The organism is Psychrobacter sp. 1Y10 (genome assembly GCF_052259005.1).
In the GTDB taxonomy this organism is placed as follows: Bacteria; Pseudomonadota; Gammaproteobacteria; order Pseudomonadales; family Moraxellaceae; genus Psychrobacter; species Psychrobacter saeujeotis.
In genome coordinates, this window is record NZ_JBQQES010000001.1 from 57,672 (window position 1) to 115,342 (window position 57,671).

At 42.1% G+C, this 57,671-nt stretch carries 52 protein-coding genes (2 of these 52 cut by a window edge); 28 read left to right on the forward strand and 24 right to left on the reverse strand.

Features of this window, described 5'->3' with window-relative positions:
- On the forward strand, positions 1-152 hold the 3' end of the coding sequence (gene coaBC / locus ACTXGH_RS00235) for a bifunctional phosphopantothenoylcysteine decarboxylase/phosphopantothenate--cysteine ligase CoaBC (protein ID WP_439295798.1). 1,270 nt of this gene lie to the left of the window's left edge; the window shows 152 of its 1,422 coding nt (coding positions 1,271-1,422); its start codon lies off the left edge, out of view; its stop codon occupies positions 150-152.
- Positions 153-185: 33 nt separating this feature from the next.
- Positions 186-986 (forward strand): TSUP family transporter, encoded by an 801-nt coding sequence (locus tag ACTXGH_RS00240; protein WP_439295797.1) that lies wholly within the window; start codon positions 186-188, stop codon positions 984-986.
- A gap of 104 nt (positions 987-1,090) precedes the next feature.
- Here the strand turns inward: ACTXGH_RS00240 and ACTXGH_RS00245 are convergent, their stop codons facing one another.
- The 4 genes from ACTXGH_RS00245 to ACTXGH_RS00260 all read right to left on the reverse strand — a co-directional run bounded on the left by ACTXGH_RS00245 (position 1,091) and on the right by ACTXGH_RS00260 (position 4,642).
- On the reverse strand, positions 1,091-1,297 hold the full coding sequence (locus tag ACTXGH_RS00245) for a DUF2905 domain-containing protein (protein WP_439295796.1): 207 nt from the start codon (positions 1,295-1,297) through the stop codon (positions 1,091-1,093).
- A gap of 61 nt (positions 1,298-1,358) precedes the next feature.
- On the reverse strand, positions 1,359-2,291 hold the full coding sequence (locus ACTXGH_RS00250; RefSeq protein WP_439295795.1) for a histone deacetylase family protein: 933 nt from the start codon (positions 2,289-2,291) through the stop codon (positions 1,359-1,361).
- 265 nt (positions 2,292-2,556) lie between these two features.
- The gene (locus tag ACTXGH_RS00255; protein ID WP_439295794.1) at positions 2,557-3,465 is read right to left on the reverse strand and encodes a YbjN domain-containing protein; all 909 of its coding nucleotides are present in this window, start codon (positions 3,463-3,465) and stop codon (positions 2,557-2,559) included.
- Positions 3,466-3,529: 64 nt separating this feature from the next.
- Positions 3,530-4,642 carry a hypothetical protein gene (locus ACTXGH_RS00260; protein WP_439295793.1) on the reverse strand — a complete coding sequence of 371 codons (1,113 nt, stop codon included), beginning with the start codon at positions 4,640-4,642 and terminating at the stop codon, positions 3,530-3,532.
- Positions 4,643-4,774: 132 nt separating this feature from the next.
- Here ACTXGH_RS00260 and ccmA point away from each other — a divergent pair, with 132 nt between their 5' ends.
- The 5 genes from ccmA (at position 4,775) to ccmE (ending at position 8,201) form a co-directional block, all read left to right on the forward strand.
- Entirely contained in the window at positions 4,775-5,404 is a 630-nt protein-coding gene (gene ccmA / locus ACTXGH_RS00265) for a heme ABC exporter ATP-binding protein CcmA (RefSeq protein WP_439295792.1), read from the forward strand.
- Positions 5,405-5,509: 105 nt separating this feature from the next.
- Positions 5,510-6,241 carry a heme exporter protein CcmB gene (locus ACTXGH_RS00270; protein WP_439295811.1) on the forward strand — a complete coding sequence of 244 codons (732 nt, stop codon included), beginning with the start codon at positions 5,510-5,512 and terminating at the stop codon, positions 6,239-6,241.
- Between the two features lie 179 nt (positions 6,242-6,420).
- Positions 6,421-7,209, forward strand: coding sequence for a heme ABC transporter permease CcmC (ccmC, locus tag ACTXGH_RS00275; protein ID WP_439262042.1), 789 nt, complete (start codon positions 6,421-6,423; stop codon positions 7,207-7,209).
- Positions 7,210-7,225: 16 nt separating this feature from the next.
- Entirely contained in the window at positions 7,226-7,447 is a 222-nt protein-coding gene (gene ccmD / locus ACTXGH_RS00280) for a heme exporter protein CcmD (protein ID WP_439262040.1), read from the forward strand.
- Between the two features lie 253 nt (positions 7,448-7,700).
- The gene (ccmE, locus tag ACTXGH_RS00285) at positions 7,701-8,201 is read left to right on the forward strand and encodes a cytochrome c maturation protein CcmE (protein ID WP_299217813.1); all 501 of its coding nucleotides are present in this window, start codon (positions 7,701-7,703) and stop codon (positions 8,199-8,201) included.
- An 80-nt stretch (positions 8,202-8,281) separates the two neighbouring features.
- Here ccmE and ACTXGH_RS00290 read toward each other — a convergent pair whose 3' ends face one another.
- A complete protein-coding gene (locus tag ACTXGH_RS00290; RefSeq protein ID WP_439262038.1) occupies positions 8,282-9,130 on the reverse strand; it encodes an aldo/keto reductase in 849 nt (282 codons plus the stop codon).
- Between the two features lie 337 nt (positions 9,131-9,467).
- Between ACTXGH_RS00290 and ACTXGH_RS00295 the strand changes: the two genes are divergently transcribed.
- Positions 9,468-10,724 carry an amidohydrolase family protein gene (locus tag ACTXGH_RS00295; RefSeq protein WP_439295791.1) on the forward strand — a complete coding sequence of 419 codons (1,257 nt, stop codon included), beginning with the start codon at positions 9,468-9,470 and terminating at the stop codon, positions 10,722-10,724.
- A gap of 162 nt (positions 10,725-10,886) precedes the next feature.
- Here the strand turns inward: ACTXGH_RS00295 and ACTXGH_RS00300 are convergent, their stop codons facing one another.
- The 6 genes from ACTXGH_RS00300 to ACTXGH_RS00325 form a co-directional block, all read right to left on the reverse strand.
- Positions 10,887-11,849: a MetQ/NlpA family ABC transporter substrate-binding protein gene (locus tag ACTXGH_RS00300; protein WP_439295790.1), complete on the reverse strand. Its 963-nt coding sequence runs from the start codon at positions 11,847-11,849 to the stop codon at positions 10,887-10,889.
- 136 nt (positions 11,850-11,985) lie between these two features.
- A complete protein-coding gene (locus tag ACTXGH_RS00305) occupies positions 11,986-12,672 on the reverse strand; it encodes a methionine ABC transporter permease (RefSeq protein ID WP_420884158.1) in 687 nt (228 codons plus the stop codon).
- Positions 12,673-12,691: 19 nt separating this feature from the next.
- On the reverse strand, positions 12,692-13,462 hold the full coding sequence (locus tag ACTXGH_RS00310; RefSeq protein WP_439295789.1) for a methionine ABC transporter ATP-binding protein: 771 nt from the start codon (positions 13,460-13,462) through the stop codon (positions 12,692-12,694).
- A gap of 303 nt (positions 13,463-13,765) precedes the next feature.
- A complete protein-coding gene (locus ACTXGH_RS00315) occupies positions 13,766-15,871 on the reverse strand; it encodes an ATP-binding protein (protein ID WP_439295788.1) in 2,106 nt (701 codons plus the stop codon).
- Between the two features lie 132 nt (positions 15,872-16,003).
- Entirely contained in the window at positions 16,004-16,726 is a 723-nt protein-coding gene (locus tag ACTXGH_RS00320) for a response regulator transcription factor (RefSeq protein ID WP_299186927.1), read from the reverse strand.
- 344 nt (positions 16,727-17,070) lie between these two features.
- Positions 17,071-18,324: an HlyD family efflux transporter periplasmic adaptor subunit gene (locus tag ACTXGH_RS00325; protein WP_439295787.1), complete on the reverse strand. Its 1,254-nt coding sequence runs from the start codon at positions 18,322-18,324 to the stop codon at positions 17,071-17,073.
- Between the two features lie 385 nt (positions 18,325-18,709).
- On the opposite strand from ACTXGH_RS00325, the gene pilG reads away from it, so the two are divergent.
- The 9 genes from pilG (at position 18,710) to ACTXGH_RS00370 (ending at position 32,866) form a co-directional block, all read left to right on the forward strand.
- The gene (gene pilG, locus ACTXGH_RS00330) at positions 18,710-19,090 is read left to right on the forward strand and encodes a twitching motility response regulator PilG (protein ID WP_299217802.1); all 381 of its coding nucleotides are present in this window, start codon (positions 18,710-18,712) and stop codon (positions 19,088-19,090) included.
- Positions 19,091-19,271: 181 nt separating this feature from the next.
- A complete protein-coding gene (locus ACTXGH_RS00335) occupies positions 19,272-19,634 on the forward strand; it encodes a response regulator (protein ID WP_299217801.1) in 363 nt (120 codons plus the stop codon).
- A 3-nt stretch (positions 19,635-19,637) separates the two neighbouring features.
- Positions 19,638-20,165: a chemotaxis protein CheW gene (locus tag ACTXGH_RS00340; RefSeq protein WP_439262024.1), complete on the forward strand. Its 528-nt coding sequence runs from the start codon at positions 19,638-19,640 to the stop codon at positions 20,163-20,165.
- 232 nt (positions 20,166-20,397) lie between these two features.
- The gene (locus tag ACTXGH_RS00345; RefSeq protein WP_439262022.1) at positions 20,398-22,500 is read left to right on the forward strand and encodes a methyl-accepting chemotaxis protein; all 2,103 of its coding nucleotides are present in this window, start codon (positions 20,398-20,400) and stop codon (positions 22,498-22,500) included.
- Between the two features lie 7 nt (positions 22,501-22,507).
- Positions 22,508-23,506, forward strand: a complete 999-nt coding sequence (locus ACTXGH_RS00350; RefSeq protein WP_439295786.1) for a CheR family methyltransferase — start codon at positions 22,508-22,510, stop codon at positions 23,504-23,506.
- A gap of 18 nt (positions 23,507-23,524) precedes the next feature.
- Positions 23,525-30,607 carry an Hpt domain-containing protein gene (locus ACTXGH_RS00355; protein ID WP_439295785.1) on the forward strand — a complete coding sequence of 2,361 codons (7,083 nt, stop codon included), beginning with the start codon at positions 23,525-23,527 and terminating at the stop codon, positions 30,605-30,607.
- A 7-nt stretch (positions 30,608-30,614) separates the two neighbouring features.
- Entirely contained in the window at positions 30,615-31,616 is a 1,002-nt protein-coding gene (locus ACTXGH_RS00360; RefSeq protein ID WP_299217794.1) for a chemotaxis protein CheB, read from the forward strand.
- A complete protein-coding gene (locus ACTXGH_RS00365) occupies positions 31,613-32,191 on the forward strand; it encodes a hypothetical protein (protein WP_439262014.1) in 579 nt (192 codons plus the stop codon). Before ACTXGH_RS00360 ends, ACTXGH_RS00365 begins: the two co-directional genes overlap by 4 nt.
- Before the next feature lie 147 nt (positions 32,192-32,338).
- Complete coding sequence (locus ACTXGH_RS00370; RefSeq protein ID WP_439262012.1) at positions 32,339-32,866, forward strand: cytochrome b; 528 nt, start codon at positions 32,339-32,341, stop codon at positions 32,864-32,866.
- A 118-nt stretch (positions 32,867-32,984) separates the two neighbouring features.
- Here the strand turns inward: ACTXGH_RS00370 and minE are convergent, their stop codons facing one another.
- The 5 genes from minE to ACTXGH_RS00395 all read right to left on the reverse strand — a co-directional run bounded on the left by minE (position 32,985) and on the right by ACTXGH_RS00395 (position 37,667).
- On the reverse strand, positions 32,985-33,275 hold the full coding sequence (gene minE, locus ACTXGH_RS00375; RefSeq protein WP_299217788.1) for a cell division topological specificity factor MinE: 291 nt from the start codon (positions 33,273-33,275) through the stop codon (positions 32,985-32,987).
- Between the two features lie 2 nt (positions 33,276-33,277).
- Entirely contained in the window at positions 33,278-34,090 is an 813-nt protein-coding gene (gene minD / locus ACTXGH_RS00380; protein ID WP_058369466.1) for a septum site-determining protein MinD, read from the reverse strand.
- A gap of 431 nt (positions 34,091-34,521) precedes the next feature.
- Complete coding sequence (minC, locus tag ACTXGH_RS00385) at positions 34,522-35,352, reverse strand: septum site-determining protein MinC (protein WP_439262009.1); 831 nt, start codon at positions 35,350-35,352, stop codon at positions 34,522-34,524.
- A gap of 218 nt (positions 35,353-35,570) precedes the next feature.
- Complete coding sequence (locus ACTXGH_RS00390) at positions 35,571-36,659, reverse strand: hypothetical protein (protein WP_443561624.1); 1,089 nt, start codon at positions 36,657-36,659, stop codon at positions 35,571-35,573.
- Between the two features lie 45 nt (positions 36,660-36,704).
- Positions 36,705-37,667: an acyltransferase gene (locus ACTXGH_RS00395; RefSeq protein WP_439295783.1), complete on the reverse strand. Its 963-nt coding sequence runs from the start codon at positions 37,665-37,667 to the stop codon at positions 36,705-36,707.
- A 666-nt stretch (positions 37,668-38,333) separates the two neighbouring features.
- Here ACTXGH_RS00395 and ACTXGH_RS00400 point away from each other — a divergent pair.
- The 7 genes from ACTXGH_RS00400 (at position 38,334) to ACTXGH_RS00430 (ending at position 46,994) form a co-directional block, all read left to right on the forward strand.
- Positions 38,334-38,990 (forward strand): OmpA family protein, encoded by a 657-nt coding sequence (locus tag ACTXGH_RS00400; RefSeq protein WP_299217780.1) that lies wholly within the window; start codon positions 38,334-38,336, stop codon positions 38,988-38,990.
- 364 nt (positions 38,991-39,354) lie between these two features.
- A complete protein-coding gene (locus tag ACTXGH_RS00405; protein WP_439295782.1) occupies positions 39,355-40,806 on the forward strand; it encodes an imelysin family protein in 1,452 nt (483 codons plus the stop codon).
- A 258-nt stretch (positions 40,807-41,064) separates the two neighbouring features.
- A complete protein-coding gene (locus tag ACTXGH_RS00410) occupies positions 41,065-42,696 on the forward strand; it encodes a di-heme oxidoreductase family protein (RefSeq protein ID WP_439262001.1) in 1,632 nt (543 codons plus the stop codon).
- Between the two features lie 135 nt (positions 42,697-42,831).
- Positions 42,832-43,980, forward strand: coding sequence for an imelysin family protein (locus tag ACTXGH_RS00415; RefSeq protein ID WP_439295781.1), 1,149 nt, complete (start codon positions 42,832-42,834; stop codon positions 43,978-43,980).
- 3 nt (positions 43,981-43,983) lie between these two features.
- Positions 43,984-45,498 carry a DUF1513 domain-containing protein gene (locus ACTXGH_RS00420; RefSeq protein WP_439295780.1) on the forward strand — a complete coding sequence of 505 codons (1,515 nt, stop codon included), beginning with the start codon at positions 43,984-43,986 and terminating at the stop codon, positions 45,496-45,498.
- A gap of 197 nt (positions 45,499-45,695) precedes the next feature.
- Entirely contained in the window at positions 45,696-46,283 is a 588-nt protein-coding gene (locus ACTXGH_RS00425) for a M48 family metallopeptidase (protein WP_439261995.1), read from the forward strand.
- Between the two features lie 108 nt (positions 46,284-46,391).
- Complete coding sequence (locus tag ACTXGH_RS00430; RefSeq protein WP_439295779.1) at positions 46,392-46,994, forward strand: methyltransferase domain-containing protein; 603 nt, start codon at positions 46,392-46,394, stop codon at positions 46,992-46,994.
- Here the strand turns inward: ACTXGH_RS00430 and ACTXGH_RS00435 are convergent.
- Positions 46,975-47,643, reverse strand: coding sequence for an HD domain-containing protein (locus ACTXGH_RS00435; protein WP_439295778.1), 669 nt, complete (start codon positions 47,641-47,643; stop codon positions 46,975-46,977). The two genes, ACTXGH_RS00430 and ACTXGH_RS00435, sit on opposite strands and share 20 nt — an antisense overlap.
- A gap of 47 nt (positions 47,644-47,690) precedes the next feature.
- Positions 47,691-48,599, reverse strand: a complete 909-nt coding sequence (locus tag ACTXGH_RS00440) for a hydrogen peroxide-inducible genes activator (RefSeq protein WP_299217766.1) — start codon at positions 48,597-48,599, stop codon at positions 47,691-47,693.
- Positions 48,600-48,892: 293 nt separating this feature from the next.
- Here ACTXGH_RS00440 and ahpC point away from each other — a divergent pair, with 293 nt between their 5' ends.
- Together ahpC and ACTXGH_RS00450 are read left to right on the forward strand one after the other, a co-directional pair.
- The gene (gene ahpC, locus ACTXGH_RS00445; RefSeq protein WP_439261989.1) at positions 48,893-49,459 is read left to right on the forward strand and encodes an alkyl hydroperoxide reductase subunit C; all 567 of its coding nucleotides are present in this window, start codon (positions 48,893-48,895) and stop codon (positions 49,457-49,459) included.
- Positions 49,460-49,727: 268 nt separating this feature from the next.
- Positions 49,728-50,594, forward strand: a complete 867-nt coding sequence (locus ACTXGH_RS00450) for an SDR family oxidoreductase (RefSeq protein WP_439295777.1) — start codon at positions 49,728-49,730, stop codon at positions 50,592-50,594.
- Positions 50,595-50,724: 130 nt separating this feature from the next.
- Here ACTXGH_RS00450 and ACTXGH_RS00455 read toward each other — a convergent pair whose 3' ends face one another.
- Positions 50,725-50,973 carry a YdcH family protein gene (locus ACTXGH_RS00455; protein ID WP_439261986.1) on the reverse strand — a complete coding sequence of 83 codons (249 nt, stop codon included), beginning with the start codon at positions 50,971-50,973 and terminating at the stop codon, positions 50,725-50,727.
- Between the two features lie 504 nt (positions 50,974-51,477).
- Here ACTXGH_RS00455 and ahpF point away from each other — a divergent pair.
- Complete coding sequence (gene ahpF / locus ACTXGH_RS00460) at positions 51,478-53,055, forward strand: alkyl hydroperoxide reductase subunit F (protein ID WP_439295776.1); 1,578 nt, start codon at positions 51,478-51,480, stop codon at positions 53,053-53,055.
- 66 nt (positions 53,056-53,121) lie between these two features.
- Here ahpF and ACTXGH_RS00465 read toward each other — a convergent pair whose 3' ends face one another.
- The 5 genes from ACTXGH_RS00465 to ACTXGH_RS00485 all read right to left on the reverse strand — a co-directional run bounded on the left by ACTXGH_RS00465 (position 53,122) and on the right by ACTXGH_RS00485 (position 57,470).
- Positions 53,122-53,982 (reverse strand): bile acid:sodium symporter family protein, encoded by an 861-nt coding sequence (locus tag ACTXGH_RS00465; protein WP_439295775.1) that lies wholly within the window; start codon positions 53,980-53,982, stop codon positions 53,122-53,124.
- 229 nt (positions 53,983-54,211) lie between these two features.
- On the reverse strand, positions 54,212-54,544 hold the full coding sequence (locus ACTXGH_RS00470; RefSeq protein ID WP_439261980.1) for a protein tyrosine phosphatase family protein: 333 nt from the start codon (positions 54,542-54,544) through the stop codon (positions 54,212-54,214).
- 132 nt (positions 54,545-54,676) lie between these two features.
- Complete coding sequence (locus ACTXGH_RS00475; protein ID WP_299217749.1) at positions 54,677-55,003, reverse strand: protein tyrosine phosphatase family protein; 327 nt, start codon at positions 55,001-55,003, stop codon at positions 54,677-54,679.
- A 208-nt stretch (positions 55,004-55,211) separates the two neighbouring features.
- On the reverse strand, positions 55,212-56,930 hold the full coding sequence (locus ACTXGH_RS00480; protein WP_439295774.1) for a SulP family inorganic anion transporter: 1,719 nt from the start codon (positions 56,928-56,930) through the stop codon (positions 55,212-55,214).
- Between the two features lie 84 nt (positions 56,931-57,014).
- Entirely contained in the window at positions 57,015-57,470 is a 456-nt protein-coding gene (locus tag ACTXGH_RS00485) for an ArsR/SmtB family transcription factor (protein ID WP_439261976.1), read from the reverse strand.
- 183 nt (positions 57,471-57,653) lie between these two features.
- Between ACTXGH_RS00485 and ACTXGH_RS00490 the strand changes: the two genes are divergently transcribed.
- A protein-coding gene (locus ACTXGH_RS00490) for an MBL fold metallo-hydrolase (protein ID WP_439295773.1) crosses the window boundary here: on the forward strand, positions 57,654-57,671 show its start. It continues 852 nt past the right edge of the window; only the first 18 of its 870 coding nucleotides appear in the window; its start codon is at positions 57,654-57,656; its stop codon lies off the right edge, out of view.

Sequence of the window (57,671 nt, forward strand, 5' to 3'; positions counted from 1 at the left end):
GTTTTGCCAGCGATGACAATGCGATGCAGGTGTTTTTCTCTCAGCGCTATACTCATGATACGGTGACATTAGAAAAAGCAAGTAAGGATAAGATTGCTGAGCAGCTCGCTACTATTATCGGCGAGACCCTGATGCAACGTCTTAATGGTTAATTACTTAGTTATTAGCATTAAGACGCAAATGATATGTCGGTTAGATCTACTGTGATGGATATAGCTGATAGCGATAGCACCCAAACGTTATTGCTGATTGCGATTTTTGCACTGGCATCACTACTGCATGGCATTAGTGGGCTGGGCGTAACGCTTGTAACGACGACTGCGCTTGCTAGCATGTACCCGCTGCCACATGCCATTGTCTTGGTGATATTCCCGTCGTTATTGCTTAATGCGATGACTTGGCTGGCTGGTGGCGGTCGTAGTATCTGGCAAAACTTTATTTATTACGGCAGACGCTATTGGCTGCTCGCGTTAACCAGCCTACTTGGTAGTATTTTGGGCGCCAAGCTACTGCTGTGGGTAGATAGTGCTTATATATTATTGATATTAGCAGCTGTCATTGGTTTTTATGTGATAAGTGCACTACTCGGTAAGCAAGTACGTCTGCCTGATACTAAGCCTGTGCTGATTATCATAGGCTTTAGTGCAGGCGTCATTGGCGGCGCCACCAACGCGATGTCGACTATCTTGATGATGTACTTATTGTCAGCGAGTAATGATAAAAACACCATCGCTAAAGTCGGCAACATGTGTTATTTCTTGGGTAAAATTGCCCAAATCATCGTATTGCGTGAGCCTATTATGGCATTAAGCCGTGGTGAATGGCAGCTGATTACTCTGCTGAGTGTTCTGTCTATTGCCGCCCTTTTAGTCGGTATCCGCCTGCGTCGTTACTTACCGCAAGCACGCTTTCGTCAGCTTATTTTATTGATTCTCACGCTACTTGGTATACGTGTAGGCTGGCAGGGAATTACGGCATTTTTGTAGTCTAGTCAGTACCAAATAGAATCGAGCCATCAATAATTACGTGCTACTGGGTTTTAAAATGAGTTGACTATAGGGAGTGCTTTTCAAGTTAACGTAAAATATGACTAGCGATTGAATAAATTTAACATGATAGTAGCGATGACACTGATGACTATCATCGTGACTACTGGAAAATAAACCCGTGTGTTGCCTGAAGTGTGTTTGATATCGCCTGGCAGATTACCTATCCACGAAAACGCGCTTGGAAACAGTAGCCAAATAACGCCGATAATAACCAGCACAATGCCTATAATTATCAATATTTTTGCCATATAAAGCCTCGCAAATGCTCTGATTTTATCTCGTCTTAACTAAATGGTTTTATCTCGTCTATTAATGGGCTGCACATGAGCCAGTCATCTCACCAAAATACAGCTGCTGGGCGACCCGAAAGGTATTACAGTGCGCTTCGACCACATCTTCAACATTTTCTGAATAGCCACCGCCCATGACGATAGCGACTGGAATGTTAGCGGCTTTTGCTTGCTGCAAGACGTACTCATCGCGTGCCCTACAACCATCTTGCGTTAAGCCAAGTTTACCTAGCTTATCGGTCGCGAGCACATCGACTGCAGATTGATAAAAAATCATATCTGGTGCGACGTCGCTAATTAAACGTGGCAGCGTATCCATCAAAATCTGTAAATATTCTGCATCACCCGTATCGTTATCCAGCTCAATATCTAAGTCGGATATTTCTTTACGAAACGGATAGTTCTTAGCGCCGTGCATACTAAACACAAAAACGCGCGGCTCATCCGCCATAATGCTAGCGTTACCATTGCCTTGATGGACATCCAAATCAACGATTAAAATCTTTTGCGCCTGTCCACGGTCTAATAATAAATTACTGGCGATACAAACATCGTTAAAGACGCAAAATCCCTCGCCATGATCGGCAAACGCATGATGGGTGCCGCCTGCGACATTCATCGCTACACCGTATTGCTGGGCATATAACGCACATTCATAAGTGGCATGGGCAATATGGCGACCACGATCTACTAACGCTTCGGTCATCTCAAAACCGATAGGGCGCGCTTCTTTGCGTGGCAGCGTTTGGGTTTTAAGCTTATGCCAATAGTCCTCAGTATGAGTGGTTAATATCTCATTTTCTGTTAGACGCTTCGGTGCAAAAAAGTTATCGGTCGTGATAGTCCCTTCGTTAAGCAGTCGCTCAGGAATCATCGTATATTTTTGCATGGGAAAACGATGCTTGTCGGGTATGGAATAACGGAAGACTTCAGAGTAAGCAATTTTTAGCATAATGTTTAATTGTGTCGGTGTTTAAGAGGGTGATAAGGAGTTTGTGAAAGCATTTTTTATTATCTTTAATAGTTTAGAGGTTATAAAAGATAGGATTATAGTCTCTACTAAATAAAAGTGTTATACATCTCATCTGCATACGAGGCTGATAAAAATTTTCTTGCTTGCTGTGCCTACGCAGACAGAGGCTACGAAAATTTCTATCAGCCTCGCCTTAAGATTTTCAAAGTAAGTTTGTTGTGTTACTTTTTTAAATTGAGCATCTTTATTGAACAAATTGAGTCGGAAGAAAGAAGGTTCTTGAGTCGGATTGCTGACGTAGCTCTATAAGTAACGTTTGCATATCTTCAGCAGGGTCTTGAGTATTGATTAAATCATCAAATATCTCGTAAGCGACCGTAGTCATGGCAATCACGCTTTGTAGCAGATGCTCAATGATATGATCATTAATGCCAACTGCTTCGACATCGATAGCATGTTTGTATCGTATTTCGCCATCATTCACATCCATCTCTAAATTGCCAATCAGCATGTCATAATTAATTTGGGTAATAAGTAACATTGCTGCGTTTTGATGACTCTCTGGCACTAAGAACGGTAAGATCCCATAGACTGCTAGCAGATTGTTTTTCTCCTGCACGCGGAACAGATAGCCACATTCTAGTTGTTTATTGCGCATTCTTAAGGATAAATGGTGCGATTGCTGGCTGTCATTGATTCTTGGCCGATAATGGGTGTAGTGCCATTGTTTGTCATTAAAATACTGCTTAAGATAATCGACAATAGCTATGTCAGTATTACGGCCTTGTTCGGCAGTCTGATTCGGTGTATCTGCTTTAGCATTCTCGCTATCTTTTTTATTATTACTGATGTCGCCGTTCGTGTCTGTTTTAGCAAAGCCTATGCTACTAGCATTTTTATCATTGGTCTTGTTATCACTAGGCTTTTTATTAGCCTTGGCGCTATAAGCTCCAGCTTGTAAAGTATCAGTAGCAGTATCTTTATTAACATTAATATCTTTATTAATATCAGTATCGTTATCAACGCTAAATTCAGCTTTAAGTGACAACGATTGCTGCGACAATTTCACGTCATCAGCAACAGCCTGCGGTGCTGAAGCAGTCAGGAACCGTTTGAGTTTTTGCCATAAGCTGAGTTTATTATGTTGACTCATAGTTGTTGTACTAACTTAATAAATGAATAATATTAAAAGCTGATAAATAAGCTAAAACCTCGAATTAATTTTTGCTGAATACGAAACCATCTTTGATGTTAGGTTGCGCATAAAATGCTTGTAACATGTTATAGATATGAGTGGTAAGCCATGTACTTTCAAGAGCGTCATGCACGACAGGAAGTAGGGCGCTACTTAATTGCGTCATGGCCTCTTCATCAATATATAAGCTCGCTGCTACGCTCGCAATCGTATCCGACTGATGATTAGTGTACCAAGTGTCGACGCTAGCTGAGACAAGGCTGCGCAAGTAAGGCGACAAGCGCAGACGGTTATAGCTTTGTTGGATACTGGCTTCGATATGATCAATACTGCTATGGTCAGGCTCATCGTTTAAGTAGGTTTGTAGCTGGCTAATCGGTTGGTCTTTGATGCGTCCCCAACCTGTTATCAAGAGCCGAGCGACTTCTTCATTTGATAAGTGTGCTTGCGCATTCGCCTCTGCTCGGCGAGTTAAGTCTTTAATATTGCGATGCAAGTACGTCTGTAACTTTTCATCCAGGTTTCTGTTGGTTGCCTTCTCAAATGAGCTGCGTCCAAGCTTCATGAGCTTACCAACACCGCCTGCTTTATCCAGCGTGGTTTCCATAAAGTCGTTGATAGCGTGATATAGTGTTTGCGTCAACAAGTCTGCAAAGGTTTCATTGCCGACTAGCGTATGAATCAAGGCATTACGCTGCTCGTCATGGCTACCTATGTAATTGGCAAGAGTTTCAACCTGAGTATCATCCACTAGCTCAGATAAAGGTACGTTGTCGTTGACTGGATGATAAATGACCGTATGCAAGATATCGCGGATATCGGTGCGCATGACATCGCTCATCGGTTGGCTCAGTAGCCAGTCATTAATCAGGTGCTGCAAATCATCGGCGCTAACGTATTTATGTAGTGGCTGCGCGCCTAACCACTGCCAAGCCTCTAGAGCCATCGGCTCTGCTTGCTGCTGTAACCACTGCTGCATAAAGGCAACTTGAGCATCGATTAAGCTATCCATAGTTAGGCTAGCAGCTGATAAGCTTGCGCTAGGATGAGCAGTTGCAGCACCTGTATGAGGCGTTGGAATTTGAGTGTCTGATGCTTGAGTGTTTAGAGTTTGGTTATCTTTTGAAGTCTGCATAGGTTTTGAGGTCATAGTAATCGACAATTTGTTATACTGTGTGGATATAGTGAGCATAAAGTATTATGCCATGAACCATGTATTCGTTTGTGATGAATATTGCTTAGCGCTTGATAAATAATGAGAGATTTAATGACGGCTGTGGATGCACCCTTACTTGTGCTCAATGAGCTGACGGTTCAGCGCGGTGAAATACCTTTATGTGAAGGGGTCACGCTCAACTTACCTGCGGGAAGCATCTGTCATTTAGTTGGTGCAAACGGTACCGGTAAAACGACGCTACTGATGCAACTGGCGGGATTGTTGCCAGTGATGACGGGCAAGGTTCACTACCAAGGCGTAGCAAATCTGCCTATTCAGCCTTTATATGTCTCGCATCAGTTAGGCATTCATCCCAATCTGACGGTCGCGCAAAATCTGACCTTTCTGCTGAACCTATATGGCATTAGCCCAAGTATCGCTGATATTGACGACGCTCTCGCTTGGGTGGGATTGCAAGGCTTTGAGACGATTAGCTCAAGCCATTTATCTGCTGGGCAAACGCGTCGCATCACCCTTGCAAGACTATATTTGTTGACGCCGGACGTAACACCATTATGGTTACTGGATGAGCCTTTTACCGCACTTGATGTCGATATGGTGGCACGAATGGAAGACAGGTTGCGCGAATTTTCCCATACTGGTGGTGCCATATTGATGACCAGTCATCAAACTGTCGGCGTCGCCAATCAGGTGCTCAATTTGTCAGATTACATGGTATAAGCGCGACAAATATAAGTGAAAGGACGAATAATGACAGACAGTCCATTACAAAATAGTCCATTACGAGATAGTCCAGTGCAAGAGAGCACCATGCAAGAAAACCTAATGCAAGACAGTCCAGTACAAGTAGCGAATAAAAGCTCAAACGTTAGCGCATTAGCTGCGCGTGGTATCAGTTTTAGACAGTTATGGCGGCGCGAATGGCACGTGAAGCAGCAAGGTGCCGTGCAGTGGTTATACCCTTTGGTACTGTTTTTGGTAATTATTACCTTATTTCCGCTAGCCGTAGGTAGCGAGCCTGCGCTGTTGCAGCGTCTTGGGGTCTCAGCTGTGTGGATTGCTGCTCTGTTGTCACTGGTGATGGGCGTTGATGGCTTATTTAAACCTGCTCTCGATAATGGCACGCTCGCGCAGTTGGTCGTCGCCAAAGCGTCGCTACCGTTATGGGTACTTATCCGCTTGGTTATCCATTGGATTTTTAGTAGTGGTATTGTGGCCGTGCTCAGTTTACTTGCCGTGCCATTGTTTCAACTTAGCTGGTTTGAAGCGTGGATATTGATGGCTTCTATTGTGACAGGTAGTCCGATGCTGTTGATGTTGTCAGCGGTCGCCAGTAGCTTGACGCTGTCATTAAAGAATGGCGCGGTGCTAGTGCCTTTGATTGCTTTGCCAATGCAGTTGCCAGTACTGATTTTTGCGACAGGAGCAGTTGACTTATTTGCTACTGGTCTTAATGGTTTGCCGATATTGGCTTTATTATTGGCAGGTAGTATTATCTCGGTACTCGTGATGCCATGGGTGATTGCTATGACCCTAAAAATGGCGTGGCTAAATTGAAAAAACCTTTATATTAACAGCATGTTGAAAACGGGCAACTTTGCTATAATAGCCAATTAAATCCATAACAAGTCACTTGTAGATTCTATCCAGTGTTTAACGCCAGCAGGTTAGCAGATAGTAGCGTTCATGATGTAGTATCTGTATAACCAATATGCTGTGCAAATAGGTTTATTCCCATGCCCAACCTGAATAATGTCTCATCTCCTAGCCTATGGCAGCGCATCTGGCAAGGCTTCTTGACCACTGTGGGTACCAAGCAGTTTTTTCGCATCTTTGCGCCTTGGGTTAAGTGGTTGGCAATATTAGCCAGCATTTTTCTACTGATCGGTAGTGTTTGGGGTCTCGCTTTTGCGCCGCCTGACTATTTACAAGGTAATAGCTACCGCATTATTTTTATTCACGTGCCAGCGGCCAGTATCGCTATTTCTATCTATTTTGCCCTCGCCGTATTAGGGGTTATCTTCCTTGTTTGGAAAATCAAGACGGCCAGTCTGGTGGCGCAGGCGCTTGCTCCATTGGGCTTTTTGCTCTGCGTGATTAGCTTAATCACCGGCTCTATTTGGGCAAAACCTACTTGGGGTACTTACTGGGTTTGGGATGCGCGTTTAACGTCTATGCTGATTTTGGCGTTTTTATATGCAGGCGTGATGGCGTTGTTTGCAGCGTTTGAGCATACCGCTAATCGAGGTAAAGCGGCGGCTATTTTATCCATTGTCGGCGCAGTGAATCTACCTATTATTAAATATTCGGTACAGTGGTGGAATACCTTACATCAAGGCTCAACTTTTACCTTAACCGCCGCACCAAAAATGTCAGCCGATATGTGGATGCCATTGCTACTTATGATTATCGGTAGTTACTTACTAGTCGCGACATTAACGATTTATCGTACTAACACCCTCATTTTGTACCGAGATCAAGGTAAAGCGTGGGTCAAAGAATATATTCGTGGACAAGACAAATAATGGCTAGGAGCTGATTATGCAGCCTTACTTTTATAGCATATCTGAGTTTATCGCCATGGGTAAGCATGGCGTGTTTGTCTGGTCGTGTTGGGCAATTACGGTGGGCGTGATGCTGGCTTTTATTATTTATAGCCGTAAGCAGCGACAAACACTTATCAAACAGCTGACCATTCAGCAAGCGCGTCAAGCTCAGCGTACTACTAAAAACCCCAATTCTGTACCCGAGCAAACGTTATAAAAAATATTTTAATATCATTGCCTTAGCATATACTATTACATTTTTTTAAATGATGAAAACATAAGCTTATTAGTGTTTAAAGGCTTATTGATTTGTTTGAAAAATGCTACCATATAACCATTAGAAAACTACGATTAGAAAAATATTTTAAAAAATTTTTCTAATCGTAGTTTCTTTAATATTTTCTGTTTTATAGATTTAGATGGTATTGCCTATATCTTGTAAGGCAAAGACTCATTAATGAGGTAATAGTATGAATGCAGTTCGTCGCAAAAAACTGATGTGGGTAATGTTTACGTTAGCAGGAGCAGCAATTGCCGTGGTACTGGTCATTTATGCTATTGGCCAGCAGACTGACTATTATTTTGATGCGACCGCTATTGCCGAGGGCGAAGCACCCCAAGATAAGCGTATTCGTGCAGGTGGTATGGTCGTTGCTGGTAGCGTACAGCGGGCGCCAGACAATCCATTAAATGTTGAGTTCGCGATTACAGATTTTGAATCAACGGTTCCGGTCACTTATCAAGGTATCTTGCCGGATTTATTTGCTGAAAATTCAGGCGTGGTCGCCACTGGTAAAATGCAGGGCGAGACTTTTGTGGCCGGTGAAGTGCTAGCCAAGCATGACGAAAACTATATGCCACCTGAGGTTGCCAAGTCTATGAAAGCTAATAACCGCAATGGATTGACACCGACTTCTGAGCAGTACAATCCAGCAGAGCCAATCCACGAGTCCAAAACGTTGCAACAGTAGTCTTAAACATCTACTGACAGCAAAAGCGCCGCTAATATTTTATTAACGGCGCTTTTTTTATATGGGTGTTGATATAAAAGTTAGTCATCCCATACAGGAGTATAATCAGGATGTTCGATTTTACGGCCATCGCTACGAGCCAAGTTGCCAATTTTTTCTAATTCATCGGCGCTAAGCTGGACTTCGATAGCATCCAAGTTACCTTGTAAATGATCAGGATTAGAAGTCTTTGGAATAGCCACACGGTCTTTATCCGATAGTATCCAAGCCAATGATATTTGGGCTGGAGTCACGTTATGCTTGTCTGCAATCTCTTTGATAACGTCATTATTAAACACGTCACCGCGTGCGAGTGGTGAGTAAGCTTCCAATAAAATATGGTGATTATTCAAAAAAGACTGCAAGGTGTTTTGTTTGATAAATGGATGAAACTCGACTTGGTTGACGACAATAGGGACATCAGCATGTTTCTTTGCTTCAATAATATTGGCGATATTAAAGTTAGAGACGCCGATATTGCGTGTTAAGCCTTGTTTTTGCAACTCGCACAATGCAGGAATGGTCTCAGATAACGGTACACGGGAATCTGGCCAGTGTAATAGCAATAGGTCGACATAATCGGTATCGAGATTTTCTAAAGAACGTTTGGCCGCTGCGATTAACTTTTCTGGCTCAAACTTCATATCATCAGGGAAAATCTTCGTGGTCAAAAAGAACTTATCACGAGCCACGCCTGATTGTTTGATACCTTTTCCGACTTCGACTTCATTATCATAAGCTTGCGCAGTATCAATATGCTCATAACCCATTTTTAGTGCTTGACTGACGACATCAATACAGTCTTGTCCTGTTGATTGCCAGGTACCAAGTCCTAATACGGGAATATTGGCTTTGCCTGCGGTACGAATTTTATAAGTTTTGGTACTCATATTATTATCCTTATTATGTGTTATTTGTGGTTTTACAGCTTTTTAAATAATTCATGATACGATCTGAGTTAGCAGCTTCTAAACCTGAGTTAACAATCGTTATATCCTAGTATTAATTATAAAACCTAGCCTGATAGAATGACTAAGCAACCCAGCTACTATAGAAAAAAATAGAAAAAAGTGAAAGAGTAAGTGACGGTTTTCTACAAAGGACAAACAGGCTGTAACGTCATTATATGTTTTAAAAAAGCATTGCAATAGTACAGTACGATATCGATTTTGAAGGTATTTAGTTTCTATTTCTTAATCACTTATTAGTCAATAACAGGAGTTTGTCATGATCAAATTTACTAATGCAAATATCTATCGCAATAGCGAAGCTAATGAGATTTTAGTCAAGGACGGAATCATTGAGCAGATTGGTAGAGGCTTGCCTGCCGCTACGGAGGAGATTGATTTAAAGGGCTGTTTGGTGGTACCGCCTTATGTGGACTCACATCTGCATCTTGATTATGTTTATACGGGTGGCGGCGATGATGCCAAGAACGCCTCAGGAACGCTGTTTGAAGGTATTGCACGCTGGCACGATGTCAAAAAAACGCAGTCTTTTGAAGAAGCTAAAACGCGTATGTTAAAAGGTATTCAAGAAGAAGTCTCCAAAGGGGTGCAATATATTCGTACCCATATTGACGTTTGTGATCCTGATCTGACTGGGCTCAAAGCGATGCTGGAGCTGCGCGAAGAGTTAAAAGACAACTTGACTATTCAAATCGTTGCTTTCCCGCAAGAGGGCATGTATGCCTACAAAGGCGCTGTTGAGCTGATAGAGGAAGCTCTCAAGATGGGCGCGGACTGCGTCGGTGGTATTCCACATTTTGAATGGGCGTACGAGTTTGGGCAAGATTCTGTACGTAAAACGGTTGAGCTTGCGCTCAAGTATGACAAACTCATCGACGTGCATTGTGATGAGACCGATGACCCGATGAGTCGTCACGTGCAATTATTGAATGCTTTGGTCATGATTGAAGGTATCGGTGCGCGTACAGCGGCTAGTCATACTTGCTCATTTGGTTCTGCAGATGATGCTTATGCGTTTCGTATGATGGGACTGTTTGAGCAATCAGGTATGAACTTTATTGCACTGCCGACCGAAAACGCTTATCTGCAAGGTCGCCAAGATACTTATCCAAAACGTCGTGGCCTCACGCGAGTGAAAGAATTCTGGGAGAATGGTATTAACATCTCTTTTGGTCAAGATTCCATCAATGATCCTTGGTATCCAGCGGGCAACGGTAACATGATGAATATCTTGGATAATGGTATTCACTTAGCACAAACCATGTCATTACCGCAGCTTGATGTCTGCCTTGACTTCATTACCTTTAATGGCGCGAAAACCTTGAACATCGAAGAAGAGTACGGTATTGAGGTGGGTAAGGCAGCAAACTTCCTAGTATTGGATGCGACAAGTCCATTTGAAGCGGTGCGCCAACGCGCGGATGTACTGGCCTCAATTCGTAATGGTAAGTACCTGTTTAAGAAACCTGAGCCTAGTTATGATATTGAGCTGGACTTGTTTAGAAGCACTATCTAACGATTAGTACAAAAGCTAAATATAAAATTTAGAACGTAAAAAATGCCCATTACTCATAAGTAGTGGGCATTTTTGTGTTTACGACTTGTCTTATTAGCACTGTTAATTAATTCAAATTAGCAGTATTTAATGGTCTAAAACTTTTAGCCATTAAGCTCTTGATTACTGAGCTGCTTCTGCTTCTACAGGAGCAGTGCTTGCAGTAGTTTCGGTAGCTGGTGCAGTGTTACCACCCCAGATTTTTGGATATTTGTAGCCTGGGAAAGTATTATGAGCATACTTTTTGAAGGCTTCTGAGTTATAAGCGTTGGTGACGTCTTCAACCCATTTTTTACCAGCATCAGCAGATTTGACCGCTGACCAGTTAACATAAGCAAAGCTTGGCTCTTGGAACAACGCTTCGGTTAGCTCAATACCAGCATCTGTTGCATAGTTGCCATTGATAACAGCAAAGTCGACTTCGTCACGGGCACGTGGTAATTGAGCCGCTTCTAGTTCAATGATGTCGATGTCATACTTACTGTTATCAGCGATATCAGTTTTTGAAGCAGTCAATGGATCAATATTGTCTTTTAGTGTGATCCAGCCCAGATCGTCCATCATTACCAAGGCACGGGCAAAGTTACTTGGATCATTCGGTGCAGAGACGCTCATGCCTTTGTAGACATCATCAAGAGTGCTTTTTTTGCCTGAATAGATACCGAGCGGAGCGGTTGGTACTTGGAAAACTTCGACCAAATCAAGGTTATTTTCTTTTTTGAAGGTATCAAGATAAGGCTTATGCTGGAAGATATTGATGTCCAAATCACCTTCAGCCAGTGCAAGGTTAGGGCGTACATAGTCAGTAAAAGGTACTAACTCAACTTCATAACCTTGCTCTTCTAGTGAGGCTTTAACTTGATTACGTACCATATCAGCAAAGTCGCCTTCGGTCGTACCGATGACAATTTTAGTGTGTTCAGGATCGATATTGCTAGCAGCAGTTTGAGCTGTTGAACCCTCAGTAACCGCTTCTTTATTTGCTTCTGGTGCAGATGAGTTATTACAACCGACCAACACTAGGCTCGATACACCAACAGCGGCAAATGCAGTCGCCAACTGACGGCTAATATCTGTTAATTTCATAATATTTCCTCAAATAAATAATAAAGTAACCATTAAAAAAGCAACATTATGGATAGTAATGCTGCCTCTACAAAAAATTGGATGACGGTCAAATTAAACCTAGTCGGCTACAATGTCAAGTATTCTACAAAGTGGTTTAGCGTTTATCCAAGCGAGTCGCCAGCCAATTACCAAAAGCTTGAATTGAGATGACCATGATTGATAGCATAATGACAATAAAAATCATGACTTCTGTTTGATAACGGTAATAACCATAACGAATCGCCAGATCACCAAGGCCGCCCCCACCGATCATACCAGCCGCCGCTGAATAAGAAAGTAGGCTGATACATAAAATAGTGACGGATAACACCAGTCCTGATCGCGCCTCATTAAGCAATACTTTAATGATCGTAAAAGGACGTGCGCCCATCGATTCGGTTGCCTCGATAATACCACGTGGTACTTCACGCAGATTTTGCTCGACCAAACGCGCAAAGTAGAACGAGCCGGCAATTGCTAGAACCAAAGAGGCAGCAATAGGACCAATACCTGTGCCGACAATCGCCTTGGTAAATGGACTCATGGCAATCATCAAAATGACAAAAGGGAAGGCACGCATAAAGTTGGTGATACCGCCTAAGATTGCATACAATCCTTTATTCTGTAAAAACTGCCGATCGCTGGACAAAAATAAGAATATCCCAAATAGCCCGCCAATCGTAACAGCAGCAGCGGTCGAGATACCAAGCATGACAAAGGTATCAAACGATGCTTGCCAAATCTCTTTACGCAGCGCATACAGCTTATCTACTGAGGCGGATAGTTCAGTACCAGTTAACATATCTGTTTATTTTACCTCATTAATCTTCAACGACTAAGCCTTTGCCAATCGGAGTGGTTGCTTGAATCAGACCTTCTTTTACTGCTGCAACTTCAAGCAATTTTCCTTGATGAAGTAGTGCTGCTCGATCACAGAGTCTACGAATCACGCTCATCTCATGAGTGACAATCACGATGGTTACGCCAAGCTGGTCATTGATATCACGCAAACAGGTCAGCAAACTGCGAGTCGTTGCAGGGTCAAGCGCGCTGGTCGGCTCATCAGCGAGCAGTACTTTTGGGCTTGGTGCAATGGCGCGAGCAATACCAACACGTTGCTTTTGACCGCCTGATAGCTGCGCAGGATAATGACCTGCACGATCAGTTAGATCCACAATCTCAAGACAATCCATGACACGTTTGCGTACATCGCGACTAGGATAACCTGACACTGTTAAGTTAAACGCCACATTATCAAAGACGGTGCGATTGGACATCAAGTTAAATTGCTGGAAAATCATACCAATATTGTGACGCGCAACACGTAGGTCACTGGCGGACAACGTCGTCAAGTCAGTACCATCGATAATAACCTGACCTGAATCAGGACGCTCAAGCATATTGATTAATCGTAATAAGGTAGATTTACCAGCACCTGAATAGCCCATCAAACCAAAGATTTCACCTTGTCGAACAGACAGGGACGTCGGTTCAACCGCAGTAAACCAATGCGGCTTACCATCTTTGTCTTTTATGGATCGGTCGCTTAAAAAGCTTTTGGTCACGTCATTTAGGACGATCATATCGCTCATGGAATGCTCGAAGTTTAGTAAATAAGGTAGCGGTGATAATGTCGATATACTATTGCAAGATGACAGCGTCAAATCTATATCAATGGCTATATGATAAGGGGCAGTAATATAGCATATTTCTAGACGTTTTGGATATGAACATTCGAGAACCGCTTATAACGATATGGATATTAGCCTTATGCAGTACTCGACGTATAAAGGATATTCATAGAGTCTTGAGATACAGTAGTGGATAGATACAAACAAGTATTAGGTCGAAAAACAGAATTGTTTAGCTTATGTCAATAACTAGATTGGCCATACCTAATCACGGTTATCGTGATTTTTATGTGGGTTATGCTTGACTGGAATGACAACCAAAAACCTAGTATGTCCATTAATAGTATCAGTAATTATTTGGCCTTGATGAGCCGTGACGATTTGTGATACCAGTGATAAACCTAGACCGGAACCTTTGTTTTTTTGCTGTAAGCGCACAAACGGGCTAAAGATTTCTTCGCGCTTGTCTTTCGGGATACCAGTACCTTCATCAATGACTGCAAGTACTGCATATTTTGGTAAAGGGCGTGCATCTTCAGATTTGACTTTTTTAAGATGTTTCTTAAATAGGCTTTCTTTACGTGGTGTGTTATTGCCATCACTATCAACGTTGCTGTTGCTAGCATTACTGTCTTTGGTTGAATTGCCTTTATGGTCAGCAGTATTTGCCTTTTCAATTACTCGCTTGTGAGTGACAGGTTTGACTAGAGCATCACTTAGCTCGCCAGTCTTTAGATGTTGTTCTTGCGATTCTGGGACGATATTCCAAACGACTTTTTTGATTCTATTGGTTAAATCAGAAGCAAGTTTATAGTGGTCATTACGAAGTGTCTTACTATTACCATTGGGAGCTAGGATATCCGCTGTCTGCTTTTGACCTTGGTTATTATAGTTATTATCAGATATGTCTCTTAACTGATCGGTCTCATTATGATCGTGACTGTTTTTATCGTTTTCTTCATCATGACTAACAAGCGTTTCGCCATTTTTAAAAATAACCGGTGCTGGTATGATGTCAGGCTGTTCTGATGCATCGGATGAGGTCTGTTCAACAGACTGGATAGAGGTAGGGCTGTCTTCTTGATCGTCTTTAGACTGTTCTATTATATCGATAGGTTTATCATAAGTTGGGTGACCATAGTTTAAATGACCATAGTCAGCAAAGCTACTACATACGAGCGAATCTAACAAATATTCGGGTAGGGTATCTGCTTCTGCAAGGGTTTGTGCGCCATATAACAAAACAGTTACTGGAGGAACACCATGCAACATAGCGTTATTTAGTAGGTTGCGAATAAGATGAGTCAACATCGGCGGTTGGCCATCGATTACAATATGTTCGCCAATCAATGTTGCCTCTGGATAATGCTGTCGCTCTTGATTCACTAAGTCATATAAGTCCACACGTTCAACCTGCTGCATCGCATGACCTGCATCGAGTCGACTCACTAACAAGATGCTTTCCACCAAATCGTTAAGCCCTGATAAATCACGATTGATCGCTTGGGCACGTTTATCAAACTTTGCCTTTGTATCGCTTGGCATCGAACCTGCCAACATGTCCATCATCTCTATCTGTAGACGAATACGGGTAATGGGTGTGCGTAGCTCATGTGATGCATGTGCCAATAATAAGTTATTAGCGTCAATCAAATGTTCGATTTTTTGCGCTGCTTGGTTAAACCCACGAGCAAGAAAAGCAATTTCATCATTACCACGACTATTGACACGTACAGTAAAGTCACCGTCACCAAGTTGACTCATCTGCTGACTCATGTGATTGATACGCCATGTCATTGAACGTGCAATCCACCATAGTACGCCTGCCATAATCATAAGTAAGAGTAGGGTGCCGGTGAACAAGTTTAGCGCCGCAGATAAAGCTGGTTTTTTGGGCGATAGTCGTGACTCATACAGCAATGTATAGCCTGTACTACTATAGACCTGAGCTTGTTGAGTAGGAGGCGTTTCTGAAAAAGAGGGGAATATAATGGTTAATAACGAAGGCGTTGCAGGTAGCTCTAAGGGCAGATCACTGTTGTCGGTTTGCATGAGCAGACGACCTTTACTGTCATACAGTCCCATTTTAGCTTGCAGTGATTCATCAAAGATATCAAAGCTTTTTTTGACCACGGCTAACATAAAACGCGATTGCAAACGGTTATTCTTACTAACGGCCGTATTTAGTTCATGCAAAAAAGGATCAATTTGTCCAAGTATTTGAGTTGCCACCACCTCAGAGCGAATACCAGCATTTTTATCATGAACGAGCTGTGTCAATAACACCATAGCGACTGCGAACAAAACAAGTGCCAGCATCACACTAGCAAATAGTTTGGCAAACACGGAGCGAAAACCCAACTGCTGCATTATATGCTCTCTATTAACGAACGCTTATATCAATGACTAACAAATAGCCATCGCGGTTGACGTGATGGCTATTTTTATTTGGTCATTACTTCAATAGTTTATTCAAACCGATTTGACGCATCAGATAAGTCGTTAAACCTGATCAGTTGCAAATTGATAACCAACACCGCGCACAGTAATGATACGTTTTGGCTGACGCGGATTGTCTTCAATTAAGGCACGTAAGCGTGAAATATGTACATCAATTGCGCGGTCAATGTTATCAGAGCTATCATCGTTTGGCATTGCCTGCCACAACTGCTCACGATTGAGCACTTTACCAGAATGAGTCGCAAAGTAGTGTAATAGTTGGAACTGATGAGTGGTTAGACGTACTGGCTGCTCATCAATGGTCACTTCATGGCTATCAGGAAACACACTCAAACGCCCAAAAGTTAAACTATCAGATTGACTGTCAGCTTGATTGGGCTGCTCATGGCGACGAACCACAGCACGTATGCGGGCTAGTAGTTCTCGCGGTTCAAAGGGTTTGGCGATATAGTCATCAGCACCCATCTCTAGACCCAGCACCCGATCCGTTGTATCGCCTTTTGCAGTCAACATAATGATGGGTACTTTATTAGTCATGTTGTTTTTGTTGCCACGTATCTTTTGACAGACCTGCATACCATCCATATCAGGTAGCATCAAATCTAGTACAACCAGATCAATGTCACGCTCTTTAGTATCCAATATATCCAAACCTTCTTGACCTAACCCTGCATGATGAACGTCGTAATAGTTCATTGTCAGGTAATCGCTAATCAATTCAGCCAAATCTGGATCGTCTTCAATTAATAGGATTTGTTTACTCATGAGCTGTCCTTTATTGGTGGTCATTATTCAATAATTGTTGTTTTAGTCGTCGTGGTTATTTTTCTGATTTTTCTAAGATACATAGTACTATATCGTATCCATAGCAACAGAAAAATGAGCAATACAAATGTTACTGGCTCTATTTTGCCTAACTTAGGCCTTACCACACAAGATGCGCTTTGTTAATATTTCTACACAATGTAACTCGCGACATCGCTAATATATTTTATGAAGTCGCTATTTTAGTCAGCCTAAATAGGAATACAACGTAGAAAGCAGATAAAATGAATGATATTTTGTTCTGAAAATTCTAAAGTAAAGCTTGAGCATTGGATGGAACAACGTTATGAAACAATTACCTTTTTGCCTACTGACTCTATGGGCAAATCTGCTAAGCAAATGAGGCTATCATTACTAATACCAGCAACCAGATATTGTTCAGTGCTAGGATCGTACTTGATCACTTCTACTGACAAACGAGTTAAGCGTTGATCTTGTTTGATTATCCAAACGTTAGCAGTGATTGGCATAAGCGACTGATAAGGGGGCTTTTTTAGTGCCGACAGATCAGCATCATGGATACCATATTCAGGCATAATGGTACCGACTTCTATCTGTCCATAATCAACCCGTCCAGAAACGAGCATATCAGGTCTGAGCTTATCACGACTGGCTTCGTTTTTGACGACATGAACATAGACCTGTAGCTTGTCGGGCTGATTACTCACGACTAGTTTCCCAACTTGACCAACAAACTTCTCTGATGCGTTCTTGGCTGTAAAATTCACAGTTTGCCCGACTGACAGTTGCGGTTTCATTTTTAGAGGAAGCGTGGCAATAAACTGCAAGTTTTTATCATCGCTTAAACGTAATAAAGGCGTGCGAGCAGTAACTGGTTGGGCATTTTTTACATGTAATTTATCAATACGTCCAGAAAAGCTTGCTCGTACTACAACAGACTGTGCTGTTAAATTGGTCGGTATGGTTTGCTCTACAGTGGCTGTATCTTGATCGTTGTTAGGTTTTTCACTATCTATACTGCTATCTACCTTGTCATCTGTTACATCACGATGGGTCAAAACCTCCTCTATCGACGCTACATTATTATTCGATTCTTCATCATTACTATCTATGTCTTCTTCTTTTGGCATGTTAGTAGCGGGTTTCACCTTGCTAGTAACACCCTTTTCTTTTTGTTCAATATCTTCAGTAGCTGCAGAAGTTGCACTGACTTTATCAACAGACACTTGACGCTTTACTATTAATAGTGGGGTACCTTCCTCTATCCATTGTCCTTCTGTAACCAATACTTTTTGCACAATGATGTCATGCACTGCGACAAAACGTGACTGCTTAGTAGGTTCGATTACTCCTTGCAAGCCAAGACTTGGCTGATAGCGAGAGGGTTTGATATTCAAAATATAATCAGACGCCATAGTGACACTATCGGCACTAGCGATAATAGGAGAGTCTGCCTGTACATCTTTTTCGTTAAGCGGTTGATTGTCTACAGGTGCTGGAGGCTGGCAAGCAATTATAAGTAAGCTACTTAACAAGAAGGCACAGTTCTTGCAGTTGTTAGAAAGTCTTATACGCATCGTCATTAATCATTATGGTGAACGTCATTTTATTATATAGATAAAGAATGAAAGGTGCGATAACTAGTATCTATCTAGATAGCAGTTATTAACGACATCTATGAGACGGAATCATAGAGTGATGCGGGCAATGTAAGACAAAACAGAGCGATCATATCAATTATCCCAATTGTTGTATGCATGGTCTGAGCCATTAAAAGTTTGAGTGAACTATGACAAAACGGGCTTAAGGTATTTTGTTTATACAATATAGTTACAAAACAGACTTAAATATTGGTCGAAAAATTACTGAGACTACTTAATGAAACTCTTGTTTTGTAAGGGTTTGTCGAACAGTAAGTAGCAACCATGTCAAGAATAAATATCTATTCATAGGAAAGTAATAATGGAAAATAATTTTGAAGGGTTAAAGGTCATGGTCATTGATGACTCAAAAACCATTCGTCGTACCGCTGAGACTTTACTACAAAAAGCTGGCTGTGAAGTCGTCACTGCAATTGATGGTTTCGATGCACTTGCAAAGATTGTTGACAATAATCCTGACATCATTTTTGTCGATATTATGATGCCACGTCTTGACGGTTATCAGACCTGCGCCCTGATAAAAAACAACTCTGACTATGCAAGTACCCCCGTCATTATGCTGTCCTCTAAAGATGGACTGTTTGATAAGGCGCGAGGACGCATTGTGGGTTCTGATGAGTATCTCACCAAGCCATTTAGTAAAGATGAGCTGTTTGAGACTATTAACCAGTACCGCACCTAGCTTATATATCGACTCATTATAAAAGATATCGAACCTAAATATGTAACGACCAATTATAGCCAACAACGAGTGATCGTTTATTCAGATGTTTTGAAAAAAAGGCAATACCTCACTGAACGCATTACTTAATGGCTTTGATAATTTATCCGAATGGATAAAAACGACAATAAAAGGAATAACCATGACAACTGTATTGGTCATAGACGATTCGCCATCTGAAATGGCAAAATTTCGCGACATTCTAACGAAGAACAACTTTCAAATACTAGAAGCCAGTAATGGCGAAAAAGGCTGCTCAATGGCTGCTGAATATTTGCCAGATGTGGTGTTAATGGATGTGGTGATGCCTGAAATGAACGGCTTTCAAGCGACTCGCAAAATTACCCGTGGTAAGACAACGGCTCATATCCCTGTCGTCATCGTAAGCACTAAAAACCAGGAGACTGATCGGGTATGGGGCAAACGTCAGGGGGCTAGAGAGTACCTAGTCAAGCCAGTCGACGAAAATGAGCTTGTACGTATTATCCGTACAGTAACGGAGTAAGTTGTGGCTTCCAAAGGATTTATCGAGCTTCTACGCTTAGCTGATCTTGCCCGTGCCCGTAGTAGTGGTCGTCAAGGCGGGCAGGTGTATGATTGGCGTGGCATAGTCTTTGAAATCGGTGGTCAGCGTCTGGTTGCGCCCATGGGAGAGGTGTCTGAGGTGTTAGCTATGCCTGAATATACCAGTATGCCATTAGTAAAGCCTTGGATGCTTGGCATTGCCAACGTCCGAGGACGCCTGCTACCAATCACTGACTTGGCGCAATTCTTGCAAATTCCTAGTCAGCAGCAGAGAAGCCATCGTAAGGTAATAGTTATCGATCATAGCTCAGTGTTTTCAGGTTTATTGGTTGATAGAGTCATTGGTATCGAACAGTTTACTCGTGATCAATATCGCGCTGAAGCCATTGATAGTGACTCGCCATTTGCAGCTTATAACCATGGCAAGTTCTCCAAAGATAGTCAAGACTGGTATATTTTTATGCCGAGTATGCTAGCACGAGATTTAGACTATATTGATGCTGCGATATAAATCAGTATTTGTAGGTAATCGTAACCACTCAATATCTGCCACTAAGTTTGTAGAACTTAGGCAAGAGCATAAAAGTTATAAAGACTGACATTAAAGATGATATGTCAGCATTAAAGAAGATTTTATTAATAGAAATTTTGCCAATGATCGCTAGAAACTATCATTGGACGATGATCATTAACAACGTCAGTCACGATATGACTTAAACGACTGTTTGAAAGGAACGAGCGCAATGAGTGATGTTATAGAAAACCTTACGACTGGTAGCAATCAACAAACATCAGGCCCTAACAATAATATATGGAAGATTCTATTAGGGATTTTCACCTTAGCAAGTGTGGCTTGTTTGATTCTGCTTATTAATACGCTATCGACAGTAAGTAACTACTTAAGTAACGTCAATCAGTTAGAAGTCAGTGCAGCTAACATTGTAAAAAACGTTAATGATGCCACTTTTTCGCGTGACGCTGATGTAAGCGCTAATGCTTATGACGCCTTACAAAATAATGTGCAACGTTATCAAGTAGCATTGATCTCAGCTCAACAAAACGCCACTGATCATAGAGCGGTCTTTGGTGAGCTTAAGACCGAATGGCAAGCCAATAAAGAGAAGATTGATTACGTCCTCAATCATCGCAACGATGTCAATGCACTACAAGACATAAAAGATAATGTCGCTACGGCTACTAAACAGATGCAAAGCGACTATAGTCAAGTTATAGAACAGGCGGTCGCAGCCAACATACCTGTTGCAGCCATCAGTGATATGCAGACTCAGAGCTTACGCGCTGAGCGTTTGCATACTGAGATGGATAAGCTGACTCGTAGTATTGATGGTACGCCAGCAGAATTTGCAGAGCAAGCAGAACTATTTGCTCAAACGTTAGACGTACAACAGCAAAACTATGGTGAGTCGTTACCTGCCTTACAAAGTATATCTGAAACCTTTAATACTGCTGTTGCCCCTGTGGTACAAGAGCTTGCTTCATTAAATAGTCCTGCTATCGAGTCTCGCGAGAACGCGCGTGCTCTAGGCGAGCTTGCTACTAATACTCAAGCACAGTTGGCTAGTATAGATCGTGATATCTTGACACGTACTGGTGTGATGTGGCCTGCGCTTATATTCTTACTAGGTTTGCTTGGTGTTATATACGCGCTCTCCCAACTATTAAAGCAACAAGGTGGTACTGAGCGAGTATTGATTGAAAAAGAAACCCTACGTCGTCGCCAAGAAGCAGAAACTGAATCTGAGCGTGCACGACAAATTCAAGAAGAAAACGAACGTAACCAGATGGCTATTTTACGTTTGCTTGATGAGCTAGGTGACTTAGCGGAAGGTGATTTGACTGTTAATGCAACGGTGTCTGAAGATTTTACTGGTGCGATTGCTGACTCAGTAAACTTCGCCATTGACCAATTGCGTCAGCTGGTATTGGTTATTAACAGCACCGCTGAAAAAGTCTCTCAATCTTCTGAACAGACCCAGATGAATGCCGTTGAACTTGCCGAAGCTTCTGAGCATCAGGCGCAAGAGATTGCTAGTGTCTCTGCTGCGATTAATGAGATGGCAATATCGATTGATCAAGTATCAACCAATGCGACCGAATCTGCATCAGTTGCACAGCGCTCAGTTGCCATTGCCCATAATGGGGGCGACGTGGTACAGCGCTCTATCGAAGGTATGAACGTAATTCGCGATCAGATTCAAGAAACCTCAAAACGTATCAAACGTCTGGGTGAATCATCACAAGAGATTGGTGATATTGTAAGCCTTATCAATGACATTGCAGATCAGACCAACGTTTTGGCATTGAACGCTGCTATTCAGGCATCCATGGCGGGCGACGCTGGTCGTGGTTTTGCGGTAGTTGCTGATGAAGTTCAGCGTCTAGCAGAGCGTTCAGCAAATGCCACCAAGCAGATTGAAACCTTGGTTAAGACCATTCAGGCAGATACTAGTGAAGCAGTTATGTCAATGGAAACAACGACTTCAGAAGTTGTACGCGGGGCACGTTTAGCAAAAGACGCTGGAGAGGCGCTAGAAGAAGTGCAAAGCGTTTCTAATACGTTGGCTGATTTGATTCAAAACATCTCAAATGCGGCGCAGCAACAGGCAGAGTCTGCCGGTCATATTTCTAATGCGATGAATATTATTCAAGATATTACGTCGCAAACCTCATCAGGAACAATGGCAACTGCGCGTTCAGTTGGTGAGTTGAGCGAAATGGCAGCAGCGCTTCAAGAGTCAGTAACAGGCTTTAAATTATCTGATGATGATGAGCAGTTGCATGATTACGAAGAAGACTTTCAAGATCATACTTCCGCTATGGCGTAGATAAAAAATGTCATTTATTACATCTAACGTGGGTACGGATATACACAAGGTAAATGGCTTAAGATCCAGTAAGTTTAAGCTCAATCATTTGAGACGCAACCATCTAAAAATAAATGAGCCGACCCTTTTTCGCTTAAAAGACAGGCCAATTGCAGTTGTTCAGTGGCAACGCTATATAGAACAAGAAATTGGTTTTGTCTTGCCAAGTGAGCAGTCTCAGTGGTTGTTGAATGCGATTGAAACCACTGCCACAGAAAATGAAATGTCTGTAGCAGAGCTTTGGGAAGCTATAAAAAAAGATAACAAACTGAACCAGCAGTTACTTGATACCGTACTTATTCCTGAAAGTCGTTTTTTTCGGCACGAACCTTCAATAGCGTTTATAACATCGCTTGCAAGTCAGTACAGTGCTCGGCTATCGCAAAATATTATTGAAGACTATGCTAACGATAGCATTAGTAGTAACGGTAGTAATACAAGGCTTTTTCGCATATGGAGCGTCGGCTGTGCTACAGGCCAAGAAGTGTGGTCGTTGGCGATGAGTCTAGCTGCAAAAAACACCTCAAATTATGTGTTATTGGGCTCAGATGTTAGTCAAAAAGCGCTCACTAAGGCACGTAAAGGACAATATGATCAGCGACAACGACGACTTATTCCGTCAGTGTATCAGCACTTTACGCAACCATTAGCCGCTACCGACCAAAACGAAAATTCAACATATTGGCAAGTAGTGCCAGAGTTGCATGAACAAGTCAGTTTTATCTGGCACAACATTTTTACTCAGGGTCTAGCGACCTTGCATCTGCAGCAAGTGATTGTATGTCAGAACGTGTTGATATATTTTCGACAGTTTGATCAGCGCGATATTTTGACAAGACTGTCTGCACAGTGTGCGATAGGCGGTTATATCATATTGGCTCCAGGAGAGGCGCTGTTTTGGCGACCTTCAAATATGCGCCGCATTGCCCATCCACAGGTTAATGCATGGCAAAAAATTAGTGCCTAAACGAGTTAGGATAATCCTATGAAAAACCAGCCAAATGAAATGGTGACGCTAGAATGGCTTCTCCCACTTTTTGATCAGCAGTTATCACTAGTGTCTGAGGACTGGCAGTTAGATACTTATCCTGATTTTAAGCGTATAGGAAGAGATTACCACGAGATCAGTGGTGCATTAATAATGGCTAACTTGCCCCAACTGGCTACTTTGGCTACAAAGCTTAGCTTATTAGCCTATAGTAAGAGTGATGGTACACTATTAACTGCTCAGTATTTCCGAGTAGGGCGATTTGCTCATCAATTGTTGCAATATGAGCTGACTCAATATGTTCATACAGGAAGTTACCGAAGTGCGCTTATTGATAGAACGATTGATAAGCTTACACATTTATTACCGCAACAAAATACAATAATAGATAATAGTTTATCGCCAAAGAGCATCTCAGTTGTTGATAAACATCACTTTCCTGCCCAAACAATCGATGTAGCAATACCCAACGCTACAAAGACGAGTGGCTCTTTTTTATCATCCTTATTACCTGAGCAATATAAACAGTTGTTACTGGTATGGCGTCAACAAGTCCAGCAGTTGTTGGCCATCAATAACAATGATGCAACTGTCCTACTGAGCTTAAAAAAGGTTAGTCACTATTTATGGCAAGCTGTCAGCTTACAGCATACAAATAATACCGACGCTCAACAGCGTTTATGGTTTCTAACAGAGCTTTGGTTGAGTAACCTAGCAGACAATTCATTACCACTACCAGCTATCTATGCGCAGCTACTATCCCAGTTAGACGAGGTCTTAGCTAGCCGGTATCAGCAGGCTATCGATGTAAGTAAGCAGCCAAATAACTCATCAAGCAGTAGTATAGATTCTAATCTAATAACTGCTAAAAAAAATGAGAATAAACAAACAGCTCATGAAGATATCGAAGGTTTAATAGCTGATATCTATATACAAATAAGTGGTCTTGAGAATATTGATCAACAGACACATGGTTTGTTAAGTCATTTATCAAAATCGACCGAATCTACATTGCGTTTTTTACCACGTATATTGGTGGAGCTTGAGTCTATAATTTTAGGTCTCAATAACCCACAAGCAGTTATAGCTCCTTTGCAGCAACTCCAAAGACAGCTTGAATGTCGTGGTTGGTCTCGCTACGAAGCACAAGTAACACAAATCTTGCTCGACATTGACAATAACATGATATCAGAGTCGTCATTTGCAGAAGTAAGTGAGCAGATTGAACGTCAGCTTGAAGAGTTATATAGTGCCATTTACAACACTGAACAGTCTATTCATACCAAAATTGGCGATAAAGCGTCTTTTGTGACTTTAGCTGCTTCCGATGATACCGCTATTGATGAGAATGCCCTAAATCCTACCACCTTTACCAATGATAATTTACGCCAGCTACGTATTGCAGTTGAAGACCTAAAACATAATTTTAACGATTATGTGTATCAGCAACAAACCTACCTTTTGCCAACAGCCACTGCTTTTGATGAGATCGGTAATGCTTTTGAAGAGATGGGTTTGACGTCAGTACAGACAGTTAGTGACAAGCTTGCAAAAGTATTTGCTAAATTAGAAACCCACAAAGTAAAAAATATCAGCTGGAATCTAACGCAATCTTTAGCGGAGAGTGTGACAGCGCTTGAGCTATTGCTAGATTATTTAGCCCAGCAAGTATTTGATCGTTCTTTATTGCAGCAAGCCAATGAGCATATAGAGCAGGCGCAAAGATTGGTAGATGCATTGATAGCAGCGCCTGATAAAGTAGTGCCTGCTTTTATAGCAAATGAGACAATGTTATCCGATGTTGTTCGCTATGACGACAGTGGTGAGATCGTGCCTACTGACGAGGCGTTAAATAAAAACGTATTAGATGATGATGCTGGTGTCCAAGTAAGCGCTGCGAAAAAAGTGGATGCTATCAGTCGAGACAGCAAAGAGCTACAAGCTGCACGTACGCAAGTAAAACCTGATAATTTTGATATAGATGAAGAGATTCGCGATATTTTTATCGAAGAAGCAGACGATGTACTTACTGATTTAAAAGACTTTTTACCTATCTGGCAGCAAGATATTCAAGATTTGTCACCATTGACCGAAGTGCGCCGCGGTTTTCATACGTTGAAAGGATCGGGACGTATGGTAGGGGCCTTTACTGTTGGTGAGATGGCATGGGCAATTGAGAATCTATTAAACCGAGTTTTAGATAAGACGTTAGCCGTCACAGAAGACGTGGTCACGTTAGTGACTCAAACAACTGCGCATCTATCAGTGCTGGTCGCAGATTTTGCAGCATTACAAGAGCCTAGTATCGATCCTGCTATTACTATTTTGCAAAGTAACAACCTACTAGCAGGAAAGTCATTATTGGCTGGTTTGGATACATCTGTAGAGTCAGGTTTATTGACATCTGAGTATTCAAAAGAGATTCAGGTCGCGCCAACTGACGCGCAAAACATGGTAGGCCAACATAACACTGCAGCAACTAACTCTACTTCCAAGTCCCAAGACGCTATATTGGACAGCGCTGCCCAAACAAACAATGCCCAAACAAACAATCCTCAAACAAACAAACCAAACATTCCTATCGTGCTTGAACCTTTTATACAACAAGCTCAACAATTACCTGTTGATGCTCAAGATAGTGATCCAGAAATTAAAGAGATCTTTATCGAAGAAGCAGAAGAGGTATTGGATGAAATTACACCAAAATATGAGCAATGGCGTCTAGCGCCTTCTGACTTAACGGGACTAAAAGAAATACGTCGAGGTTTTCATACTTTGAAAGGTTCAGGACGTATGGTTGGCGCTTACTATACAGGTGAGCTTGCTTGGGCTGTCGAAGATATGCTTAATCGTATCTTAGACCATACTATTATAGTGTCTGCAGATATCGTACAACTGGTAGCTGATGTCCTAGCCACTTACCCAGATTTAGTGAAAATATTTGCTAGTAATAGCGAGGGTCACGATGCGGACTACCCAGCGGTAGTACCCTTATGGGTCGCCTGTGCTAATGCGTATAGTAAAAAGCAGGGCGATAAATTTAGTTATGTTAGCCTACGTAAAGTATGGTCCTTAGATAACAAAAACAGTTTAGACAACCAAAATAATATTGGTATGTATGATAGTAAATTCGCTGATGATGATGATAAAAAGCATGGAGACGACAGTAGCGACAACATGCTAGAGACCATTCATTCTATCAATGAGATGATGGCAGACGCACCAGTGGTAATAACACCGCAAAGTGCTGAAGAACAAACTTTTTACAAAATCTTCGTTGAAGAGGCGCATTCACTATTACAGGACATCAATAAGTTTGTCAAAGCTCATGATGGCGCTGAACACATTGAAGTCACTGATGAGATTGTACGCGCCTTCCATACTTTGCGAGCAGCTTCTGGCTCTAGTGCACTCATCTCAATTAGTGAAATTAGTGCAACTATAGAGCATAGCCTAGAGCAACTACAAAATAATGATACACCGATGAGTGATCATCACTTACAAGCGTTAGCGCAATCAGTGAGATTAATTGAAGGGTATCTGGACGCCTATCAGCAAAGTTTGGAGCAAGATTTAACTGATGAGGGTCTACATAATGAAGAAGACCTTATGTCTTTGCAAAAAATACTGAATGAATCCAATGCAGCGCATACATCAGCAGACAATAAACTAAGCGTGGCGAAGCTACTAGAAACAGACGTTGATACCCTATTAAATGCTGAATGGGAGCTGGGTGAAGCATTAAACGATGGCCGTATTGAACATGTCCAAAACTATGTTCAAAAACAAGTTGAACAAATCAATCAGTTGGCAGGCCAGACTAAAGAGTCGCCAAAATTTACCTCGTTATTAGCAGCTTTAAACTCAGCGTATAGCTATCTTAATAGCAATATTGAAGTAGCTTACGACGCAAAAATACAGACAGTATTGTTTGCAGGTCACCGCCAGTTAGTGGGCTTGTTCGATGCTTTGGCAGGTAGCATGTCTTTAAAAGTGGATCAGCAAGTACTAGACGACTTATCTGCAATTGGTACAGCAGATATTGGAAGCAGCTCAAATGTTTCAGATGATAATCTAATAGTATATCAGGAAACAGAAGAGGCCGAGGGTGATGAGTCAACGACGGTAAAAAGCATACAGGCCAATACCTTACAACTTGAAGCAATCGATACCGATATTGAGTTGTTGGAGATATTTTTAGAAGAAGCACAAGAGCTTGATAGTGCTATCGCTCAGTCCTTTAGCAAGTGGCGTGCTGATAGTGGCAATATGGCAGCGTTAAAAGTACTACAGCGTCATCTGCACACCATCAAAGGTGGTGCGCGCATGGCAGGTATCCGTAGTATCGGCGACCTGACGCACGAGGCTGAAAGTATTTATGAAGCGTTTGTTGAACAACGATTGCACCCAACAGCGCAGTGGCTGACCATTATGCAAATGGTACAAGATACTCTGTCTTTACAGATTGATTATGTTGTGCGCTATCAAGAAGCATTTTTTGCTGATGATCTCATTGGACAGTTGCAAGAGTTTGAACGCAGCGCTCAGCTACCAAGAGTTATTACTTTGGTTTTACCAGCGCTCCAAAACCATAATAATGATTCAAATGAGACGCAAGACAGTCATCAAGAGAGCGAGCAAGCTTCTGATACCGCCAGTTTGGATAGCATCATTGCTGAGTCTTGGACAGATGGTCTACCGGATCCTGATATTTTAGAAGTCTTTTTAGAAGAAGCAGATGAGATAGTTGTCAGTAGCAATAAGTATTTGCAGCTGTTTTTAGGCAACGTCAGTGACGTGGCAGCATTGCAAGCACTGCAACGAGATCTGCACACCATTAAAGGCGGCGCACGTATGGTGGCGGCGAATGGTATTGCTGATCTTGCGCATGAGATGGAGACAGTATACGAAGAGTTGGCTATTCTGAGAAAGCCTGCGACCAAAATGATCTCACAGCTGCTAACAGACTGTCATGATTGGTTGGCTGATGCGGTGTTTATCCTAAAACAGCAGGTCAATCCATCAACACCCAACGCATTAATCTTGGCGCTAAAGCAGTTTAGTAAAAACCCTGATGACTTAAAACATATTCCTAATGAAACGTTGCAAGCTCAGCGTAGTACGATTTTAGCAGCCAAAATGCTACAACAGTCAGGTCGTGTAGTCGAAAATTTAAAAGAGATGCCATCTATGGCAGGTAGCTTTGCAGAGCAAGAGCAAAGCACCAGTAGTAACGAGATGATTCGTATCTCTGGTGGTTTGGTTGAACATATGATTAACCTATCGGGTGAGTCTGCAATCAACCGTGCACGTATTGATATGGGTATAAGTAGCTTAACCAATAGTATTGAAGAAATGGGCACTACCGTTCAACGCTTAGCGGATCAGCTACGCCGAATGGAGATTGAGCTTGAAGCGCAAATCTTATCGCAAATTGATGATGATGAATTGGTGAATAACGAGGACTTTGACCCATTAGAGATGGATCAGTACTCTTCATTAAATCAGCTATCTAAATCGCTCACAGAATCAGCTTCTGATTTGATCGAAATCAACAGCACTATGTTAGAAAAGACACGTGATAGTGAGGGTTTGCTGCTGCAACTATCGCGTACCCAAACTGAACTGCAAGATGGGTTAATGAATTCGCGTATGGTGCCATTCACACGTGTGACACCGCGTCTTGAACGTATTGTACGTCAAACTGCTAATGAGCTTAATAAGTCGGTAGAATTGACAATTATCAATGCTGATGACGAAATGGACAGAACCATTCTAGAGCGCATTACCTCGCCATTAGAGCATATGTTGCGTAACGCAGTCGATCACGGTATTGAAAATGTTCAAACTCGTCTAACAGCTGGTAAAAACCGTAGCGGTCATATCACTTTAGAAGTCCTACGTGAAGGCAGTGAAGTTGTCATCAACCTTAGTGATGACGGTCGCGGTATCAATGTTGAGGCAGTCAGAAATAAAGCAATTGCTCAAGGGCTTATTGATGCAAGCGATAACAGTCTGACTGATTTAGACATTATTCAGTATATTTTTAATGCCGGTCTTACGACTACCCAGCAAGTCACCCAAATTTCAGGGCGCGGGGTAGGAATGGATGTAGTTATCAGTGAAATTCGTCAGTTAGGCGGTATGGTAACCGTCACATCTGAGGAAGGTAGAGGATCGCGCTTTACCATACGTTTGCCATTAACAGTGGCGGTATCTGATGCTTTGGTAGTACGTGCAGCGGATCGTTACTACGCCATACCTTTGGTACAGATTGAGCGAGTAATACGAGTGAATCCAGAAAGGCTATATGATTATTATGCATCTGGTGCTACCACTTTACATATCGAAGATGAGGATTACCGAGTCCGTTACCTAAATGAAATCTTATCTGGTAGTAAGCTGAATGAGCTGATGGTCAGTACCAATACTAGCTTACCGCTTATCGTCATTAAAAACCGTGCTGGTCAAAAAATGGCCCTGCAAGTGGACCAAATTGCAGGCTCTCGTATTGAAGTGGTGTTAAAGCCACTTGGTCGTCAGTTATCACATTTGGCAGGTATTTCGGCTGCGACTATTATGGGTGATGGATCGGTTATGTTGATCTTAGACCTTATCGCGCTAATGCGTAATGCATCGACGCAAAACATGGTTCAAATACCAAAGCCTGAACGTAGTGGAGTGGAAACACAAGTGACTGTGCTTGTAGTTGATGACTCTGTGACGGTTCGAAAAGTCACGTCACGTTTACTTGAGCGTCAAGGTATCAATGTAGCTCTTGCAAAAGATGGTGTTGATGCCATTGAGATTTTACAAGAGACCATACCTGACTTGATCTTATTGGATATAGAAATGCCACGTATGGATGGTTTTGAAGTGGCAACACAAGTAAGGTTCGATAAGCGCTTACGAGATATTCCAATCATTATGATAACGTCACGTACTGGTGAAAAACATCGCGAACGCGCATTAGATATTGGGGTAAACGATTATATGGGTAAACCCTTCCAAGAGACTGAACTACTAAATAGAATGCAGATGTTACTTGGTCAAAAGATAAGCTTGAGTCATGATGGATAAAACCTATATGTCCAATGTTATTGATAAAGATAACAAAGACATCAGAGTACTAGTAATTGCAGAACATCAACATCAGCGTTTGGCTTTCACTGATACCGTACGCAGTTTAGGATTTATGCTAATCGATTGCTTATCGCGGCAACAGTTGCAAGATAAGAGTAAGTTATATGGCGTTCAAGTCGATATTTGGTTGATTGATGGCGATTATGACGACAGCATAGCCAGTTTTATTATGGCATCTCAATCTAGTGCAGTGCTGGTAGGGTTTAGCCCAGCACCGTACCTAAATGAGATGCAACATTATGCAAAATGGCAGCGCAAATTAAAGCGTAAACTGGCTAAGCTGCTAAACAAGCCAGCATTGTTAGACAATCCACCGATCGACAACAATCCTGCGCCTTGGCGTTATGTCGTGTTTTTAGGAGCATCTATGGGTGGTCCGCATGCAGTAAAAACGTTCTTAGACAACTTATCGCCTACGCTACCTATCTGTATCTTACTCGCGCACCATTTTAACCAAAATATGATAGAGACCTTACCTCGAATATTAAATCGCCATAACGATTGGCGTTGTCAAGTGATTACGACAACTCAGCGCTTGCGAACAGGACATTGTCTAATCGCACCCATTGATCGACAGATTATATGTGACTCAGATGGTCGAGTCATATTAACAGAACAAACATGGTCAGGAGAGTACAAGCCTGGTATTGGACAGCTGCTCCAAAACACCAGTGATGTTTACGGTAGTGATCTTGTGAGCATTATATTTTCTGGTATGGGCAAGGATGGTGCTCAATACATAGATTTAATTCAAGATAATAACAGTCAGCTATGGGCGCAGAATCCAAGTACAAGTGTTTGTCCTAGTCAGCCACAAGCCATTATTGATTCTGGTCACTGTCAATTTATTGGTAGTCCTGAATTACTTGCCCAAAAACTTACCAATTATATTAGTGAGATGACAGCGGGTATCATTTCACCTTCATTTACTGTGAGCGATGTATGAGCCAAATTATAAAACATTCATTTGAAGCTGTCAGTCTATTGACGACTGATAATGGCATGCTAGAGGTTACTATTATTCCTGCTGCAAATCAGCCAGATTGGATTATTCCAAGCAGTTTGATTCTAAGTGTTGATGACCATAATGAACGTGTATGGGTATATGAGTGGGAACAGACAAAAGTTGCGGTATTTCACTTGTTACCCCATGATCAGCCTATTGATAAAACCATTGTGTTAGAAGGCAATACCAATGCGCATCGATTTGCTTTACAAACAGCAGGGGATTTACATCAAATGAAAGTCAGTATTTCAGAAGTTAAGGATGCTGAGTTGCCCGAACATCATATACAAGTCCCTGTAGACGATAATAATAATATCCCTACCAGTAGTGAGAAAGAGGAGGAGACAGTAAGCGCTCAATTTAAAGAAAATGTCATTACCTCTTATATGTTTCAAGTAGTCACTATCAATGATACCCTTTACTTAATACCAGATTTGGATAAGATTGCTCATCAACTGATCGGTTTAAGTGATGAAGCTCTACTAGATACGCCACGCTCAGCTACCTCAGATTGAAAGACAACTCATAGCTTTTTTTGAAAACGTTGAACTGATTTGCATAAATGGTTGTGCAAAATATATTTTAGAGGTATGGTTTGAACTATTTACTAAAGTGATCTTAATAGGTCAGTAGTGTCAGAATCAAACGGCATGGAATGTTTTATGGATAGTAATAATTCAAACGTAAAAAAATGGTCAGTTAGTAGTCGCATATTCCATTGGATTAGCGCCATTTTACTGCTAGTAACTTGGACAATGATGTTTTTATATAACAATTCTGATAGTAATCTATATATTGGACTACATAAAGCCTTTGGCGTTAGCTTATTGTTTTGGATGATTGCACGAGTGATCAATCGACTGCTTACCAAAGCGCCACCGCCAGTACCAATGCCAAAATGGCAGTTACTGATGTCGCAATTGTCACACTTTGCGCTCTATACACTGTTGATTGCGATGCCGATTGCAGGGCTACTTATGTCTGTCTATGGTGGTCGACCTGTCGACATTTTCGGGCTGTTTCAGATTCCAGTGTTTGTTAATCCAGATCGAGGCCTAGCACGTTTTTATAACGATCTACATACCGACATTATATGGCCGATGATTATTGCCTTTACATTAGTTCATATTGGAGCGGCTTTGCATCATCAATTTATCAAAAAAGACGGACTGATAGCACGCATGAAATAACGACAGATTAAGTTATATACAGATAGTTAAATAAAAAGCCCCCAGTAATTTACTGAGGGCTTTTTTAGTGATAGATGGTTTTGAGATTTAATGCAAATCAAGCATTTATCTATCCGATTTACTTTTTATGTTCAGGCAAACTGATATTCATTTCAAGGACATCAAGTGTATCCTCAGAGCGATGATTGATATTGACGTCGTCAATTTGTACGCCATTAACGTACTTATTGACTACTTCTAATATTTCACGTTTCATCTTTTCGATACGATCAGTGGTCAATCGATTGTTTAACCGATTTTCACTTGCAACAATGACCTTTAAGCGCTCGGTGGCCATATTGGCACTACCTGCATGACTGTTATCATCGGTACCAAACAGACTACTCCAAAATCCTTTCTTTTTACTCATTATTAACCCCCAAACCAGCGCTGTAATAGACTCTTTTTCTTCACGTCGAGATGACGTAATGGACGCTCTTCCCCTAAGAAACGGGCAACGATATCGTCATAGCACTGACCAGCGACCGAATCGGTATAGTGAATTACCGGCTCACCGTGGTTAGACGCTTCAAGCACTGAATGACTTTCAGGAATAACACCAAGTAGTGGTACTTTTAAAATATCATTAGAGATGGTATCAATGTCCATCATCTCATTGGCTGCCGCACGCTCAGCATTGTAGCGCGTGATAATCAAATGCTCACGTATAGAACCTTGGTTTTCTTCTACCTTTTTAGTACGGCTTTGTAAGATACCAATAATACGATCAGAGTCACGTACTGAAGAGATTTCAGGGTTAGTAACAATAATGGCTTCATCAGCATGATACATCGCTAGCTGCGCACCGCGCTCGATACCAGCTGGAGAGTCACAAATAATGTAGTCAAACTGCTTAGATAACTCAGATATAACTTCCGTTACACCTTCATCTGTCAAAGCATCTTTGTCACGTGTCTGACTAGCAGGCAAAATATATAGATTCTCTAATTGCTTGTCTTTGACTAATGCTTGCGATAGACGAGCATTACCGTTGATGACGTCAACGAAGTCATATACGATGCGATTTTCACAGCCCATAATCAAATCTAGATTACGTAAACCCACATCAAAATCAATAACAACCGTCTTATAGCCACGCAATGCTAAACCTGCGGCAAAAGAGGCACTGGTCGTGGTTTTGCCCACGCCGCCTTTACCTGAAGTGATTACAACAATCTTCGCCACAATGGCACACTCCTATAATTCAATGGGATATTCGATAGTTAAAAATCGTTTAATAAACGTGAATATAATGTTGATGCTTACAGCACTGGATATCTATGATTCAGTATTTAATAATAATTATGTATCGTTAAACATAACAAGCATAATACGACTACTATCTGCGAGCGTAAGCCTAGCATAAATCAACAAAAATTTATAGCTTGTCTATAACAAACACTAAAAACCTGTTGAGATAAACCCTATTTTATATAATTGTTTACTAATCTTGTAGATAGTGGCTGACTTACAGATTTATAGTAGGATAGTTTTGTTAAATTACCTTACTTGAATATTAACGAAGTCTTATGTAAGTACTTTTTAACTTTCGCCAAAATAAAAAACAGCCTTAACTATCAAATAGTTTGGCTATTTTTACATAACATAGTTGCATATTAAGTGCTTTCCATGACGGTAAACACCAAGCCTTCCCCTTCTACAAAACGCACTTGTACTGGTTTGTCGATAGTATTTTCAGGCAGGTTGTCACGCAAGCAATAAGTGCCAGCGACAGAGACTAGGGATGGATTAAATACCTGACAAAATATACGCGCGTCTTTGTCGCCCGTAGCTCCCGCAACTAGACGACCTTGGGCGCGCCCGTAAACATGTAAGCTATTATCTGTGATGGCTTCAGCACCACTATTGACACTATTGGTTAGGATTAAATCACCACCAACATGGTTTATACTTTGGCCTGAACGTAGCAGTTGATCGTAAATCATACTGGTGATGTGCTCACTACTGAGCAAGGTCTCAGCCGAAATATCTGCAGTGCTATTATCTTTGTTTACGACTGTATCGTCAGCACTGCTGTCTGCTTTAGCTTGTAAATCTGCTGTTTTTTCAGCGTTGGTTTGGCTCAACTGAGTGACTGATTTTTTACTAGACACAATACGCTCTATGCGTTTGCCATCTGCTGGGAATATCGCCAGTCTTTGAGCCTGCGCTTGCCTATCAAGCAATCCTGTTACGACACCGATAGGCTGTAAACCCCACGACCACAAAAGCTCAATCAAAGCGGACAAATCTTGTTCAACGCTACTGTCGATGATGACAGGAATCTGACTGCTCTTGTTGCTTAACATGTCTGATAAATGTGCTTCAATAGCGGTTAAATCATTGGTTCTCAGTTGCAGGCGTGAAAACGTCAGCATCTTTCCATAAAAGGTTATCGCAGGTTGAGATGTCATATCATCATGCTGGCCTGTATTCGAAGTCGTCATAATGCAAATCCTTAAAAGATACTAATAACGCTGCGATCACGGCGCAGTTGTTACTATAAATAAATCGTTAGTTTGTTCGCTATCAACGAGCAGTGTACTAAGGGTTGCTGGTATTTAACAAGCCCCTAGTCATACAAAAATTGACATAAATAGTTACATAAAAATTGAAATCCGATCATCATAAAGGCCTGTTTTTAGCAGTACCTAGGTCATAGAAGTTATAAATTGAGCATATCTTGATGTTTCCATTGCTGAATTTTGATTTGTGCTTCAAATTCGCTCAAGCTATCATTGATGATACTTGCAAGCAACGCCTCCAGTGCTGCATTATTGATATCAATATTTACAATACTATGGGCAATATTTACCATCAATGCGTCAATATGCTCAGCTTTCAGCAGACGCTCGTTGAGAGAGTAGACGACATTTTCTCCAATATTATGCCCAATATGTTGAAGTTGTGATTCAATGAGGCTACCTGCAATCGGAATCAGACGCAGGTAACGCCGCAGCTCAGGAGTGTTAGCGAGTCCGTCTTGAATGGCATTACCAACCTCGTTTGCTATCATCTGACCACCTTCTGATTTATCAGTAAGCTTTTGAAGCATGGGCGCAAGCTCTTGACGTAACAACGATAACAACATCGCTTCGATCTGCTCGCGATTGCGCTCAATAGTCGATTTAATCAGCGATTTATGAGCGTTAGAGTCAGTAAGCTGTTGCCGAAAGTTATAGATAGTCGTCAAAATGACACGATCAGACAGTTCTTCTAGTAACACATCGATATAAAACTTGATACGGTTGATCCAGGGTTGCGGTAGTACCTGATAACCAAGCTGATGCAAGCGTCGACCGATTATCACAGCTCGAAACAGACGTAGTGCACGTAGCTGCGGGAAGCAGCCAAGTACTTCATACCAATGGACAAATGGAAAGAAAAACCATCGATAATAGACCTTATCTTTAATAGCAATTGCCCAACGTACCAGCAGCTCAATAATCAAAAATATGGTAAAGAACCCACCTATGGTACGTAGCGGATCGTGCAAGCTGGTCTGATACCAGCTAAGTCCATCACTAATCGCCAACCATCCTGCCACATGGCTACTAAAGTTACTCATCAAAATTGCATCGATGCTAATAAATAGTAGGTCAATACTAATAGCGATAAGCATCACAATATCATAAGCCAACTTTAACCGGTTCGGCTGTGGACGCCTAGGAGGCTTTGGTTCTGATAACGAGGTTTTTAGCTGATTGGGCAGCGGCTTGGTATCTGTAACAAAAGGAGTAGTAGAGGCGGACACAATCATACCTTATATCGTCGATGGTTATATTAGAGCAATTTAGTCTTAAGCATTGTTAGGTTCAGAGTTGGAGACAAACTCAGCGAGCATAGTATCGATACGTTCATTTTTTTGTTGCCATACGTCCCCAACCCAATCAAACATCTCAGCTTTAATCGATTCATCTTTTTCGTAACCACCTTTTTGGATAGCAGTGAACAGCGTGTCAGGCATCTCGATATAGCGGACATCGACTCCCAAGCGTTTGATGTTGCCTTTCCACAAATCGCTATAGCTTGGTATGCCATCAGGATAAACGATGGTCATGTCTAAAATACCATCGATATCCTCACCCAAAGCATTAATAGCGAGTGCAAGACCGCCTGCACGAGGCTTGAGTAAATGACTATAAGGCGATTGCTGCTTAGCGTGTTTGGCTTTAGTAAAACGCGTACCCTCTAAGTAGTTTAATAGGGTAAAAGGTTTGCTTTTTAACAAAGCACAAGCACGTTTGGCCTCCTCTATATCCTTACCTTGTAGAGCTGGGTTTTTCGCTACCGCTTCTTTTGAATGCCGGCGCATCATAGGAAAGTCTAAAAAATAAAAGGCTTGTCCAATGACAGGAATATAGATCAGCTCAAACTTGGTAAAAAAACGCGTTAATGGTAAGCGCTTTTCGCTAACATACTGTACGATACTGGTATCGACCCATGATTGATGATTACTAATCAGCAAGTATTTACCCTTCGAATGCACGTCATCAGGTAGGTTAATACGCCAATCTTTATTAGGTAAAATATTATCAATCAAAGCATTATTGCTATTTATCCAATAATTGGTCACTTTAATGACAGTATCATCAGCAATTTTCGCGCCAGTAATGGTTTTGGCAGCGCCCATAAACCATATAGGTATGCTCGCGCCGATACTATTCCCAGTAATAACACCCGTAGCCGTCGCAAGAGAGAGGGCTTTGCCGAGTCTGGGAGCGCGCTCATGCAGTTTTTGAATAGTAGAAGTCAATTGCACGATAAGTCCTTTTTTATTTGTCGTAGTAATCGTTGCTAATGTTATAAGGGCTGCTAATACTATAGAGAAAATACAAGTGGTTTATATAGATATAGCAACGTGAGCCATATAAATTTAAATAAAACGATAAATTTATAGTACTAAGCAGGCACGAGTTTAGCAGAAAGCAATAACAGTGTACGAGTGTTAACATCACTTTCGGTAGCAAATACTACAAATATTTCGTTATATTTACGGTTATAACTATTGGCTAAAATCGAGAATATTTTGAATAATAATATTTTTACTATTTAGAAAAAAGTATATATTGAGGACGTTTTACAGTATTTACTGCCTTTATATAATCGTATCGATAACAGTGTGTGTAAGGTCTCATGCACTTCTTATACATAGATGTGACAAAATATTACACATAGACAGAACTTGCTTGCGATAATAATGACGAGTGTGAATAACACCTAACAAGCTGTTTAATGTTTGGTATCTTGTGAACTTATACGACTGTCAAATATAACTGCTTTTGATTCTTTTCAAAAACGTTATAATCGTTAACTGTACTAAACCCTAATATGTCGCATATCAATCATATTAATAGCGTGTTTTTAGAGGAAAAATTCTAGAATACAACAGAGTACAATGAATAAATTTAACTTAAGAGGGAATATTATGCGTAATAAATTAATGATTGCAGCAGTAGCATCAGGTCTAGCATTGAGCGGTTGTACCACTGATCCAAACACTGGACAACAGCGTTTGAATAAAACGGCTTTGGGTACTTTAGTTGGTGCAGCAGGTGGTGCGACAATCTCAAAGGCTACTGGTGGCGATAAGACTGGTCGTGATGCTGCTATCGGTGCGGCGCTAGGTGCTGGCGTTGGTTACTATATGGAACGTCAAGCAAAGCAGCTTGAGCAACAAATGGCTGGCACGGGCGTCACGGTCGAGCAAAATCCGAATACGGGTAACATTGACTTGGTTATGCCAGGTAATATTACTTTCTCATTTGACGATGCAACATTGAGTTCTTCTTTCAAGCCAACATTAGATAAGCTTGCATCAACAATGAACCAATATAATAAAACGACAGTAAATATTGCAGGCCACACTGATAGCAAAGGTTCGGATGCTTATAACATGCGTCTATCGCGTGACCGCGCTTACTCAGTCGCTAACTATTTGACTGCACGTGGCGTATCTTCCAACCGTATCAATGTGGTTGCATATGGCGAGTCTCGTCCAGTTGCTGATAATGGTACAGATTATGGTCGTCAGCAAAACCGCCGCGTAGAGTTGACTATCAACTCACCACAAAGCATAAACTAAGCACCAAATACGTATTTGTATCGAATAACATTTTATTGAATAACGAAAAAAAAGAGCTGGCACTTTGCTGGCTCTTTTTTTTGCTGTAAATTTATGAAAGGTAGAGAGTAGTTATTGAAAAAATATTAATATTAAATTAAATATTGATAATGATTATCAATAACTTTATACTTCATTAGTATTTATTATGGCTGTAACGCTAACATTTTTATTATGCATAATTAGATGTATGACTAAAAAGAGTCGTCATATAAAGATAAGTGCGCTTACGACTCTAGGGACAAAATGCCTAATAATATTTGGTCAAACTTTAGTATTTGGTCAAAATTGATAAATTCTTTTGCAAAAATTTTTGAGGATGTGTATGACATTTACCACAGTAACGAGCCGCAAGATTTTACCAACTACTTTAGCTACTGCACTTACCGCGATACTAATGGTGTCGGGTTGTACCAAACAGACAGAAGAGGACACTACTGTTACACAGACAGAAGTGCAAAGCGCAGAAACATCTGATGATGGACAGCGCTCAGCTGCCGAGCAAGCTCACATTGATCGACTGGTAAGTAGCTATGCCAATATGGCACATGCTGCCTATAAAGACTCACTAGACACAGCAAAAGCCCTACAAACTGCGGTCGAAACCTACGTAGCAACACCAACTAAAGCTAACCTAGATGCTGCAAAAGCTGCTTATAAAGCGGCGCGTCAGCCCTATTCACAAACCGAAGTGTTCCGTTTTGATGAAGGTTTTGTCACGGCTAATGACGAGCGTGCCATCGGCAGCGTCGATGGGTGGGAAGGTCAAATAAATGCATGGCCACTTGATGAAGCGTTGATTGATTATGTCAGTGATAGCTATGAAGGTGAGTACAATAGCCAGGACAATATTATCAATAGCGATAGTATTACGGTTGGCAGTATTAAACAAGATACCAGCGAAATTACCCCTGAGCTACTAGCAGAAATGAATGAGATCGGTGGTAGTGAAGCCAATGTCACAACAGGCTATCATGCAATTGAGTTTATGCTATGGGGTCAAGACACCAATGGTGTGAGTGCGGGTGCAGGAGAGCGTCCAGTGACTGACTATGCCACTGAAGCTGGGCAATGTACCAGTGGTGATATCGTCAATGATGACGCCAGTATATGTGAACGTCGCGGTAATTTTTTAAAGGCGGCGACTCAGCTATTGGTTGATGACTTAACAGCGATGGAAGCTGAGTGGCAACCTGATAGCGAAAATACTTTACGTAGTGATCTTATAGCGCGTAAAAATGATAATGCTTTACGTCAAATCATGTATCAAATGGGCAGCTTAGCACTGGGTGAGCTGGCTTCTGAGCGCATACAGGTAGCGTTTGTGACTGGGTCAACAGAAGACGAGCACGAATGCTTTAGTGATTTGACTCACTTAAGTTATGCCAATAATGCACGTGGTATCCAAAATGTATTCAGTGGTAGCTATCAAACAGTCACTGGCGAAACCGTTGGGGGTTACGGTATTCATCAGTATCTTATTGATAACGGACACTCAGACGCCGCTGATAAATTGGCCATTGACTTTATCAAAGTAGAAGATGCTTTTAATTTCATCGTTAAAAAAGGCGAAGAAGAAGGCATTAAGGTTGATCAAATGATTGCTACAGCAGGTCAAGTGAGTAAACAAGGTATCTCGGCTGAAGAGCAAAACACGCGTCGTGGCTGGATTGAGAGTAGCATTACTAGCTTACAAGAACTGACTGCTGGTATCGAAAATGCAGCAAAAGCGGTCGGTATCGACAACTTAGATGCCGATGCAGGCTCTCAGTTTTAAGTTGACGCTTATCTGTTTAAATAGATTGGTTTATACTGCTTGTCATGTCTGTTGAGTCATTATAAGTTTGTAAGACAAGTCCTGATAAAAGCGTCAATCAGATATAATATATACGTTGCTGGCAATGGTTGGCAGCGTATTTTTGAGCATTAAAATAAGCCGATAGGCCAGTGTGTACCAGTATATCAGTCAACAGACTGATTAAAACCGTATAGCATCTGATTTTAATGGTTCTACTTGTGAACTAAGGCAACTTCTATGAGCGTCACTTCTGCCAAACCCTCTGCCATCCCTGCTTTAATCCTCCAACGTACTATCTATAAACTTACGCTAACACTCATAGGCGCAGTGGCGATCAGCGCTTGTCAACCGACTGATAGTGTATCTGAAAATAAAAACGAGGTAGCGGATAGCGCAGAGGCACAAGCGGTCACACCTAAGCGTGCTCAAGATATTGAAGCGCTGGCGGGCGTGCCAATGACGCAGCTTGCGACATTTGACCCGCAAGAGATCAAGCAAGGCGGTGATACTGGTATTAGCATTACGAGTAGCGAGAGTTACTCTAAACCGTCCTCCAATCTATCGGCCTCACGTAAGGGTAGCTTTTTTATTGGTAATGCGTTCTTTCGCCAGCCATGGGTCGTCGCCCCTGCCAGTACCGATAGCCGTGATGGTTTGGGCGCGTTATTTAACGTCGCTGCCTGCCAGTCTTGTCACATCAAAGACGGCCGTGGTCATGCGCCGATGAGTAGTGAGGACGATGCCGACAGCTTGCTGATTCGTCTAGCGATGCCTGCGACTACAGCTGAGGAGCGTCAGCAGCTGCAAGACTCGCTGATCGAAAAAGTCGTCCATCCAATGTATGGCGGCCAACTGCAAGATCGCGGTATTCAGGGCGTGCCCGCTGAAGCACGTATTAGTGTGCAGTGGACCGACAAGCCCGTTACTTTTGCTGATGGTCACGTTGAGACCCTGCGCGCGCCAACCTTTGATCTGACACGCCCAGGTTATGGCGCGTTTGATGACGAACTAATGGTGTCGCCGCGCGTTGCTCTACCGATGATAGGGCTTGGGCTGCTGGAGCAAATACCTGACGACGACATTAAAAAACAAGTAGTGGAAAATAACAGTGACGATATCAGCGGTAAGTTTAACTGGGTTATGGATCCACAAACAGGTAAAACTGCATTGGGACGCTTTGGTTGGAAGGCCGGCCAGACTAAGCTTTTAACACAAAACCAAAGCGCCTTTAATGAAGATATGGGGTTGACCTCTAACATTCGTCCTCATGAATCCTGTATGCCAACGCAGACAGCGTGTGTCAACGCGACCACGGGCGCTGATGAGCAGGTCAATGGCAAGCCGCCTGTGGAAGTCAATGATGAAGTGGCCAAGTTTGTCGAATTTTATACGCGCAATCTTGCCGTCCCGCATCGCCGCAATGCCGACGATAAACTAGTACTTGCGGGCAAAAAACGCTTTTATGATATGGGTTGCCAAAGCTGTCATACGCCAAGATATCAGTTGCCAAAAACCGACGATGACCATCTTGAGCAGCATGGACAAGTGATCTATCCTTATACTGATTTGCTGCTGCATGACATGGGCGACGAGCTTGCCGATCGGACGGCCGCTGGTAAGCTGCCGCCAAAAGACACGCAAGTAGAGTTTTTAGCCAATTCCTATGAATGGCGAACGCCAGCTTTATGGGGGATTGGCCTTGCGCAAACGGTCGATCCACAAGCGACGTTTCTACACGATGGCCGCGCTCGTACATTGATGGAAGCTGTACTTTGGCATGGCGGTGAGGCAGAAAAACAAAAGCAAAAAGTACTACAGCTAGATAAGCAAGGACGCGCTGAATTGACAGCGTTCTTACAATCGTTATAAAAAGAGCCGTTATAAAAGCGCGGATCAGCGTTGATCGTTAACGGCTACAATTTTAATGACTGAATATATTGATATTACTGTGATTGCTTTTATCAACTTTTCAGCCATCATGTTCATACAAATACCGAGAAACTTATGAAAATAAACCATGCTTTAGCGATGACGCTCTCTGCTTTGAGTGCTGGGCTACTGATCAGCTGTGTCAAACCTGCAGATGAAAACAAAACGCCAGAGACTGATAGCCAAAAAGTCGTACAAGATAGCGCTACTACGTCTTCTGTAAACGATAAAAATAATAGTATAGAGAAAATTGTCGCTGTCGATATTAGTGCTGAGACAGAAAAAACCTATCTGACTCACGTGGCAAATGATATCGTTATTCCCGCCTATGCTGATGCTGTAGAGCAAAGCGAGCTGATGCATAAACTGGCGCAAAAGCATTGTCAGTCAGGAGCAGTCAGCGGTGATGAGCTACAAGCGCTGCGTGATCAATGGCTGATGTTAGCCCAAGCGTGGGCGCGCGCTGAGATGATCAATTTTGGCCCTGCGACCGCCAGTATGAGCAACTTATATATCAATTATTATCCTGATGAGCGTGGACTGGTACATAGTGGTGTGGCAGATCTTATCGCTGCCAATCCAAACCTAAGCGCTGAGCAGCTCGCTAACGAAAGTGCCATTGTACAAGGAGTGCCAGGGTTGGAAGAGGCACTTTATGCTAACGAGAGTTTGGATGCTGGCCAGTGTGCTTACGTGATAAGCGCAAGTCATGCCTTGAGTACGCGCTTACAAGATATCGGAAACCACTGGCAAAAGAATGCCACTGAGCTGTTGGCAATTGATAAGACGGTAGATAGCGATCAAGGCTTGAACCAATGGTTTAATTCTTTGTTGTCGTTGGTTGAGACCATGAAATCTAACGCCGTTGATCAGCCTTTGGGACTGACGGGTAAAGCCAAAGGTCATCTACCAGCCGCGACAGCGGGTCAAAGCCGCGCCATCATCAATACCAAATTAGCCACGTTAAATGAAGCGCTGACTGATCCTGTCTTAACCGCTATCCTCGGCAGTAATAGCGAAAACGAAGTCGCTGATAATTTATCAACGGCACTTGTAGACGCCACCACTCTGTTGGCACAAATGCCAGAAGATATTGCTACAGCTGATAAGGCCGTGCAGCAAGAATTATATGATCATCTGACTACCATTACCCGTATTATGAAGCGCCAGATGATTCCGACACTCGGTATTCGTGTGGGCTTTAATAGTACTGATGGTGATTAAGCAATGCATAAACGTATTAATGAAACGAAGACTAGCATGTTGGCGCTTGATATTAGCGATCAGTCCAGTCAGAGGTTATTAACGTCATCTGTGCTGACAGCGCTCGCTAGTATCACAGGCACGGCAGCACTGGTCGGCATCCATCATTATTATCGAAAGCGGCACCAGCCCGATGCAAGCTTGCAAGATTACGTGACCGGTGTCCGCGCACAGTGGCAGGCATGGCAGCAAGCGTATCAGCAGTATTATCAAGAGACAACAAATGCTCCTGATTTTACTGCTTTGCATACCACCACCATGGTGGCACGTCCCGTAAGCTGGGTAAGCGGTGTGGCATCTATGCCAAAGAATATTACTGGTGCTAATAGCTCTAACAGGCAGCTTGACAGCGACTTTGGTGTCGTCGGTATCGATGCTGATAGACAGATCGTCTGGCAGACCACCATGCCTGAGCGTGTGCACGATATCGTTGTGCAGCCATCTGTTGATGATTTATGTGGTATGCCGCATGTTACTCAAGATAGCGTGAAAAATCAGCCTCCTTGCCGTGATGTCGTGGTGATGGGTCGTCGCCCTAGTGAGAGGTTTTGGGTGCTAGACACCGCTAGTGGACAAGTCACGAACGCTATCAAAGCGGTAAGCCAGCGGCATTTTTATGGTCATGCTTGCTATAGCTTAGATGGAAAGCTTTTATATGTGACTGAAAATGATACAGTAAGCCTAGATGGTAAAATCGGTATCTATGACGCTGCTGATGGCTATAAGAAAATCGCAGAATATGACGCTTATGGTATCGGCCCTCATGAGCTGATTATGCATCCTGACGGCAACACACTAGTGATCGCCAATGGCGGTATCAAAACCGAGCGCGCGTCTCGAGAAGAGCTAAACCTCGATAGCATGCGCCCTTCGCTTGTGTATCTCAATCGTCATACTGGCGCATTGCTGGAGCAAGTTATCCCAGCGCACAATCAGATGAGTGTGCGTCATCTCGCTATGCATGACGATGGTACAGTGATGATTGGCATTCAGTTTCAAGGGGATAAACATATCAATGTACCACTGGTACTGACGCATAGGCGCGGTGATGCTAATTTTGAACCGCTCATCATGCCTCATGATCAGTGGCAGCGCTTTCACCAGTATATCGCCAGTGTCGCTGTCGATAGCGAGTGTGATTTATTGTGTGTCACCACGCCCATCGGCGGCTGTGCGGCGATTTACGATTTAGATACGCGGCAGCTAATTGATGATGTCAGTTTGCCAGATTGTGCTGGAGCTTCTATGTTAGCCAGTCAAGCCTTTAAAGAGCAAACTTCTAAAAAGAGTGGCAGCGAAAAATCAGGCTTTATCGTTAGTGATGGACAAGGGCAGTTAACGACGTTAGAAATACAAGATACGTTAGCGTCAGGCGCAATCGACACGCGTAAGATTGAAAGAGTTCCGCGTATTATCAAAGACAGTCAGGTGCATCAGATGTCTTTTGACAATCATTTGCAAGCACTGCAACTGGGGTAAGTGCTAAATAAAAAATCATAATAATGGTCGATGGGCATAATCGTCCTTATGTGCTGCGAAAAGCTTATCTTCGTAGCTTTTATTTAGTAGCCCTTATTTTTCAGTGGCGCAACTCTAACGATGACTAAGCAAGGAGATGTGGCATCAGTTTACATACGATTAGACAACATCTTGCGCAGGCCGGCATTGAGCTATACGTGACCAAAAAACGCGTCAAAAATATCAATTTTCGCTTGAAACCCTATGCTTTGATGGTGTCTGTCCCAGTATTTATCAGTACAGCGCAAATTGAGCAAGCTGTTGCCAAGCGCATACCTTGGGCGCTTGCCAATCATGCCCAAGTTTTAGAGCAGCACCAGCGTAAACAAATCCATTCAGCACAATTTTCAACCGCTGACAGCCCTGTTTTGCTTTGGGGTACCGAGCAATCTATCACCCTCAGCCATGATGAAAAACTCGCCTATTATCGGCAACATCTCGCTTCTATCATGCCATCGCTGTTTGAAAAGTGGCAACCAGTGATCGGTGCTTATGCCAATGAAATACGCCTAAAAAAAATGCATACGCGCTGGGGCAGCTGCAATACGCGAGCGCGGCGAATTTGGCTGTCTATATATTTGCCAGCCTATCCGATTGAGTGTACTGAATACGTCATCGTTCATGAGCTGTGTCACTTACATCACGCCAATCATAGCCATGCTTTTTGGCAAACGGTGGCGACAGCGATGCCAGATTATCGGCACTGGCATGATATGCTGGCAGGTAGGACAGGGCAGTTGGATTAGGGATGGTATATTAATAATAGAGTCAATTAACCTGCATAATACTGATATGATAGCCCATAATGGTACAAAGCGTATTACTTAAAACAAGTAAGCAAGGATAAATATCATATGGAAAACGTCAATCAAGCCGAGTTTTGGCAGCAACGTTATAAGACGGGCAGTATACAATGGGATATGGGGCAGGTATCACCGCCGCTCAAAGCTTATGTAGATCAATTGCCTGAATCTGCTAAGCAGCAGGCCATTTTAGTGCCAGGGGCAGGTAATGCTTACGAGGTTGGCTATCTGCACGAGCAAGGCTTTACTAATGTCACGTTGGTGGACTTTGCCCCAGCGCCAATTAATGACTTTGCCGAGCGCTATCCTGACTTTCCGACTGAACATTTAATCTGTGCTGACTTTTTTGAATTGTCTGCTGAGCAGTATCAGTTTGATTGGATACTTGAGCAGACGTTTTTTTGTGCGATAAATTCGTCACGCCGTGATGAATATGTCCAGCAAATGGCAGCGCTACTAAAACCGCAAGGCAAGTTAGTTGGCTTATTATTTAACGTCGATTTTGGACGTCAAGAACCACCTTTTGGCGGTACAAAAGAAGAGTACCAACAACGTTTCGAGAAGCATTTCGATATTGAAATAATGGAAACGAGCTATAATTCACATCCTGCACGGCAGGGCAGTGAATTATTTATTAAGCTGCAAGTAAAGTAAGTTCGCGTTTGATATTATCCCGTGCTTGCATCTCAAGCCGCTCATAGTAATAGTTGGTCAGATAAAGTTTAGGATGCGCCAAGAGTCCGTTTAATACAGCCATTCGTCCCGTACAATAATCCGTCAGCGGAACGTGACTATATTCTTGGCGTACGGCTTTTGTATATTGTTCATACTCAGGCCAAGACGCACCCAAAACACTCAAATCCATATCTAGTAAATAAGCGGCATCACTGATTTTGTTAGGGTTTGCCAACTCATCAAGCTGATGGTTAGCGGTCATCATGATAAGCGCTGAGATATACTGGCATTGTTCAACGCTTAGGTAGTGACTTAACGCTTCTACAGCATGTTCTGCACTTTTTTGTTCGTTATTAGTGCTTGTTGGATTGTATATCACATCATGATAATAAAGCGCTAATGCAATGATATGTGGCTCATAAAGCTTATGCTTAACCTGTTCAAACTGTGCAAACAATTGCTGAAGGTGGCGTAGAGTATGATAAGCACGTGTTGCTTCATTATAGCGAGTAGCGATATCTTGCCAAAGCGCATCAACCTCCGCCGACTTGATATCACTATCAATCGCAGATAAGTGCCTTGCAAAACCAAGACCAAGCGCAGCTTCTGTTTGCGACAAATCGTCCATATTTTACCTTTATGACGGTTAATGAGCTAATACACTATACCGCCCTATTACTCTTTGTCAGCAGCTTCTTCAAACGCTTGTTTAAACACTTTACCGAGCAAGTTAACATCATCGACGCGCGCATAGTTTAGTCGAGTTACAAAGGCGATATGACGATGGGGCCCTTCCTCTGCTAGCGGTACAGCGACTGCATTTTGATTTTCTAGATGCAGCTGATCTAACGCCATTTCTGGTACTAACGTCGTCCCCATATTGGCAAGTGCCATCTGTATCAAGGTATTTAAACTGGCATCGGAAAAGCTCGATTTCATTTGCTCACGATCAAAGTGACAGACCGATAATGTTTGATCAGTCAAGCAATGTCCTTCACCAAGTAGCATCAAATTGGCTGTCGCGAGCTCATCAGCATTGATGGTCTCAAGCTTGGCATGGTTATCATCTTTGGGAAATACAGCAAAAAAGTCCTCACTCCAAAACTCAAAACTATGCAGCCCATCGACGGCATATGGTAGGGCAATAATGGCAGTATCGATATGTCCGTAGCGGACCTGTTCGAGTAGGCGCTCGGTTTGTTGCTCAACGATGGTCATACGAAACTCAGGATAATGCTGTCGCAGTGCGGGCAATACTTTGGGAAGTAAGTATGGCGCAATCGTTGGAATAATCCCGACCGTCATCGGATAAGCAAGTGGCGTCTGATGGCTATGCGCGCGCGTGGTCAGATCACTGACTTCAGAGAACACCCGCTGCGCTCGCGTCAAAATATCTTGTCCAATCGGGGTGATAAGCACTTGCTTGTTATTACGCTCAAAAATCTGCGTATCAAGCTGCTTTTCTAACTCAGCGATACCGAGGCTGAGCGCAGATTGTGAAATGTTACACTCTTCAGCTGCGCGTTTAAAGTGACGGTGTTTCGCAACGGCTAAGGCAAATTCAAGTTGACGTAAAGTAATCATAAAACCTCTCTATTAACGAGCTTGTTAACACAATTTATTATAGTAATTTAACCGAGACAATAATTTGACACAAGGTGGTGATTTACCTATAAAACACTGATGATAAAAATTAGAGATAATAGTTTAACAAGTTTAATAAAACAAAACATCACATTAAAAACTTTTAACTGGATTAACCATAAAATTCGCGTATAGTTTGTCTGGTAGCCAAGAGAGTTAAAGGCTTAGCAGAAATAGTCAAATATATGACCAAAATTTATTTTAAGAACATTCAATCAAAAAAGGAGCCAATCATGGCAGCTATTATCAATCAAGAAATTCCAGAATTCTCAACAGAAGCTTTTGTAAATGGTGAGTTTAAAACAATTACTTCAGAAGACGTAAAAGGCAGCTGGGCGATCTTTATGTTCTACCCACATGACTTTACCTTTGTTTGCCCAACTGAATTAGAAGACATGGCCAACCATTATGAAGAGCTAAAGGGCCTCGGCGTTGAAGTATACGCAGTATCAACTGACACGCATTTCGTACACAAAGCATGGCATGATTCTTCAGAAGCGATTGGTAAAGTACAGTATCCAATGCTAGGCGACGGTACTGGTAAAATTACTCGTGGCTTTAACATCATGATCGAAGAAGACAACGCTGCGCTTCGTGGTACTTTCTTAGTAGATCCAGATGGCCTAATCAAAGTTGCTGAAATTCATGACTTAGGCATTGGCCGTAGCGCAAAAGACATGGTTCGTAAAGTAAAAGCGGCCCAGTATGTGCGTGACAACGACGGTGAAGTATGTCCAGCAGCTTGGGAACAAGGTCAAGCAACGCTAAAACCAAGCCTTGATTTGGTTGGTAAAATCTAAGTAGTCGATTTATTATTTAGATACTTCTATAGGACTGGCTACTAAGTACGTTTAGAGCTAGTAACATAGACAAAGACTCTATCAGCAGATGTTGATAGGGTCTTTTTTTACATCTCGTCTACAGGCTGACACCAGATTTTACCTAATCCTTATTTTAGATTCTTTAAGCTGATAACAAGCTTTAAACGATAAGAAGCGGTGGGTTATTCAAAAGCTCGTTTAATCACGACTACTATAAGAATGAATATGATAATAAAGGAGTAAAATCATGAGTAATCAATCAGAAAATAAAGATTTTCCTCATCAAGAGCAGTCTTTGCCAGGTTCGCAAAAACAACAACACCCAAATCCTGAAGTATTGCCGCGCGACTATCCAAACGGCAAGCTGGCTGGAAAAGTGGCGATTGTGACGGGATCCGATAGCGGTATTGGCCAAGCGGTAGCTATTTTGTTTGCCAAAGAAGGCGCAGACGTGGTGGTAAGCTACCTTTGTGAAGATGAAGATGCCAAAGTGACTAAAAAGCATATTGAGTCTTATGAGCGCCGCTGCCTATTGGTTGCCTCTGACTTGTCAAAGGAGGCTAACTGTAAAGAGCTGATAGACAAAACGCTCACTGAGTTCGGCCGTATCGATATTTTGGTCAATAATGCGGGCCGACAAGTCGAGCAGCAAACGCTAACGGATATCAGCACCGAGCAGCTCAACGAGACAATTCATACCAATTTTTATCCGCATTTTTGGCTGAGTAAATATGCCCTGCCACATATGCAGGTGGGCAGTAGTATCATCAATACTACCTCTATCACCGCCTACCGAGGTAGCGATCATCTCATTGATTATGCAGCGACCAAGGGCGCTATCTTGTCCTTTACCCGTGCGCTCTCCAACAATTTGATGGGTAATGACAAAGGTATTCGAGTTAATGGTGTCGCACCAGGACCGATCTGGACACCGCTTATCGTGGCATCATTCACGCCCAATGAGGTCGAAAAATTTGGTCAAAGCTCGCCGATGGGACGGGCGGGTCAACCGAACGAGGTCGCGCCTGCTTACTTGTACTTAGCAAGTGATGATGCAAGCTATGTGACAGGCCAAGTGATACATGTCAATGGCGGCGAAATCATAGGCGGTTAATAATTATTGATAAATATTCAAAGCGATTCGTTAGTTGTGCTATGAAATAAAACCCCCATCAGTAAAAGTTGATAAGGGTTTTATACTATTAAAAAATGTTTGTATTTTTGCACTAATAAGATATGAAGCGCTAAGCCTGAGATTGTAGTTTATTTTTATCAATTATTTTATAAATCTCATCTTTTAAATATAGCTTTCGTCGCTTCATTTTTTCGATTTCGTCATCTCTACTTGCATGTGTAACCATATCTTTATCAAGCTGATTGATTTGCTGATCAAGCGCTGTGTGTTCATCAAAAATACTGGCAAAATGGCTATCTTTCTGCTTAAGTTCGGCAATAATGTCTCTATTGTCTTGTAACGTATCAGTCTTTCTCATATTGTCATCCTTGTTATAAAACACAACCCTGCAATAAGCATCAGTGTCTTGTCTTAAAGGTTGTCATGATGCATTGCTCTGATTGTAAGTCTTAGGTTTTATTGAACCTAGTTGAGGTTTGATTCAATAGTGATAAAGCTTAATATCAGCAGAAATGTCTTTCGATAAACCAGCATAAAAGCGAATCTGCCACTAGACAAATAGGAACTCTTCCTATTCGCTTCATTTGATTGTAGCGAAAAAATCACGGCTATACCATGGTTATTATTCGTCCATAAGTTTATATTTAATTAATTAAACGTATTTACGATTTGTTTTATAAAACATAAAGTTTGAGTTTACCAGCTTGCTCAAAATCATGAAACCTATGATAATAGGGACATTAAAGGGTATCAGCCTATTGTTTATAAGATATTAAACAAAATTGTTAGTACTAAAAAATTTGTATTCAAACGTACAATAGGCGCATTGCCGTTACATAACCAATAATGATAAGGAACAAATATGATAGATCAAAGCTTATTAGATGCTGTCAAAAGCTATAGTGAAAACATGACTCGTCCGATTACCTTTGTATTGGGTAGTGGTGAGCATGAAAAACGTGACGAGTTGGTTGATTTTTTGACCAAAATTGCTGGTACCACCGATAAGATTAACTTCGATGCACAAATAAACGACGACAGCTTGCCAAGCCCAATCAGCTTTGCGGTTCGTAGTCATATTGATGAGACACCTACCGATACAGGCATTGTATTTAGCGGTATCCCAGGCGGTCACGAATTTACGTCGCTTATCTTAGCAATTCTTCAGGCTGGTGGACATACATTAAAGCTAGATGAAGGCATTCAAAAGCTCATTAAGCGTTTTAATAAACCATTACAGTTCCAAACCTACGTATCGTTGTCTTGCCACAGTTGCCCAGAAGTTGTGCAGGCGTTGAACCAATTCGCACTCTTAAATGATGATATCAGTAACGAGATGATCGATGGCGCGCTGTTCCAAGAGCAGGTTGAGGCGAACAATATCCAAGGCGTACCAGCTGTATTTTTAAACGGTAAGCCATTTGCGAATGGTCTGATTGATACCGCTAAGCTGATCGAAAAGCTACAAGAGCAGTTTCCTGATTTATTAGCAGAAGCGGGTGGTGACGAAGAGCAGTTAGAGCAGCAGGATGTTACTATTATCGGTGCGGGACCTGCTGGGGTAGCGGCAGCGATTTATACTGCGCGCAAAGGTCTTAAAGTGACGATGGTCGCTGACCGTATTGGTGGACAGGTAAAAGACACACAGGATATCGAAAACCTGATTTCTGTACCCTTAACTAACGGCACTGACTTATCGACCAATTTTGTGAAACACCTACATGAATATAATATTACGTCAAAAGAGCATGTCAGTGTTAAAGAGATTGGCGAGACCAAAGACGAAAATTATAGCATCCATCTTAACACGGGTGAGACGTTTGAGACTCGCAGTATTATTCTAGCAACTGGTGCCCAATGGCGTAAGCTTGGCGTACCAGGTGAAGAAGAAAATGTCGGTAAAGGTGTTGCTTACTGTGCGCATTGTGACGGTCCTTTTTTCAAAGGTAAAGATATTTCAGTCATTGGCGGCGGCAACTCAGGTGTGGAAGCGGCGTTAGATCTTGCAGGTATTGTGAAGCATGTAACGGTACTCGAGTTCGCTGATGAATTAAAAGCGGATCAAGTATTGATTAATAAAGCTAAAGAAAAAGACAATATCGAATTTATCACTGGTGCAGCGACGCAAGAGATTAAAGCGACTGATGGCAAAGTGACTTCTATCGTGTATCAAGATCGCAGCTCAGGTGAGACCTATGAGCGTGACTTAGCAGGGGTGTTCGTACAGATTGGCTTAGTGCCAAATACTGGATTTATCAAAGGCTTTGTCGATTTAAACCGTTTTGGTGAGATTGAGATTGATGAGCGTTGCCGCACTGACCGAAAAGGTATCTTTGCTTGTGGAGACGTGACGACTGTACCCTTTAAGCAGATTAATATTGCAATGGGTGAGGGTAGTAAAGCAGCACTGTCAGCGTTTGAATATTTAATCATGCAGTAAGCTGTTCAGCTACAAAGTTAGTTTAAGAAGCCACCTCTTTTGAGGTGGTTTTTTTGTCAGATATAATCAGTTCTTATTTCGAATCAAAGCAATAATCGGTAGCGCAATCACATACATGAGCACCCCATATACGGCGGCAGGTAGGGCGATAGCGGGTAAACCAACCGCTGTTCCCATAATAATAGGGGCTAAAGTAATCGCAGTTGTACTGTTTTGAATGCTGGTCTCTATCGAAATCGTTTTGGTGTCAAACCAGCTAAGTTTTGACACCTTAGACGTTAAAATGCTTAATACAAACAACGCCATAATAATAAGAACTAGCTCAAGTCCCATCGATGTTAACTGTGACTTTAGTAGTTCCCAGTTAGAAGCGATGGCTGCAAAAACAATCAACACAAAAAAGATACTGGCCAAGCTATTTAGAATGCTGCTCCTACGCACCATAAAGCGAGTGAATTTACGGCGAGCGAGCATGCCGAGGGTCACAGGTAGGGTGGTCAATAAAAACATGACAAGACCAATTTTGATAGCACTAATAGAGCCTGCTTGCCCTTTCATAAAATGATTAAAAGCCAGAGTGATCAAGATAGGCAAGGTGACGACTGATAACAAACTGACCACACCAGTGAGCGCAACAGAAAGTGCAACATTACCTTTAGCATAATAAGTAAGCATATTACTGGTCACGCCGCCTGGGCAAAAACTAATCAGCATAATACCAAAGGCAATTTCTGGTGGCGGTGCCATTACTAAGACAACTGCTAAAGCAATTAAAGGGACCAAAACGACTTGATTCATTAAGCCTACAAAAAAGGCTTTGGGATAGGTAATAATAATTTTAAAGTCGCTAGGTTTTAGCCCTGTTCCTAAGGTAAACATGATATAGGCGAGTGCCAGAGGAAGTAGCGCCAATGCGGTATTACTCATGAAACGTTCCTTGTAAAATTAACAGTCATATCAGAATGACTCTTTAAATAGCCCACAATCCTTGTGGCAATAACATTATAAATATACCCTAAAACATACTTACAGATACAATAAAAGCCCATATATTTATATGAGCTTTTAGTTATTTCGCTAAGTTTTGACTGTCAGGATTTATCTCAGTAGTATTACATCGGTTTTGAATTGCATTATCTATCCTAAATTGGATAGATCAGTCGTCTAATAAATCCATACGCTTAGCAGCTTCATAAATACCTGTCGAGCGATTGCCCGTACGGCAGAATATGAGCATTGGCTGCTCGGCTTGATTAAAAAAATCTGCAAATTCTTCGACGTGATTTTGATTGAGATCACTACCTGCAAATGATACTTCTTTATAAGCAAGACCTGCATCGGTAGCAGCCGCTTCAATATCAGCACTGGTTGGCTGGCCTGGCTCTTCGCCATCGGGACGATTATTAATAATGGTCTTAAAGCCATTCTCAGCAATCATAGGGATTTGATCAGGGGTGATTTGTCCAGTAATACTAACTTGATGGCTCATAAGAGCTCCTTTTTTAGAATGATTTATTAAATGTAGTTAGTGTCTGTTTAAGACGTTACTTTCTCAGATACGTTATTTCTTAACAGATACGGTTTTTGAGACCCATTGTTTTAAGCTAAATATATATAAACGTTATAACAAACCTTGCATCAACGCACTTTGGTACAGTAGCTTGGCGCGTGCCCCAGTCCCGCAAAACATCAATATAGGTTTGGGTGCGGTACGATAAAAATCAGCAAATTGCTGCACAGTCATCATACTCAAACGCTCATCATCAAAAGGTAGATGATGATAAGTTAGGTTTGCTTGCTCGGTAGCTGTGGCCAAATCACAGCTATTAGGCTGCGTATCAACCTCAGCATCAGGACGTATATTGAGCACTGAGCGATAGCCAAGCTCGGCGATTTTGATACATTGGCTTGGATAAATTTGTCTATAAATGGTTATATCATTGGTCATAACTGTATTCAATTGAGTTTGTTAAAGTAGGGTTATCAAAGAAGATTGTAGCGTATTAAACCAGTAAAGATATGGAAGCTAATAGAGTCTATTTCAACCAATTTGTCTATACAACAAGATAGCATAATACGTACTCTATCATAACGATATTTTGTGACAGACGACACCAGCAATTGATGCTATGTCGTAAAAACCCAGTCATCGCTCGCTATCTTTTAGTGCATTCTTTTAATGCGTTGACGGCATCTAAAGTGCTTAGATACACCTGCCCTGATAGCTTGGTAATCAGTGAAGTATGACCAATGACATCCATGACTGGCCCTTTTACAAAGCTAAAATGCAGGCGTTTATTTTGCAGCGCTAGCTCATCATTAAGTGTGCTGAGCATTTCTTGCGCAGTCAGGTCAATATGATTGACTGCGGACATGATTAAGATAAGTTCATTCGCGTCTGGGTAGCGCTGCAAAGCGTTTAAAATACGCAGGTGTACTGACTCACTATTACCAAAGAATAGACTCTCATCAATACGCAATAGTAATAAATTATTAAAGGTCACTACATTATGACGGTTGATATTGCGAAAGTGTCCTGTACCGTTTAACTGTCCAACGATGGCAACATGCGGCTTACTCGATTGCCAGATAAGGCTGGCGAACGATACCATCAAACCGATAACCAGTCCAATATTCAATCCGAATATTAGCACGCCTGCAAACGCGGCGATAAAATTTGCTGCATCCAATCGATCTCGCTGCCACGCAGACTTTAACGTGTCAATGTCAATCAGTCCAATAATGGAGGCCATGATAGTTGCACCAAGCAAAGCATAAGGTAGTGGAGCAAGTACATGACCAAAAGCGATCAGTGCGGCAATCATCACTAACACCGTAACCAGACTGGCCACCGGAGTTTTAGCGCCTGAATCAACGTTGATAGCAGTACGTGAAAAGCCACCAGCGACCGCAAAACTTTGAAACAGTCCGCCAGATAGATTGGCAAGTCCAAGTCCAGTCAGCTCGCGGTTGGCATCGAAGTTTTCACCGCGTAGCCGGGCATAAGTGCTAGCAACTGAGCTGCTGGACACAAATATAATAAGCGCCATCAGTCCTGCTGTTGGTAGCAGTCTAAGCGCTTCTTGAACATCTGGCACATGAGGTACCGTAAAGCTTGGCAATCCTTGCGGAATACTACCGATGGTTGCCACTCCTAGCGCATTCCAGTGCAATGCCATACTCAGCAAAATTGCGATACCAAGTAAGATAAGTGGGAACAAGCGCTCCGCCCATTTGGTATAAGACGATGATAGCCATGTGCGCCATACCCATCTGCTCGCATAGCGATTTGTTACCAAAAGCGCGAAGGCGACAGTACCAATAAGTAGCGTCAACGGATGTAGCTGACGGGCATACAACTGCATACTCGACAAATAGCTGATTAAGCTGCTACCAGAGACGGGGATATCGGTTAAATATTTAAGCTGGCTGATAAAAATTAGAACAGCGGCTCCGCTCACGAACCCTGCTGAGACCCCGCGACTGATAAACTGCATGATCCAGCCAAGCTTAAGACGCCCAGCTATCCATAGCAGCGCTCCTATCATAAATGCAAGAAGGCTTGCCATCAGCGCATACTGCTCAGCACCCTTATCGGCATAAGGTAGTAGGCTACTGGCCGTCATGATCGCAGTGATGGCGACGGGACCGACCGCTTGTACATTACTAGAACCAAGCCAGGCATAGACGATGACGGGTACAATCGCTGCATATAGACCATAAACGGGCGGTAACCCTGCCAGTACAGCATAGCCAAGGCTCTGCGGAATGACGAGTACCCCTACGACCAATCCAGCGATGACATCAGTTGGTAAGGTCGTAAGCTGGTATTGACGCAGCCATGTAGGAATCAAGCGAGCAGCGATAGTAGGCATGTCAGTACGTCATCACATCAAAAATCGTTATCACAATGGATAGCATTTTTATACTAAGTTCAAGTGTTTGAATGCAGCACTATATTATTGCTCTGCCTTGGCACAAAAACGTTGATACAGTAACTCTAGTACCGCTAAAGCATCATCGCTTGCGATACTGTAGTAGATTTGCTTGCCCTCACGGCGAGTAGCGACCAGATCATCTTTACGCAATATCCCTAGCTGTTGTGACAGACTTGGCTGCCCGACACCGACCAAGCTTTCAAGCTCGCCGACGCAGTATTCACCTTGAGTTAGCTGACACAATAATAGCAGGCGATCAGGATGTGAGAGCGATTTTAGTAGTTGGCTGGCTTGCATGGATGCTTGCTGCATTTGTTTGGCAAGATCGATAGGGGCAAAGTCTGCTGAATTAGACGATGCATCGTCATCTATACTGTGAGTAGATGTACCCAGTGCTGAAATAGAAGTAGTCAGAATGAGCTCCTTAAATAAGATAGCAATATGTTTTGGATTATTATCTAACAATATATGGTTCATTATCAATGATATCACCAATTATATCAAGTTATCATTATTTACATTATATAAATTGATAAATTGTATGATCATTGTTATATTGTTAGACATAGATAAGTAGTCGGTATGTCAAATATTATATACGATTCAATATCATACTTAAGTGTTATTTAAAGTTTCAAACATTCTTATAGCGAGGTTGGCATGCAAGTTCATTCTTTC

Bases quoted from the DNA above. Each gene is read 5' to 3' on its own strand.
- ACTXGH_RS00360 (WP_299217794.1), top strand. From the start codon at position 30,615: ATGTCCAATGTTATTGATAAAGATAACAAAGACATCAGAGTACTAGTA.
- ACTXGH_RS00300 (WP_439295790.1), bottom strand. From the start codon at position 11,849: ATGAAATTAACAGATATTAGCCGTCAGTTGGCGACTGCATTTGCCGCT.
- ACTXGH_RS00345 (WP_439262022.1), top strand. From the start codon at position 20,398: ATGAGTGATGTTATAGAAAACCTTACGACTGGTAGCAATCAACAAACA.
- ACTXGH_RS00255 (WP_439295794.1), bottom strand. From the start codon at position 3,465: ATGAGTCAACATAATAAACTCAGCTTATGGCAAAAACTCAAACGGTTC.
- minE (WP_299217788.1), bottom strand. From the start codon at position 33,275: ATGAGTAAAAAGAAAGGATTTTGGAGTAGTCTGTTTGGTACCGATGAT.
- ACTXGH_RS00260 (WP_439295793.1), bottom strand. From the start codon at position 4,642: ATGCAGACTTCAAAAGATAACCAAACTCTAAACACTCAAGCATCAGAC.
- ACTXGH_RS00440 (WP_299217766.1), bottom strand. From the start codon at position 48,599: ATGATTACTTTACGTCAACTTGAATTTGCCTTAGCCGTTGCGAAACAC.
- ACTXGH_RS00450 (WP_439295777.1), top strand. From the start codon at position 49,728: ATGAGTAATCAATCAGAAAATAAAGATTTTCCTCATCAAGAGCAGTCT.
- pilG (WP_299217802.1), top strand. From the start codon at position 18,710: ATGGAAAATAATTTTGAAGGGTTAAAGGTCATGGTCATTGATGACTCA.
- ACTXGH_RS00270 (WP_439295811.1), top strand. From the start codon at position 5,510: ATGCAAGACAGTCCAGTACAAGTAGCGAATAAAAGCTCAAACGTTAGC.
- minC (WP_439262009.1), bottom strand. From the start codon at position 35,352: ATGACGACTTCGAATACAGGCCAGCATGATGATATGACATCTCAACCT.
- ACTXGH_RS00470 (WP_439261980.1), bottom strand. From the start codon at position 54,544: ATGAGCCATCAAGTTAGTATTACTGGACAAATCACCCCTGATCAAATC.
- ccmC (WP_439262042.1), top strand. From the start codon at position 6,421: ATGCCCAACCTGAATAATGTCTCATCTCCTAGCCTATGGCAGCGCATC.
- ACTXGH_RS00290 (WP_439262038.1), bottom strand. From the start codon at position 9,130: ATGAGTACCAAAACTTATAAAATTCGTACCGCAGGCAAAGCCAATATT.
- ACTXGH_RS00245 (WP_439295796.1), bottom strand. From the start codon at position 1,297: ATGGCAAAAATATTGATAATTATAGGCATTGTGCTGGTTATTATCGGC.
- ACTXGH_RS00455 (WP_439261986.1), bottom strand. From the start codon at position 50,973: ATGAGAAAGACTGATACGTTACAAGACAATAGAGACATTATTGCCGAA.
- ACTXGH_RS00365 (WP_439262014.1), top strand. From the start codon at position 31,613: ATGAGCCAAATTATAAAACATTCATTTGAAGCTGTCAGTCTATTGACG.
- ahpC (WP_439261989.1), top strand. From the start codon at position 48,893: ATGGCAGCTATTATCAATCAAGAAATTCCAGAATTCTCAACAGAAGCT.
- ahpF (WP_439295776.1), top strand. From the start codon at position 51,478: ATGATAGATCAAAGCTTATTAGATGCTGTCAAAAGCTATAGTGAAAAC.
- ccmE (WP_299217813.1), top strand. From the start codon at position 7,701: ATGAATGCAGTTCGTCGCAAAAAACTGATGTGGGTAATGTTTACGTTA.
- ACTXGH_RS00410 (WP_439262001.1), top strand. From the start codon at position 41,065: ATGAGCGTCACTTCTGCCAAACCCTCTGCCATCCCTGCTTTAATCCTC.
- ACTXGH_RS00250 (WP_439295795.1), bottom strand. From the start codon at position 2,291: ATGCTAAAAATTGCTTACTCTGAAGTCTTCCGTTATTCCATACCCGAC.
- ACTXGH_RS00480 (WP_439295774.1), bottom strand. From the start codon at position 56,930: ATGCCTACTATCGCTGCTCGCTTGATTCCTACATGGCTGCGTCAATAC.
- ACTXGH_RS00315 (WP_439295788.1), bottom strand. From the start codon at position 15,871: ATGCAGCAGTTGGGTTTTCGCTCCGTGTTTGCCAAACTATTTGCTAGT.
- ACTXGH_RS00310 (WP_439295789.1), bottom strand. From the start codon at position 13,462: ATGAGCGATATGATCGTCCTAAATGACGTGACCAAAAGCTTTTTAAGC.
- ACTXGH_RS00370 (WP_439262012.1), top strand. From the start codon at position 32,339: ATGGATAGTAATAATTCAAACGTAAAAAAATGGTCAGTTAGTAGTCGC.
- ACTXGH_RS00350 (WP_439295786.1), top strand. From the start codon at position 22,508: ATGTCATTTATTACATCTAACGTGGGTACGGATATACACAAGGTAAAT.
- ACTXGH_RS00475 (WP_299217749.1), bottom strand. From the start codon at position 55,003: ATGACCAATGATATAACCATTTATAGACAAATTTATCCAAGCCAATGT.
- ACTXGH_RS00335 (WP_299217801.1), top strand. From the start codon at position 19,272: ATGACAACTGTATTGGTCATAGACGATTCGCCATCTGAAATGGCAAAA.
- ACTXGH_RS00430 (WP_439295779.1), top strand. From the start codon at position 46,392: ATGGAAAACGTCAATCAAGCCGAGTTTTGGCAGCAACGTTATAAGACG.
- ccmA (WP_439295792.1), top strand. From the start codon at position 4,775: ATGACGGCTGTGGATGCACCCTTACTTGTGCTCAATGAGCTGACGGTT.
- ACTXGH_RS00435 (WP_439295778.1), bottom strand. From the start codon at position 47,643: ATGGACGATTTGTCGCAAACAGAAGCTGCGCTTGGTCTTGGTTTTGCA.
- ccmD (WP_439262040.1), top strand. From the start codon at position 7,226: ATGCAGCCTTACTTTTATAGCATATCTGAGTTTATCGCCATGGGTAAG.
- ACTXGH_RS00405 (WP_439295782.1), top strand. From the start codon at position 39,355: ATGACATTTACCACAGTAACGAGCCGCAAGATTTTACCAACTACTTTA.
- ACTXGH_RS00485 (WP_439261976.1), bottom strand. From the start codon at position 57,470: ATGAACCATATATTGTTAGATAATAATCCAAAACATATTGCTATCTTA.
- ACTXGH_RS00415 (WP_439295781.1), top strand. From the start codon at position 42,832: ATGAAAATAAACCATGCTTTAGCGATGACGCTCTCTGCTTTGAGTGCT.
- ACTXGH_RS00295 (WP_439295791.1), top strand. From the start codon at position 9,468: ATGATCAAATTTACTAATGCAAATATCTATCGCAATAGCGAAGCTAAT.
- ACTXGH_RS00320 (WP_299186927.1), bottom strand. From the start codon at position 16,726: ATGAGTAAACAAATCCTATTAATTGAAGACGATCCAGATTTGGCTGAA.
- ACTXGH_RS00400 (WP_299217780.1), top strand. From the start codon at position 38,334: ATGCGTAATAAATTAATGATTGCAGCAGTAGCATCAGGTCTAGCATTG.
- ACTXGH_RS00305 (WP_420884158.1), bottom strand. From the start codon at position 12,672: ATGTTAACTGGTACTGAACTATCCGCCTCAGTAGATAAGCTGTATGCG.
- ACTXGH_RS00420 (WP_439295780.1), top strand. From the start codon at position 43,984: ATGCATAAACGTATTAATGAAACGAAGACTAGCATGTTGGCGCTTGAT.
- ACTXGH_RS00355 (WP_439295785.1), top strand. From the start codon at position 23,525: ATGAAAAACCAGCCAAATGAAATGGTGACGCTAGAATGGCTTCTCCCA.
- ACTXGH_RS00465 (WP_439295775.1), bottom strand. From the start codon at position 53,982: ATGAGTAATACCGCATTGGCGCTACTTCCTCTGGCACTCGCCTATATC.
- ACTXGH_RS00325 (WP_439295787.1), bottom strand. From the start codon at position 18,324: ATGCGTATAAGACTTTCTAACAACTGCAAGAACTGTGCCTTCTTGTTA.
- ACTXGH_RS00240 (WP_439295797.1), top strand. From the start codon at position 186: ATGTCGGTTAGATCTACTGTGATGGATATAGCTGATAGCGATAGCACC.